Below are 57671 nucleotides of genomic sequence, written 5' to 3'. Positions count from 1 at the left end.
TGGCCGCGATGCCGCCGGCCGCGATCGGGGTCGCGCTGACCGTGGCGCACGTCGACGTGAAGGCGTCCGCGGTCATCACCGGTGGGCTCTTCGCGCTGCTGCCCGGGCGGGCGCTGGTCGCGGGCGTGCAGGACGGTCTGACGGGCTTCTACATCACCGCCTCCGCACGGCTCCTGGAGGTCCTGTACTTCTTCGTGGGCATCGTCGTCGGGGTGCTCGTGATGCTGTACTTCGGCGTGCAGCTGGGCGCCAAGCTGAACCCGGACGCGGCGCTCAACATCCCCGAGGAGCCGTACTGGCAGCTCGGCGCGTCGATGCTGCTGTCGCTGACCTTCGCGGTGCTGTTGCAGCAGGAACGATCCACCGTGCTGGCGGTGACCCTCAACGGGGGTGTCGCCTGGGCGGTTTACGGGGCGATGTACTACGCGGGCGATCTCTCGCCGGTCGCCTCCACGGCCGTCGCGGCGGGCCTTGTCGGGCTGTTCGGGCAGCTGCTGGCCCGGTACCGGTTCGCGTCCGCCCTGCCGTACACGACGGCGGCGATCGGGCCGCTGCTGCCCGGTTCCGCGACGTACTTCGGGTTGCTGTCGATCGCTCAGAACCAGGTCGACGAGGGGTTGGTGTCGCTGTCCAAGGCGGCGGCGCTGGCGATGGCGATTGCGATCGGGGTGAACCTGGGGTCGGAGATCTCCCGGTTGTTCCTGCGGATCGGGTCGACGGAGAAGCGACGGGCCGCGAAGCGGACGCGAGGGTTTTAGTGCCGGGCGCCCAGGAACTCGGCCGGATCCGAGAGACGGCGACTACGGGTTGTCTGCGGCTTGTCACGCAGTTCCCCGGGCCCCCGGCGGTGCAGGGGCGCGGGAGGCTGTCTCAGTAGCCCCGGTTGTCGTACGGGTACTGCTGCTGGCCCTGGTGGCCCTGCTGGCCGCCGTAGGGCTGTGGGGGGTAGTTCTGCGGGTACTGCTGGGCGTAGGGCTGCTGTTGCTGGGGCTGCTGGCCGTAGTACTCGTCGTACTGGCCCTGCTGGCCCTGCTGGCCGTACTGGGCGTTGTTCTGGTTGTCGCCGTAGTGCTGCTGGTCCTCGTGGGCCGGGGGGATGCGGCGGAGCTGGGTCGTGGCGTCGTCCATGGCCTGGGGCTGGGGCGGGGCGGCAGGGGCCTCGGCGGCGGCCTTCTTCTTCTTGGAGCGCTCACGCAGGTACTCGATGGCGATCGGCACCACGGAGATCACCACGATCAGGACCAGGATCGCCTCGACGTTCGTCCTGATGAGCTTGATCTGGCCGAGCCAGTAGCCCGCAAGGGTGACGCCGGTGCCCCAGGCGACACCGCCGATCACGTTGTAGACGAAGAACGTGCGGTACTTCATGCGGCCGGCGCCCGCCACGATGGGGGCGAAGGTGCGCACGATGGGGACGAAGCGGGCCAGCACGATGGCCTTGGGGCCGTACTTCTCCATGAACTCGTGGGCCTTGTCCAAATTCTCCTGTTTGAAGAGCTTGGAGTTGGGACGGCTGAAGAGCTTGGGGCCGAAGAACTTGCCGATCATGTAGCCCACTTGGTCGCCGAGAACGGCGGCGAACACGATCAGCGCGCACACCAGCCACAACGGCTGGCTGATGTACTGCCCCTGGGCCACGAAGAGACCCGCCGTGAACAGCAGGGAGTCGCCGGGCAGGAACGCGAAGAGCCCGGACTCGGCGAAGACGATCAGCAGGATGCCGGGCAGGCTGAAGGTCGAGATCAGATAGTCCGGACTGATCCACTCGGGGCCGAGCGCAAGCGTGGTCACGGGGTTGTGGCTCCTGCTGTGGGGGTGCGGGCTGGGGCTGGCTGCCCAAACGTATCAACGCAGCCGTCGGGGCCCAGGTTCCAAGGGGCTCCCCAGGATGCAGTGTGTGGCCCCTGGGGCAAAGCTGTGAACCATGGGCATCGAAGAATACGGCGGCGGCCAGGGCCCTCAGCCCGACGTGCTCGTCGTCACCACGAACGACGTACCCGGCCACCGCATTCAGGAGGTCCTCGGCGAGGTCTTCGGACTGACCGTGCGCTCGCGGCACCTCGGGAGCCAGATCGGCGCCGGTCTGAAGTCGATGATCGGCGGTGAGCTCAAGGGGCTCACCAAGACGCTCGTCGAGACCCGCAACCAGGCCATGGCCCGGCTCATCGAGCAGGCACGCGCGCGTGGCGCCAACGCCGTGCTGGCGTTCCGCTTCGATGTGACGGAGGCGGCGGACGTCGGCACGGAGGTGTGCGCGTACGGGACGGCGGTGGTCGTGACCCGGGAGTAGCCCCCCCCGGGAACACGGCAGCAGCCCGCCCGGGTCACGACCGCCTCAGGCGCTGTGGCGGGCGGCGTTGGCGAGGATCGCCTCCTTGAGGTGCTCGGCGAGGCCTTGCCGCATGGAGTCGTAGTACGCCTTGAAACGCTCGTCGGCGACGTACATCTCAGCGAAGGACCGGTGCATCTCGTAGGGGCACTCGAAGTACCACATGCCGATGTGCCGGCGGTGTTCCTCGGCCAGGTCCATGGCGTGCTCGCCGGTCGCCGGTTCACCGGCGGTCATCAGGGCGACGTAGCGCTGCTCCCAGTCCTCGACCTCGGCCTTGATACGCGTCCAGTCCTCCTTGGTGTAGGTGGCGGCGCGGCGCTGTGTCTCGGCGTACGCCTCGGTGCCGCCCCAACGTGCCTCCGCCTCCTCGGCGTACTGCTCGGGGTCCTTGTCCCCGAACACCTCGAACCGCTCCTCCGGCGTCAGGTTGATGCCCATCTTGCGTGCCTCCATGGCCTGTTCCACGGCCGCCGCCATCTTGCGCAGCTTCTCGATCCGGGCGGTCAGCAGTTCGTGCTGGCGGCGCAGGTGCGCGCGCGGGTCCGCTTCCGGGTCGTCGAGAAGGGCGGCGACCTCGTCGAGGGGGAAGCCGAGCTCCCGGTAGAACAGGATCTGCTGCAGCCGGTCGAGGTCGGCGTCGCTGTAGCGCCGGTGGCCCGCGTGGCTGCGCTCGCTCGGGACGAGCAGGCCGATGTCGTCGTAGTGGTGCAGGGTGCGCACCGTGACCCCGGCGAAACCGGCGACCTGTCCCACGGAGTAGCTCACTTCCGCTCCTTTCTCGGTACGCACTCCACGGTGGGACCTCACGTGACGTGAGGTGCAAGCCCGTTTCTCTCCGAATGTTGTGCCCCTATATGACACTTTTGTCCGCTTATCGTGTGCTCGTGGCCCAGGACACCGCGCAGCAGGCACCCACCGCCCCGGCGACCCCGGCGCGCGCCCTGCTGCCGTTGGTCCTCCCCGCTCTCGTGGTGGGCGTGGCGGCAAGTCTGATCCTCATCGGGGTGAGCGCGGGAGCCGAGGAGCTCCAGGACGTGCTCTGGGAGACCTTGCCGGACGCGCTGGGTGTAGGCCGGTACTCCGTGCTGTGGATGCTCATCATGCTCACCTCGACGGGCGTCCTGGTGGGCCTGGTGGTGTGGAAGGTCCCGGGACACGCGGGTCCGGACCCGGCCACCACCGGCCTGAACGCCCCCGTGCTCCCGCCCGCCGTGCTGCCGGGGCTGTTGCTGGCGGCCGCGCTGATGCTGGCGGGCGGGCCGAGCCTGGGCCCGGAGAACCCGATCATCGCCGTGAACGTCGGGCTCGTGTTCTGGCTGGGCCGCAGGTTCCTGCCCCGGGCGCCCGGGGAGCTGTGGGTGGCCCTGGCGGAGGCGGCGACGATCGGCGCGCTGTTCGGCACACCGGTGGCGGCGGCGCTGGTCATCTCCGAGGCGCTGTTCGGGCGACCGGCGAGGGGAGCGCTGTGGGACAGCGTCTTCGCGCCGCTCGTGGCCGCGGCCGCGGGCGCCATCACAGCCGACCTGCTCGAACATCCCTCCTTCGACCTGCACCTGCCCGCCTTCGACCGGCCGGGCTGGGGCGACGTGCTGGCGGCCCTCGTGGTGGCCTCCGTGGCCGCGCTGCTCGGCCTGTGCGTCGTTTACGCCTTCCCTTACGTCCACGGCGCCTTCGCCCGGCTGCGCCACCCGATGCTGGCGCTTCCGGCCGGTGGACTCGTCCTGGGGCTGCTGGCCGCCCTGGGCGGGCATCTGACGCTCTTCAAGGGGCTGGACGAGGTCGAGGAGCTGGCGCGCGATCCCGAGGGCTGGTCGGCGGGAGAGTTCGCGACGATGGCGGTGGTGAAGCTGGCCGCGCTGCTCGTCGCAGCGTCCTGCGGCTTCCGGGGCGGACGGATCTTCCCGGCCATCTTCGTCGGCACCGCCCTCGGCCTGTGCGCCCACGCCCTCGTGCCCGATGTGCCGCCCGCGCTGGGCGTGGCGTCGGCGGTGCTCGGCGTGCTCCTCGCGATCACCCGGCAGGGCTGGTTGAGCCTGTTCGCGGCCGCCGTGCTGACCGCCTCGCCCGCGATCGTCGCCCTGCTCTGCATCGCCTCGCTGCCGGCCTGGCTGCTGGTGACGGGGCGGCCGCAGATGCAGCTGCACGACGACGGAACGCCCGTCATGTGACATCCGAACCCAGGGAGAGACACCCATGCCCCTTCACGAAGGCATCCACAAGCCCGACGAGCGCCCCCTGTCCGTCAACCCCTTCCACGGGGAGGCGAACCCGGTCGGCGGCATGACCGAGGCACCGCCCAAACACCGGTTGCCCGACACACCGCTCCCGCCCTCGACGGCGTACCAGGTCGTGCACGACGAGCTGATGCTGGACGGCAACTCCCGGCTGAACCTGGCCACGTTCGTCACCACCTGGATGGAGCCCCAGGCCGGGATGCTCATGGCCGAGTGCCGCGACAAGAACATGATCGACAAGGACGAGTATCCGCGCACCGCCGAACTGGAGCGGCGCTGTGTGGCGATGCTCGCCGACCTCTGGCACGCGCCCGACCCCTCGGCCGCCGTGGGGTGTTCGACGACCGGGTCGAGCGAGGCGTGCATGCTCGCCGGGATGGCCCTGAAACGGCGCTGGGCGCGGCGCAACGCCGACCGGTACCCGGGGGCGCGCCCGAACCTCGTCATGGGCGTCAACGTCCAGGTCTGCTGGGACAAGTTCTGCGCCTTCTGGGAGGTGGAGGCCCGGCTGGTGCCCATGGAGGGCGACCGGTTCCACCTCGATCCGCAGGCCGCCGCCGAGATGTGCGACGAGAACACCATCGGGGTCGTCGGCATCCTCGGCTCCACCTTCGACGGGTCGTACGAGCCGATCGCGGACCTCTGCGCGGCCCTCGACGCCCTCCTGGAGCGGACCGGGCTCGACGTCCCGGTGCATGTCGACGGCGCGTCCGGCGCCATGGTCGCGCCCTTCCTGGACGAGGACCTCGTGTGGGACTTCCGCCTCCCGCGCGTGGCCTCCATCAACACCTCGGGGCACAAGTACGGGCTCGTCTATCCCGGGGTCGGCTGGGCCCTGTGGCGCGACGGGGATGCCCTGCCCGAGGAACTCGTCTTCCGCGTCAACTACCTGGGCGGTGACATGCCGACCTTCGCGCTCAACTTCTCCCGGCCGGGCGCGCAGGTCGTCGCGCAGTACTACACGTTCCTGCGGCTGGGCCGGGAGGGCTACCGGGCCGTGCAGCAGTCCACGCGGGACGTGGCCCGCAGCGTCGCCGAGCGCGTGGCGGCGCTCGGCCACTTCCGGCTCCTCACCCGGGGCGACCAGCTGCCCGTCTTCGCCTTCACGACCGCGGACGACGTGACGGCGTACGACGTCTTCGACGTGTCCCGGCGGCTGCGCGAGAAGGGCTGGCTGGTGCCCGCGTACACCTTCCCGCCGAACCGCGAGGACCTGTCCGTGGTGCGGGTGGTGTGCCGCAACGGCTTCTCGGCCGACCTCGCCGACCTGTTCGTGGAGGACCTGACCCGTCTGGTGCCGGAGCTGCGCCGGCAGCCGGGTCCGCTGACGCGGGACAAGGGCGCGGCGACGGGGTTCCACCACTGACGGGCATTACTTCCCGAGGTTCGCGAACTTCCGTACCGCCAGCGGGAAGAACACCGCGAGCAGTACCAACGGCCAGAGCACCGCCGGCCAGACATGCCCCGGTTCGCCGCCCTGGGCGCCGAAGAGGTCACGTACGGCCGTCGCCGTCTGGGACATCGGGTTCCACTCGACGACCGTGCCCAGCCAGGCGGGCATGGACTCGGGGGTGGCGAGGGCGTTGGAGAGGAAGCCGACCGGCCAGACGAGGATCTGGACGGCCTGCACCAGCTCCGGTTTCCCCGCCACCAGGCCCAGATGGATTCCGATCCAGAGCATCGCGAACCGGAACAGCAGCAGGAGGCCGACGGCGCCGAGCAGGCCGCCGAGTCCGCCGTGGGTGCGCCATCCGAGCGCGGCGGCGACGCCGATCAGCAGGACCAGCCCCACCACCGACTGGAGCATGTCGGCGGCCGCGCGGCCCACCAGGACTGCGCCGTCGGCCATGGGCATCGAGCGGAAGCGGTCGATGACGCCCTTGTTGAGGTCCTGGGTGACGGCGAGCATCGTGCTCTCCAGGCCGAAGGCCATGGTGAACGCGAGCATGCCGGGCAGGAGGTAGTCGAGGTAGTCGCCCGTGACACCGCGGCCGCCGCCGATCAGATAGGCGAACATCAGCAGCAGCATCACGGAGAAGAGCAGACCGACGACCACCCGGACGGGCTGACGTGCCCAGTGGGCGAGTTCGCGCCGGGTCATCGTCCAGGAGTCGGTCAGGGCGTACGTGCTCACGCTGCCTCCTTCACTCGGTGATCTCCTCGGTTGTCTCCGCCGGTGAGGTGCAGGAACACCTCGTCCAGCGTCGGGCGGCGCAGGGCGATGTCCTCCGCCTCGATGCCGGCCTCCTCCAAGGCCCGCACGACGCCGGTGAGCGCGGCCATGCGGTCGGTGACGCGGGCGCTGAGCAGCCGGCGGTCGGCGTCCACCGAGACCTCCGACGCCGGGAGCGGCAGCAAGGCGACCGCCGCGCCCAGGTGGCCCGGGTCACGCAGCACGACGTCGATGCGGTCTCCGCCGGTCAGCGCCTTGAGCTCGGCCGGCGTGCCGTCGGCGACGACCCGGCCGTGGTCGACGACCGAGATACGGTCGGCGAGCTGGTCGGCCTCCTCCAGGTACTGCGTGGTGAGCAGGACCGTGGTGCCGCCGCCGACCAGGGAGCGGACCGACTCCCACACCTCGGCGCGGCCGCGCGGGTCGAGGCCGGTCGTCGGCTCGTCCAGGAAGAGCACCTCCGGTTCGGTGATCAGGGAGGCGGCGAGGTCGAGGCGGCGCCGCATGCCTCCGCTGTAGGAGCGCACCGGCTTACGGCCGGTGTCGGCCAGGTCGAAGCGCTCCAGGAGTTCACCGGCCCGCACGCGCGCGTGGCGGGCGCCCAGGTGGTACAGGCGGCCGAACAGCTCCAGGTTCTGGCGGCCGCCGAGTTCCTCGTCGAGTGCCGCGTGCTGGCCGAGGAGTCCGATGCGGAAGCGGACCTCGCGGGCTCTGGTCAGCACGTCGTGCCCGGCCACCTCGATCCGGCCGGCGTCGGGCCGCAGCAGGGTGGACAGGATGCGGACCAGGGTGGTTTTGCCCGCCCCGTTGGGGCCGAGCACTCCGTGCACGGTGCCGCGCGCTACCGCGAGGTCCAGCCCGTCCAGTGCGTGTGTGGTGCCGTACGTCTTGCGTGCGCTTTCGACAGTGATCGCCGTGTCGGTCACGTGCCCCCACTCCTCCCCGCCCGAAGCTAGTCAAACTTGACTACTAGCTCCAACGTAACCGCGTCACCGGCATTCGTCAAACTTGATTAGCGGACGTCCTCGGGATGCGCCTCACCCGTCGCGTACGGGTTGCGTTGATCGTCCGCGAGGATGCCGACGAACTGCTCGCCCTCGCCGGCGAAGGTGTAGGAGCCGCCCTCGATGCGCTCGATCAGCCCCTGGATCCACTCGGACTCGGTGTCGGCCGAGTGGACCCAGAGGTTCATGATCTCCCCGATGTGACCGAGCTGCCCGGGGCCTTCCTCGGGGACGTAGTGCTCGGTGACGGCGGAACGCCACTCGCCGATCCGCCGGGTCCGCTCCTTCAGGAGCGCGATCGCCTCGCCGCGCGGCAGGTCGACGATGAAGCCGATGGCCGCCGACTTGACGTCCATCTTCTGGTCGTACGAGGTCAGCGCGTCGCGCAGCAGCGCGAAGTACTCCTCGGTGCCCTTACCGGTGATCTCGTACTCGGTGCGCGGCGGACCGCCGGCCGTGGACGGCGCGATCTCGTGGGCGTGCAGCAGGCCCTGTTTCGCCATCTGCTTCAGGGCGTGGTAGATCGAGCCGGGCTTGGCGTTGGACCACTCGTGCGCGCCCCAGTACTCCAGGTCGTTGCGGACCTGGTAGCCGTGGGCCCGCCCGTGCTGACGCACGGCGCCCAGCACGAGGAGACGGATCGCTGACATGCGGTCCAGGTTATGACCTCAGTTCTCGGCCAGGGCCACCAGCTCGAACGCCGTCTTCCCGTCCAGCGACTCCCGGATGATGTCGGCGTGGCCGGCGTGCCGGGCGATCTCGCGGATCAGGTGCAGGAGCACCCAGCGCACGGAGACGGACTCCTCCGGGAACCAGGGAGCCTTCGGGAGCGGGAAGCTGTCGTCGAGGCTGGGCACGGAGCGGGCGAACGCCTCCGTCTCCGCCGCCACCTTCTCCCAGTAGTCCAGCTGTGACGCGAGCGTCTCGCCGTCGACCAGCGCGAAGCACTCGGGCCAGTTCGACTGGTCCCGGTGCACGGCCGGCTCCTCCCCCTTGGCGCGGGCCACCCAGCCCTGCTCCGTCTCGGCGACGTGCTTGATCAGCCCAGCCAGGGAGAGCTCGCTGGCGCTGGGGCGCGAGCAAGCCTGCTCGTCCGTGAGGCCGAGCACCGACCGCCTGATGCCGCCACGCTGCTCCGCAATGAAGGAGAGCAGTGCTCCGCGCTCGTCGCCCTGGGCCTCGGCTCGCACGTGAGTGACCATGACCGGCCGCCTTTCATCGGGTGTTACGGCTGCTGCCGCCTGACACCGATGACGTTACGGACCCTTGCGGTCAGGTTCTGTCCTCAAGTGCCCCGGGGTCTTCAGAAGGGAAACGCGCTCCGCCCGTGCTGCACCGAGATCCACCGCAGTGTGGTGAACGCGTCCAGCGTGGTCTCGCCGTTCAGCCGGCCGATCCCGGAGTTCTTCTCGCCGCCGAAGGGGACCAGCGGCTCGTCGTGGATGGTGCCGTCGTTCACGTGGAACATGCCGGTGTCGACCTGCTGGGCGAAGGTGACACCCCGCTCCACGTCGGCCGTGTGGACGGCGCCGCTGAGGCCGTAGGGGGTGTCGTTGACGATGCGGATCGCCTCCTCCTCACCGTCGAAGGGGACGAGGAGGGCGACGGGGCCGAAGATCTCCTTGTGCAGGAGCGAGGAGTCGGACGGCACGTCCGTCAGGACGGACGGCTCCACCATGTTGTCGGTCGTCGTGCCGCGCACGAGGACGGTGGCGCCCTCGGCGACCGCCTGGTCGACGGCGGCGGAGATGGCGTTGGCCTGGAGGGAGTTGATGACCGGGCCGATCACCGTCTGCGGGTCGCGCGGGTCTCCGGTCTTGAGGGTTCTGACCTTGGCGACGAACTTCTCGGTGAACTCGGCCGCCACCGAGCGGTCCACCAGGACACGGTTCGCTGCCATGCAGACCTGGCCCTGGTCGACGTAGCGGCTGAAGACGGCCGCGTCGACGGCGTAGTCGATGTCGGCGTCGTCGAGGACCACCAGCGCGCTGTTGCCGCCCAGTTCGAGGACCGTGCGCTTGAGCTGTGCGGCGCAGACCGTGGCGATGTGCCGACCGACCTTGTCGGAGCCGGTGAAGGTGATGACCTTGGGGATCGGGTGCTCGATGAAGGCGTCGCCTATCTCGGCGATGTCGGTGACGACCACGTTGAGCAGACCGGCCGGCAGGCCCGCGTCCTCGAAGAGCTTCGCGATCAGGGTGCCGCCGACGATGGGGCTGTCCTCGTGCGGCTTGAGGACGACGGCGTTGCCGAGGGCGAGGGCGGCGGCGACCGGCTTGATCGACAGCAGGAACGGCGAGTTGAACGGGCTGATGACGCCGACGACACCGACCGGCACGCGATAGAGGCGGTTCTCCTTGCCCTCGACCGGGGAGGGCAGGATCCGGCCCTCGGAGCGCAGCGTCAGATGGGCGGCCTCACGCAGGAACTCCTTGGCGAGGTTGATCTCGAAGCGGGCCTTGACATGCGTACCGCCGAGCTCGGCGATGATCGCGTCGAGGACCTCCTGCTCGCGCTCCTCGAGCAGCCGCAGGGCACGGTCGAAGATGTCACGGCGGGTGTAGGGATTGGTCGTGGACCAGTGCTTCTGGCTACGAGCGGCGCACTTGTACGCCTCGTCCACCTCGTCGATGGTGGCGATGGTGATCGAGGCGAGCTTCTCGCCGTCGTACGGATTGAAGTCGATGATGTCCCAGGAACCGGTACCCGGACGCCATTCACCGTCGATGAACTGCTGGGCCAGGTCGCTGAAGCAGGACGACATGTGATCCCTCAATCCCTTGCCCCGAGATACTGATCACACGTCATCGTACTTACGTTTTACGTGAGTTGGAGGCGTCACCTCGGGAAACGCAAGAAGCACACAGGAAAACCGAGGGTTATCCCTACGGCGCCTGCGACAGGCCCCTACGACAGCTGCAGGAGCCCGCGCAGCAGGTCCCGGCTCTCGTCCGGACCGGGGCTGTCCTGCTGGAGCTCCTTGAGTGCCTGTTCGTACTGGCCGACGTCCTCGCGCTTGTCGAGATAGAGGGCGCTGGTGAGCTGCTCCAGGTAGACGACGTCCGAGAGGTCGGACTCCGGGAAGCTCAGGATGGTGAAGGCACCGCTCTCCCCGGAGTGCCCGCCGAAGCTGAACGGCATGATCTGCAGCCGTACGTTGGGACGCTGGGAGAAGTCGATCAGGTGCTGGAGCTGGCCGCGCATCACCTCGCGGTCGCCGTACGGCCTACGCAGCGCGGCCTCGTCCAGGACGACGTGGACCTCGGGGGCGTTCTCGGAGACGAGGTACTTCTGCCGCTCCAGGCGCAGCGCCACCCGCCGGTCGATGTCGGCGGCGCTCGCGCCCTTCATGCCGCGCTTGACGACCGCGTGGGCGTACGCCTCGGTCTGCAGCAGCCCGTGCACGAACTGCACCTCGTAGGCGCGGATCAGCGAGGCCGCGCCTTCCAGGCCGACATAGGTGGGGAACCAGTTCGGCAGGACGTCCGAGTAACTGTGCCACCAGCCCGCCACGTTGGCCTCGCGGGCGAGGCCGACGAGCGCCGCGCGCTCCGCCTCGTCCGTGATGCCGTACAGCGTCAGCAGATCTTCCACGTCCCTCGTCTTGAAGCTCACCCGGCCCAACTCCATCCGGCTGATCTTCGACTCCGAGGCACGGATCGAGTACCCCGCAGCCTCACGCGTGATCCCCCGTGCCTCACGCAGCCGCCTGAGTTGCGAGCCGAGCAGCATGCGCCGCACCACCGATCCGGGCTCTCCCGCGCTCACGTTCGCCAGCCTCCCCAACCGTCTTTGGGGCCGCAGTCTGCCACTAAAACACTCCGAGCAGTACTCGTCCGATTACAGAGACGGGAAGAAACCAAAGGTACGAGGCGGAAGGAAGCGAGGAGAGGGAAAGGACGGGGCGAGCAGGAGACGTGAAGATGGCGGAAAAAATGGCAAAGAAGCGGTACGGGAAGGTCCATTTCGGTCACGTGCACGTGCATCTGCCCTTGCATCTGCTGTGCGCATCCGAAACCATGGTCCCGCGCCACCGCTGCTCGCAACGACCGCGAATTCCCGGGAGTGCCTCGCATGGGGACGAATGGATCGACCATGCTCGAGCCGTTACGGCAGGGCCTTCCGCCGCTGGATCCCGCGGCCGTGTCCAGCGCCGCCTCCTGCGCCCTGCCCGCCCGCTACGAAGCGGTGTGCGACGCGCGGCAGTTCACGCGCAGAACCCTCGACCAGTGGGACTTCGGCGACCGCTTCGACGACGTGTGCCTGGTCGTCTCCGAACTCGTCACCAACGCGCTCCGGCACGCGCTGCCGACGCCCGCCTCGCTGGTGCCCGAGCAGTGCCCGCCCGTGCGGCTGCACCTGATGCGCTGGACCGAGCGGCTGGTGTGCGCGGTGCGCGACCCCAGTCACGACAGCCCCGTCGCGCGGGCCACGGACGACTTCTCGGCGGAGTCGGGCCGCGGTCTGTTCCTGGTCGACTCCTTCAGCGACAGCTGGGGCTGGCACCCGCTGGCCGGCACGCTCAGCGGCAAGGTCGTGTGGGCGCTGTTCCATCTGCGCTCCCCCGCGGAATGAGCAACCGCGGCGCATACGGGCGCCGCGGTTCTACGCGCGTTACCGCGCCTGTGACACTCTCCCGTGCGACACCGTTGTCCTGACGCGGATCCGGATCAGCCCGCGATCAGGTGGTCGAACTCGCCGTCCTTGATTCCGAGCAGCATGGCCTCGATCTCGGCCCGCGTGTAGACGAGCGCCGGCCCGTCGGGGAACCGCGAGTTGCGCACGGCCACGTCTCCGCCGGGCAGCCTCGCGAACTCCACGCAGGACCCCTGCGAGTTGCTGTGCCGGCTCTTCTGCCAGGCCACCCCGTGCAGCTGTGTCGCCGTCATGCCGTTGTACACGTCGTACCCCCCGTCAACGTCCTGGTCCACAGGTAGCTCCCCGGTGGTGCACTGGTTCGAGTGGCCATTGGTGCCATGGTCAACAGACCCGGATCATAACCCCGTTCATGTGCAGATGCAGGCGCAGATGCACGTGCACGTGGGGTGTTCCTGCGGTTACAGCTTTCACGCTTGCCGTGCACGATCGGTTCGATCGGTAAATGCTTCGCATTGTTTCGTCCTGTACTAGAAACAGACGCGTAAGGGGCCCCTTCTGTTCCATCTCAGGGCAGGGCAAAACGCGGCCGCTCCGCCCGGTAGGTGCGCCGGGCGGAGCGACGGGTGGCCGGGGGGCGGCCGAGGGTGACGAGGGCACTGAACTCAGCGACTGGAGTACGGCAGCAGCGCCATCTCCCGTGCGTTCTTGATCGCGCGCGCCAACTGCCGCTGCTGCTGCGCCGAGACACGGGTCACGCGGCGGCTGCGGATCTTCCCCCGGTCGGAGATGAACTTCCGCAGCAGGTCGGTGTCCTTGTAGTCGATGTACGTGATCTCGGCCTGGTCCAGCGGGTTGGGGCGGCTCTTCGCGGGCTTGCGGTCGGTCTTGCGGGGCATGGCGGGGTCAGACCTCCAGAAGGGTGTCGAAAGCGGGCGGCAGCCGCTTCCAGGCATCGCGCCCGGCGGCGTACTCGGCGTCGGTGAGCAGGCAGGACTCCAGCAGCCGCTCGAGTCCCTCGCGGTCGAGGCCGGGGGACGTGAAGACCAGGTGCTGGCAGCGGTCGCCGTGCTCGGGGTGCCAGTCCAGCGCGGCGGCGGCGCGACGCACCGGCGGGACCATCTCCCAGGCAGCGTCGGGCAACGAGGCGAGCCAGGGCCCCGCGCTCTCCACACACAGCGCCCCGCCGGCCGCGTCCCAGTGGAGCAGCGTGTCGGGCCGGTCGGCGAGCCAGAACCGGCCCCTGCTGCGGGCAGCGGCGCAGGTCAGGTCCTCCAGGGCCTCGTACAGCCGCTCCGGGTGGAAGGGCCGGCACTCGTGCCAGACGAAGGTGGCGACGCCGCACGCGTCGGCCTCCGCGGGGAGCAGCGCGCAGGCGGGGTGCTGGGCGGCTGCCGCCGCTTCGACGTCGAAGCCGGCCAGGGCGGCCTGGGCGAGGGGCGACTCGAAGAGTGAGGGTGCCCCCGCCCGGCCCCCGTCGCCGATCGGGACCTGGCGGGCCGTCGGGTGCAGTTGGGTGAGGAGTTCACGGTCCTCGTCGTCGGCCTCCTGGGAGTCGGCGACGGCGAGCACGGGGGCGTACTCCAGTTGGCGGGCGAAGGTGTCGGCGACCGTGCGCTGGTCGGTGGCGGCCGCGGCGAGGCCGCGTTCGGCGAGGTCGTCGCCGTTGCCGAGGTACGGCAGGACCAGCGCCGGGTCGACGGCGGTGATCACGCCGGTGACCGTGAGCCCGCCGACCGTGACCACCTCGGCCATGGCCTTGGGCTCGACGGAGTCCCACAGTTCGACGACGGCGAGCCGGGTGCCCCCGGCCTCGGCGAGCCGCTTCAGCTCGGGCACCAGGTCCTCCCGCAACGCACAGCACGCGCAGTCGTTGACCAGGGGCGTCTCGCCGGCGGACAGGATCCCGCCGGCATCCCGGACCGTCCGTACGACCGTGCCGGCCGCAGCAGTCGCCAGGTCGTGGTGGAGTACGACGCTCCCGGGCACGTCGGCGAGCAGGCGCGCGACCGCGGCCCGGCGCGCGTCGGCGTGCAGCCCGCCGACGATGACGACGGAGAGTTCGTCCACCGCTCTAGCCCTGCTTCCCGTACCGGCGCTCGAAGCGCTCCACGCGTCCGGCCGTGTCCAGGACGCGGGCGGTACCGGTGTAGAAGGGGTGGCTGACGTCGGAGATCTCGACGTCCACGACCGGGTAGGTGTTGCCGTCCTCCCACTCGATCGTCTTCTCGCCGGCCGTCGCGGAAAGCGTCGAGCGGGTCAGGAAGACGTAGCCGGCGGCACGGTCACGGAAGACGACGGGCCCGTAGGACGGGTGGATTCCCTTGCGCATGGCGTACCTCAGCGCTCCTCTCGGAAGTCGACGTGACGGCCGGCGACCGGGTCGTACTTGCGCAGCGTCATACGGTCCGGGTCGTTGCGGCGGTTCTTGCGGGTGACGTACGTGAAGCCGGTTCCGGCCGTGGACCGGAGTTTGATGACCGGGCGGAGTTCGTTGCGTGCCATGCTGCTATCTTACTGAAAATGAATTCCATTAGCATCATCGCCCCAAGGAGAGGTACGTCACCCGTGTCCGCGCACTGCATGCTGACCGGCGCCCAGCCCGGCTTCGGCAACCGCATCTCCCACTCCCACCGGCGCACCTCACGCCGCTTCGACCCGAACATCCAGAGCAAGCGGTACTGGCTGCCCAGCGAGGGCCGGTACGTACGGCTGCGGCTCAGCGCCAAGGGGATCAAGACGGTCGACACCATCGGCGTCGAGGCGGCCGTGGCCCGGATCCGCGCCCGGGGAGTGAAGGTCTGATGGCGAAGAAGAGCAAGATCGCGAAGAACGACAGGCGGCAGGAGGTCGTCGCGCGGTACGCCGTACGGCGCGCCGAGCTGAAGGAGATCATCCGGCGACCGACGTCGACGCAGGCCGAACGGGCCGCAGCCCAGCGGGAGCTGCGCGGGCAGCCGCGCGACGCCAGTGCCACGCGGGTCCGCAACCGCGACCAGGTGGACGGGCGACCGCGCGGCTACTTCCGGGCGTTCGGGCTGTCCCGGGTGAGCCTGCGGGAGCAGGCGCACGCGGGGTATCTGCCGGGGGTGCGGAAGTCGTCCTGGTAGCTTGCTGCGAACCTTCCGGCCCGCGGGCCGACCGGCTACAGCTTGGGAGCTTGCAGTGACTTCGGCTATCTCCTCGCGCCCCTCGCGTGGCGCGTCGCGTCGGCGGGCACGGGTCGCGGCCGCGGCCCTGGGACTGGCGGGTGCGCTCGCGCTGACCGCGTGCAGCGACGGGGGCGGCTCCGCGGACGACTCCCCGTCCAGCCCGGCACCGAGCGCGAGCGCCGACACCGGTGGCGGCTCGGGCGGCTCGGCGTCGTCGGGCGGCATCCAGGGCAGCTGGCTGACCACCAACGACGGTCACGCCGTCGCGCTGGTGATCAACGGCAAGGAGGCCGCGCTCTTCGCGACGGGCGGATCCGTGTGCACCGGGACCGCGGGCGAGGAGGCGGGCATGCAGATGATCCATCTCAAGTGCACGGACGGCAAGAAGGACCGGGCGACGGGGATGGTCGACTCCGTGAGCAAGACAAGCCTGAAGGTCACCTGGGAGGGCGGCGCCGGCGCGGAGACGTACACCAGGTCGCGGGGCGGGAAGCTGCCCACCGGGTTGCCGACGGCGAGCCTCGGGTCGTAGGCGGACGGTTCACGTCGTACGCGTGCGGCCCGGGCCGTTAGGGGGCCCGTTTGATGTCGTACGGGGACCTGTTTGATGTCGTACGGGGGCCCGTTTGATGTCGTACGGGGGCCCGTTTGATGTCGTAGGGACCCGTCTGGTTCTGTGCGGCTCGTTCCTTTTTGTCCTGCGCGGTTCTCGCGGTTCAGGGGCTCGGGTGGGGCGTGCGGTGGGGGCGCATCGTTGTGCGGTGTGGTCGTGAGCGCGGGGGTGCGCGGCGAGGCGGTGGGCTTGTGCGTGATGATCAGGGGGCACTGTCACGATCTCAGGGGACCCATCTATGCGCGCCGTTCCGCTCACCGTCACCGTCCTAGCCGCCGCCCTCCTGCTCACCGCCTGCGACAGCGGTGGTGACGGGTCCGGCGGTGGGTCCGACAGCGGCTCCAGCGCCGAGGGCAAGAGCCCCGGCGGCGTCTGCGCCCTCGACCAGCTGGGCTCGGAGGTCGGCCCGGTCAACGCCGCCCCGGCCGCCGGGGACTCCGGCAACGTCACCGTCACCCTCACCAACAAGGGCGCGGAGTGCACCCTGGAGGGCTTTCCCACGGTCGGCCTCGACGCCGGCAGCGTCTCCAGCAACGTCCCGCAGGACAAGGCCGGCCAACCGCAGAAGCTGACCCTCACAAAGGGCAGCACCGCGACCTTCACGATCACCTACGCCCGGGGCGAGGGCGGCGACGCGAAGAGCCTCTCCGTCAAGACGGTCAAGTACGGCCTGCCGGGCTCCAAGGCCACCAAGAGCTTCCCGTGGTCGTACGGCGACATCGCACTGAAGGCCGACACCGGCGACCCGGACGCCTCGGTGAGCGCGTTCCAGCAGGCGGGCGACTAGGGTCTTTCGTTTGGATCAGGCCGGACCCCGCGAGCCCGGCATGATCCAAACGAAAGGCCCTAGGGGCCTGCCCGACGGGCCGGTCAGGGGAGCCGGGGACGGGATTCCACGCGGGCCCGGTCCGCCGCCTCGGCTCCCTCCGTCCAGCCGGCCGCGTCGCTGACACCGCGCAGGCGGGTCGTGACCGTCTGCGGGAAGAGGCGGTCCGTCGCCGAGGTGACCGCGACCTCGCGGGAGGCGAGGACGGGCAGCAGGTCGTCGCTCACCTCGACCTCGGCGGCGGTCGCGAGGCGGGTGCCGATGCGGTGGGCGTACGCGGCGAGGAAGGACTGCCGGAAGGTCTTCGTGCGTTTGCGGCCGCCCGCTCGCTGGGCGGCCTCCGCCTTCGTCATCGCGGTCGTGGCCTGGACGAGGAGCGAGGTGTAGAGGAGTTCCACCACCTCCAGGTCGGCCTCGAAGCCGACGACCGTGGAGAAGCCGAGGGGTTCGTTCCACACGGCCCGGCAGTGGTTGGCGTCGGCGACCGCGTCCAGCAGCACCGCCTTGGCCTGCTCGTACGGCGGCTCGACGCCGATCCGGCAGGCTCCGGGCGCGTCCGGGGCCGGCGCCCGGGCGGCGAGCAGCGCCTCGTCGACGCTGTGCCGGGCCATCAGCTCCTGCGCCTTGGCCGTGAGCGCCTCCGCCTCCTCCGGGAACCCGGTCGCCTCCGCCTTGGCGAGCAGCGCGCGGATGCGGGTGAGCATGCGGGAGTCGGACCCGGGCCGGCCGGCGGGTTCTTCCAGGGGTTCCAGGGTGGGCAGGCGCAGCAGCAGGCGGTACAGCTCCAGGACCGCAGTGGCGTGCGAGAAGCGGTCGGCGCGGGGCGGCACGTCGTCGGCCTCGGCGGCCAGTTCCTCCAGTTGTGCCGCCCAGCGCCGACCGCGCGGGCGGTCGTCCCGCGCCTGCGCGCGGATCGACGCCGACACCAGGCGTACGTGTACGTCGTCCAGTTCGCGGCGCACGATCCGTACGACGTCCGCGGGCTGCCAGCCACGCCGCCAGGCCGTCGCCACGAACTCCTCCCCGCGCCGCGCGAGCTCGGCGTCCGCCGCGGGGTCGGCGGCGAGGAGTGAGGCGCCGGTGTCGAGAGTGGTGTCGGTGGCGTCGTAGAGGGCGGCCTGGAAGGCGCGGTCGACGGTGCTGGGCGTACTGCTGCTCACCCCTCGATCGTGTCATGGGCGCCCAAGCGGAGAAGCAGTGTCAACCCAAGGTTGACGTCGGCTGGGTGCCAACCTACGGTTGACACATGGCGAAGAACACGACCATCACGTCATCCGTACGCCTCGACGACCTCATCGCGGCCATCAAGAACGGCCACGCCGAGCCCCTGGAACAGCTCCAGGACGCGGTGATCGCCGGTGAGCACCTCGGTGAGGTGGCCGACCACCTGATCGGCCACTTCGTCGACCAGGCCCGCCGGTCGGGCGCCTCCTGGACGGACATCGGCAAGAGCATGGGGGTCACCCGGCAGGCCGCCCAGAAGCGATTCGTACCCAAGGAGTCAACCGACCTCGACCCCAATCAGGGCTTCAGCCGCTACACGCCCCGCGCGCGCAACGTGGTCGTGGCCGCCCACAACGAGGCCAAGTCCGCCGGTGGCGCCGAAGGGCTCCCCGAGCACCTGGTCCTCGGTCTGCTCGCCGAGCCGGAGGGTCTCGCCGCGAAGGCCTTCGTCGCACAGGGCCTCTCGCTCGACGCCGTCCGCGAGGCGACGACCGCCGCGCTCCCGCCGGCCGCCGAGGAGGCCCCCGATCTGATCCCCTACGGCCCTGCTGCGAAGAAGGTCCTGGAGCTCACCTTCCGCGAGGCCCTCCGCCTGGGCCACAACTACGTCGGCACCGAACACATCCTGCTGGCCCTGCTGGAGCACGAGAACGGCGAGGGCGTCCTCAGCGGCCTCGGCATCGACAAGGCGGGAGTCGAGGCCTACGTGACGGAGGTACTGGCGGAACTGCTCAAGAACCGGGAGCAGGAGAACGGGGAGGGACAAGCACAGGAAGAGTCCGGCTGACCTGCGGCTTCCCGCGGTCGGAGGCCGTTGTCAGACCCCCCTGCCACACTCGCAGCATGGCCGACCGGTGGGCGCTCGCTCCGGCCGAGGGCGGTGGCGCGGAGCTCGCCGCCCTCGGTCCGGACGGGCTGCCCGCGGGGCCGGTGCTGCGGGAGGCGGACCTCGCCGAGGCGGTGCGCAGCCGACCTCGGGTGAGCCGCTGGGTGTGGCGTTCGACGGCCGAGGTGTATCCGCGTCTGCTCGCCACGGGGGTGCGAGTCGAGCGGTGCTACGACGTCGAGGACGCCGAGACGCTCCTCCTCGGCCACGAGGGGCGCCACGGCGAGCCACGCTCGGCGGCCGCCGCCCTGGCCCGGCTGCGCGGCGGCCCCGTACCGCCGGATCCGCCGCAGCGGTCGGCCGCACCGGGCGCCCAGTCCTCCCTCTTCGAGCCGGAGGGCATCAGGCTGCCCCTGGCGGACCTCGTCGAGGTCTACGCCGAGCAGCAGCGGCGGCACGACCGGGCCGGGCACCCCGACCGGATGCGGCTGCTGACGGCCGCGGAGTCGGCGGGGATGCTGGTGGCCGCCGAGATGAACCGGGCGGGGCTGCCGTGGAGCGCGGACGTGCACCGCGAGGTGCTGCACGAACTGCTCGGCGAGCGGTACGCGGGCGGGGGCGAGCCACGCCGTCTGGCCGAGCTGGCGGACGAGGTGTCGGCCGCCTTCGGGCGCCGGGTGCGGCCCGACCTGCCCGCCGACGTCGTCAAGGCCTTCGCGCAGGCCGGCATCAGGATCAAGTCGACCCGTCGCTGGGAGATCGAGTCCATCGACCATCCGGCGGTGAAGCCGCTGATCGAGTACAAGAAGCTGTACCGCATCTGGGTCGCGCACGGCTGGTCCTGGCTGCAGGACTGGGTGCGCGACGGGCGCTTCCGGCCCGAGTTCCTCGCGGGCGGCACGGTCACCGGCCGCTGGGTCACCAACGGCGGGGGCGCGCTCCAGATCCCCAAGGTCATCCGGCGGGCCGTGGTCGCCGACCCCGGCTGGCGGCTGGTCGTCGCCGACGCCGACCAGATGGAACCCCGCGTCCTCGCGGCGATCTCCCGAGACCCCGGGTTGATGGAGGTGGCCGGCCGGGAGACCGACCTGTACCAGTCGGTGTCCGACCGCGCCTTCTCCGGCGACCGCGCCCAGGCCAAGCTCGCCGTGCTCGGCGCGGTCTACGGCCAGACCTCCGGCGACGGACTGAAGAACCTCGCCGCGCTCAGACGCCGCTTCCCCAAAGCGGTGGCGTACGTCGACGACGCCGCCCGCGCGGGCGAGGAGGGTCGGCTCGTACGGACGTGGCTCGGGCGGACCTGCCCACCGGCGGCCGGGGCGACGGAGGACACGGCGGAGGAGGCGGGCATCCCGCTCGGAGAGGACGAGACCGGGACCGGGGCCGGGACCGAGGCCGAGGCCGACGCCCGGCAGTGGACCCCCGGCTACGCCTCCACCAACTCCCGCGCCCGCGGGCGCTTCGCCCGCAACTTCGTCGTCCAGGGCAGCGCCGCCGACTGGGCCCTGCTGCTGCTCGCCGCGCTGCGGCGGACCTGTGCGGACATGGCGGCCGAGCTGGTCTTCTTCCAGCACGACGAGGTGATCGTGCACTGCCCCGAGGAGGAGGCCGAAGCGGTGGTCGCGGCGATCCGGGAGGCGGCGGACCTGGCGGGACGACTGACGTTCGGGGAGACCCCGGTGCGGTTTCCGTTCACCACGGCGGTGGTGGAGTGCTATGCGGACGCCAAGTGAGAGGGGGGGATCAGTGGGCGTCGGCCTCGGTGACCAACCCCCGGAGTTCCTCCGTGAGCGCCTTCTCGTCCGTCCCGTCCAGCGCGACGAGGGCGGCGCGCCACTCCCCGTACGCCTCCTCGGGCCGCCCCGACTCGCGCAGCAGGAGTCCGTGCTGGTGCCGGGCCAGGCCGCCCATGTAACGGTCGGCCCGGGCGTCCGCGCGGCGGAGCAGCTCGGCGCATTCGCGCAGGGCGCGGTCGGCTCGGCCGAGCAGGCGCAGGGCGCGTACCAGTCCGAGCCTGGTCTGGGACTCGCCGTGCCAGTCGCCGTGGCCGCCGAGGATGCGCAGACTCTCCTCGAAGTGGGGCAGGGCGGCGGCCGGTTCGCCCAGGGTCAGGTGGGCGTAGCCGATGTTGCAGTGCGCGGAGTGCTGCACGATGACGGCGCCGATCCCCACACCGATGGCGAGTGAGCGCCGGTGCTGCTCGATGGCGGCGCGCGCGTCCGTGTGCTCGTACAGGTTGCCCAGGTGGCTGTGGGTGACGGCCTCGCCGTGCGGGTCGTTCAACTGGCGCGAGTACTCCAGACTCTGCAGCAACGCCTCGCACGACTCCTCGTACCGTCCGAGTCCTTCGAGCAGCAGGCCTCGGTTGTTGAGGCAGCGCCGGATGCGGGTCGGCCGGCCGAACCGTCGCCAGATCGACAGGGCCCGGTCGTTGAGGGTGAGGGCGTCGTTCAGACGGCCGGTCAGAAAGTGCACGCCGGCCAGATCGCCCAGCGCGTACGCCTCGGCCTCCTCGTCCCCGAGCCACCGCGCCACACGCAGGGCGGCCCGCCCGAGCGTCTCCATCTCGGCGGCGCGGCCGCTGCGCTGGACGTAGGGGAAGAGGAGACGGACGAGCGTCGAGACGTGCGCGGCGGTGCGGTCGTCGGGTGTCTCCGCGGTGCGCTCGACGAGGGTGACGATGTTCTCCAGCTCCAGCTCGCCCCAGGCGAAGGCCCGTTCGGGGCTGTCGAAGGGCGGCACGGCCCGGACGTGCGCCGCGTGGTCGGCGGGTTGTGCGGCGGTCGGGCGACGGCGGTCGTCCTGGTCGAGGCCGGCCTCGACGATGGCCGTGAGGGTGCGTTCGGCGACGGCGGCGTACCAGCGCAGGGTGGTTGTGGTGACGTCGACGGCGGGGTGGTGGTGCTCGGCGGGTTCGGTGGTGCCGGCGGGTCGGGGGGTGCCGACGGGATGGGGGGTGCCAGCGGGTTCGGCGGGACCGGCGGGACCGGCGGGACCGGCGGCGGTCTCGGCAGTCCCCGCGGATTCTGCGTACTCCGCGGCCGCGGCAGTCTCGGTGTTCCCAGCGATCTCGGCGTACGCGGAGTTATGGGCGGTCTCGGCGTACCCGGCGTTCTTGGTTTTCTCGGCGTACCTCGCGTTCTCCGCGTCCTCCCGCTCCGCCAGCTCGCGGGCGAAGTCGCGCACGAGGTCGTGGGGTGCGTAGCGGCCGTACGCCGTCTCCTCCAGGAGGGCCACGTCGACGAGGCGGTCGAGGGCGGCCTCGGCGCGGCGCTCGCCGGTGCCGGTGAGCAGGGCCAGCAGGGGTGCGCCGTACGCGGGCAGGTCGAGGGCGCCCACGCGCCGCAGCACGAGGGCGGCGTCCCGGTCGGCCTCGCGGTCGGAGGCGGCGAGCGCGTCGTGGGCGACGGCGAGGGAGCGGCGCACGCTCAGGTCGTCGTACTCGAGGTGGCGCAGCCGTCCGCCGCTGGCCGCCAGTTGTCCGGCCAGCACGTCGGCGGTCAGGGCACGGCGTGCGGCGAGCCGCGCGGCGACCACGCGCAGGGCGAGGGGAAGGCGGCCGGTGAGTTCGACGAGCGGATGTCCGGCGCCGAGACCGTCCCGTCCCGAGACCGCGCGCAGCAGCGCCGCGCTGTCCTCGTCGGACAGGGGCGCGAGCGGGAAGCGGCGGGCGCCGTCGAGGGCGGTCAGCGGCGAGCGACTGGTGACGATCACCGCGCAGCCGGCACCGGCCGGCAGCAGCGGACGCACCTGCGCGGCGCTCGCGGCATCGTCGAGCACCATGAGCGTGCGGGTCGGCGCGAGGAGGGAGCGCAGCAGGGCGGCGGCCGCGTCCGGGTGTTCGGGGACGCGGCGGGGCTCGACGCCGAGGTCACGCAGCAGGGCGGCGAGGGCCTGCCCCGGGGTGAGCGGGGCCATGCCGGGGGTGGCGCCGTGCAGATGGACGTACAACTGCCCATCGGGGAAACGTTCCCGGAGCCCATGCGCCAGGTGCAGCGCGAGCGCGCTCTTGCCGACGCCGGCCATGCCGCTGATGACGGCGACGGAGGGAGTCGGGGAATCGGCGGCCAAGGTCCGGTGCAGGAGGCGTAGGGCCTCGGTGCGGCCGGTGAAATGGGCGGGCGGTGGGGGAAGCTGGGCGGGACGGGGGTGGGGCGGTGCGCCGGGGGCCGTGCGGTGTTGGTTGCCGACAGGGGCAACAGGCCGGTCGGCGCTGTCACCTGGCACGGCAGCGGCCTCGGACTCGGAGGTGTCGTCGCCGTCCGGGGCAGCATCGTGTTCAGGATCACCCCCCTGGGGCACCTGAAGGTCGTCCTCGATCAAGTCACCGCTGTCCGGCGAGGCAGCCCGCAGCACCTCCACATGTGCCTCCCGCACCGCCGGCCCCGGCTCGATGCCGAGTTGCTCGACGAGGCGGGCGCGCAGGTCGCGGTGGACGGCCAGGGCCTCGGCCTGGCGGCCGGTGCGGTGCAGGGCGAGCATCAACTGACGGTGGTACGCCTCGCGCAGCGGATGTTCGGCGGCCAGCGCCGCCAGTTCGGGTACGAGGCCGTCGAGCCGCGTGCCCCCGAGGGCCAGTTCGGCGTCGTAGCGCCACTCCAGCAGGAGCAGCCGCGCCTCGTGGAGGCGTTGGACGAACGCGTACCCGCCCAGCTCGGCGGGGAGCCCGCTGAGCGGCGCGCCCCGCCACAGGGCGAGCGCGGCGGCGCACTCGCGCACCACGCGCTCCCAGTTGCGGGCGGCGTAGGCACCGCGCGCCGCGGCGACGTGCCGCTCGAAGACGTGGACGTCCAACTCGCCCTGTTCGACGCGGAGCACGTATCCGGGCGGCACCGCCCGCAGCCGTTCGGGGTCGTCGAGGAGGCGTCGCAGCCGGGTCACGTGGTTGTGCAGCGAGGCCTGCGCGGACGCGGGCGGCGCGCCGCCCCACAGCGCGTCCTTGAGTGAGGCGACCGGAACGATACGTCCGCCCTCCAGCAGCAACACCGCCAGCAGGGCTCGCACCTTGGGGCTCCCGACGGTACGGATTCCGCACCCGTCGCCGGGGCCCGCGTCACCAGGGCCGCTCTGGACGCCGTTGCGGCCCTCGTCGTCGTACAGGACCGGCGGCCCCAGCAGTCCGAACCGCAGCGCGCATCGCATCACGCCGCTTCACTGCCTTCCCGCGTGTCCACGCTCGACCGCGCTCCCTGCGGGCCCCCGCCGCTTCTGGCGCGTTTCCGCCCATCTCCGGGCGGATTTCCGCCACCCACTTCCTGACGGTCCGCCACCGGAATCCGCCGACTTCCCGCCCGTTCCCCGTAGCCGTGCGGCGACTTCAGGCCAGGTGACCAGCAGCCGCACGGAGAACCGTTGGCCACATGTTAGCGATTCGTTGGTGTGACCTGATGTGATCACTGCATCGGATCTGGCCCGACGGTGCGCGCGTACGACGCGTTGCTCGGGGGAGTGACGCCGCCGCGGCCGGATCCGGGGACGCGAGAAGGCCCCGGTCGGCGGAGGTGACCGACCGGGGCCTTCGTCCCGTTCCCAGTGTTCTGAGTGTTCTGAGTGGTCTCAAGGGTTCTCAGGGTTCTCAATGATCCTGCGTGGGGCGCCGATTACCGATCAGATGACCGGCGGCCGCCCCAGCCGGGTCAGTCGCCACACCGTGCGCCAGCGCATGGGCCGCCGTTCACCGGCCGACTTGCGCACCCCTTCCGCGAACCCGCCGAACCACGCCCGCAGTCCGCCGAGCGACCGGGTCCGTAGGAGCGTGGCGAGGATCCATACCCCCAGGTGTACCGGGATCAACGGCAGCGGCAGCCTGCGCCGGACCAGCCAGACCCGGTTGCGGGCGGTCACGCGGTAGTAGATGGCGTGCCGGGCGGGCGAGGTCTTGGGGTGCTGGAGCAGCAGTTCGGGCGCGTAGAGGATGCGCCAGCCGGCGTCCGTGGCCCGCCACGCCAGGTCGGTCTCCTCGTGCGCGAAGAAGAACTCCGCGGGCCAGTCGCCGGTCTCGGCGAGCATGGCCATGCTCAGGGCGTGTCCACCGCCGAGGAAGCCGGTGACGTACCCGCCCTGCATCGGATCTGCCGCCCCGACCCTGGGCACATGCCGGCGCTGGGTCTCCCCGTGCTCGTCGGCGATGCGGAAGCCGACGATGCCGAGGCGCGGGTCGGCCGCGTACAAATCCCGCACCCGGCGCAGTACGTCGGCGTCGACGAGCAGCCCGTCGTCGTCGAGTTCGACCACGACGTCGATGTCACCGAACTCCCGCAGCCGCGCGAGGGCGACATTGCGCCCGCCCGGGCACCCGAGGTTCTCGTCGACCTCGATGACGGTGACCTCACCCGGCAGGGAGAGCCGACGCGCGAACTCGGGCAGCGGGCAGCCGTTGCCGACGATCACGATGCGGGTGGGCGGGAGGTCCTGCTTGGCCACGGACTCCAGCAGGGCGTCGACCTCGGCAGGCCGGTTCCCCATGGTCACCACGGCGACGGCGATCCTCGGCTCCACCACGTCCCTCACACCCCATCCGGCTTCCGACGTCGCTCACGCCCGTCCGCGCGACGCCCGTCGTTCACCAAGATGTTGCCTCACGTCCGAAGGTTGTCCTGAACACAGGCTCGCTTTGCATCCGATTTACGGCGATTTTCCCTACGCCGAACGAACTTCAGCCCCGACCAGTCCTCCCCCAGCGCGGCGACCTTCACGTCGACGACCCCGAGTGGCAGGAACAGCTCCCGCAGCCCGTTCTCGGTGATGTCACTGACATGCCCGGCGGCCTTCCTGGGCCAGGCGATCCAGAGCATGGCGTCGTCGGCGAGCTCCCGCACGAGCACGGGGGCCGCGGCGACCGTCTCCCGCTCCTCCCGGAAGAAGGCGACGGTGACATCGGCCCGACCCACCCCCCGATCGACGACCTCACACCCCTCGGGCAGCCCCGGAATGTCCCACGCGACCGGCGCCCCCCACAGCCGCACCCGGTGCCCCGCCTTGATACCGATCTTCTTGGCAAGCGGCGTACCGGAGTACCCACTGGCACCCACGCCACCCGCCCCACCGACTCCACTCACACCCACCACCTCCGGATCCGGCCCGCCCCCTCCCCTGCATTCCACTCCACACCACGGCACCCCGCTCCCCCACCGCGCACTCGGCGCGCACTCGGCTCATCACTCGGAACAGGATCCGCCTGGCCCGCGCCAGACCGAAGGCGCGCCTTCCGTATCGACAAGGTGGCGGTCAGCAACCTCTCTGCCCGGACTCACTGCGCCCAGTGACCTGGTACCGACCGGACCGCACAGGACCGGAATCCGCGAAGGCACCATCGCCGCCCTCAAGGCACGCACCGGCAAGCGCGGCATGTCCGCCTACGTCGAAGCCCTCATCCAGCGCCAACTCGAACGTGACCGGCTGCGTGAACACCTTGAAGACGCGGGGGCCGAGTACGGGCCGGTGGATCAGGCAGCGGTCGAGGCCAAACGGGCGCTCCTGCGGGGCGACGCGGACGGCTCGGTGGACGCCGTATGAGCGGTACCTGCCACGCGAGCTAGTGCCGCAGGCAACGTTTGCCCGTCAAGGAGCGGCGTCCGGTGCGTGCTCTCGGCGTGCCGGCCGGAAGCCCTCGTACTGGATGTACTTGGGCTTTCGGCCGGTGCGGCGAGAGTGCGTGCCGGGCGTCGCGACGGGGCGAACGTTGCCTGTCGCTAGCTGCTCGCCGCAGCCGGCCCGCACGGCCGCAGACACGCCCTCGACGCCCTCGTGGCTGCCACCGCACGGGCCTCGCCCTGGCATTCCCGCCATGGACACGGCGACGGACTACGGCTGCCTCAGCACGGACGCCGGTCTTGGTGTTCGCGCCGAAGCAGTGGGCCTTCGGGGGGCAGCCGAGCCAGGCGGGTGGAGGTCACCTCCGACGTCTCCATCGACTTTCCCGGCTCCCCCCGACCTGGCCATCCTGCGGGGTGGCCGTGGTCAGCCGCTACGAGCGTCCGTCAGTTCCTGCTCCCACTTGAGGAGATCCTCGAAGTACAACCGACCTCTGTCTGTCCACTCGGCGACCGGCTTCAGTGCCGCGATGGTTCGCTGGAGACGTTGCAGCGCGTTGTCACGCCGTTCGAAGACCTCCGGCGGCGCCGTCTCCTCCACCGCCCATCGGGCGAGTCCGTACGTCATGCGTGCGAGGACATGCGCGGCGTGCACAGCGCCCGCGACCGGCCGCGGTTCGGGACGCAGTGAGTGGGTCACCATGGCGTCGCCGTTGGTCACGAACGTCTCGAAGGAGTTGCGCAAGTACAGGGCGTGGTGGCCGGTTTCGTGCAGGAGCGCCTCGAAAGCGGCAGCGGTGCTTTCGACACTCTCGGTACCGAGGTAGATAGCCCCGAAGGTTTGTCGAAGCGTGGCCGATCGGAAAGGCCCGGCCCGCACGTACACGATGACGCGGATCAGGAGATCCGTTTCCAGAGCGGCCTCCGGCCATACCCTGCGCAGGGTCTCCCGAGCCGCCTCCAGGTGCTCGGTTGCCTCTTTCATGTTCGGTGCGCCGAATTCGGCGTCCTCTGTGCCCGTGATCCGTTGAACGTCCGTCAGGAGTTCTTTGATCCCCTGCAGGCACCAGTCGGGGCACGATGGCGTTCCGGCCTCGACGTGTTCCAGCGCAGGCATGAGCGTACCGGTGGCCTGACGGCGCACCAGATCGGCGATGTGCTCGCGATCCGCCACGGTTCCGGCGGGGTGAGCAGCGCTGCTCCCGGCAGGTGCCTGCGTCGCCGCCCACACCAGACTGGGGTGCAGGCAGGAGGGCGTCTGCCCTCCCGGGAGACAGGGGCCGAGGCGCTTGAAGATCGCCCGTTGGTAGCTGCGTATCAGGCTCACCGTCCCGGTCGGAGTCATCCCGACCCGGATCACCTCATCGTGCCCGGCTTCCATCACTCCTCACCGGGTTTCGACTCCACTGCCAGGATCTCAGCGAGCGGGACGACTTCCGACCTCGCGAGTTCCTGCTCACGCGCCTGAAGCCGACGCAGAATCAATGCGGATATCATCTCGTCGCTCAGGTCCTCCAGCGCACGTGACACATCCTCTCTGACTGTTTTCCAGATCCCCTTCGACTCACCGCTCAACGCGTCGGACCTGCCGGGCAGACGACCCCGCATCGATTCGGTCCGCTCGGCCACCAGGTCCAGCACGTCGTGCAGAACATCGACCCAATGGTCCTCCACACCGTCGGAGAAGGTGATGTGAACGGACCCGTCGTCTCCCGTGATCCCCTCGTGGTAGTAACCACGCGGTAGGTAGAGGCAGTCACCAGGATGGAGAGTGACTTCTTGGGACAGGGGAGTTTCCGGTTTGTCGCCCGGCTTTGAACGCCTGATGGGCCACTGCTTGGGCGGCTCGTGGAGCCGCCATGTCTTGGAACCGGCCAGTTGTCGAATGAAGACGCTGGCCATGTCGTAATGCACGGGGGCACCCTGCGCATGAGGCGGAGTCAGAAATGCGTTGGCCGCGACGGGGCATCCTATGTCGTCGGCCAGATCCGAACAGAAGGATGCCACCTCAGGGCAGTACGTGGACATCGCCTGAAAGACGAGCGTCGCTCCCGCCCGCATCTCCGACACCACGTACTGCGGATCCACCAGTCCGGCCAGCACTCTGCGCTCATCGACACCGCCTTTGGCCTTGGCAGTGCCCCGAACCCCTATGTCCTCGCCGTGGCGCCACAGCCTGACATACGGGGTGCGCAGTCCTCGTTCGAAAAGGAGTTGCTGCGCGATCTCCGTGGAGAAAGCATGGCCCAGTCCGCCCAGGTTCCGACTCACATGCGGCTTCTTGTCCCGAATGGACGCCAGCATGGACGGGTCATCAAGAACTAGTTCTACTGCCATCTTCGGCTACCTCCGAAATCTCGACAGCTGGTGGTTCCTCCTGATGGAATTCGCGCACTCCAGGCACAGCCAGCACCGCAGCTGAGGCACCGAGTTGCACCACCGCGGCGACGACCAGGACGGTCGTGCGGCCCAGCGCGTCCGCCAGCGGCCCCACGACGGCGAGACCGATCGGCAACAAGGCGAGGCTGCACAGCCAGTCGACCGAGGTCACGCGGCCAAGAAGTGCCGGCGGGAACTGACGCTGCAGCGCGGTCTGCAGGAGGACGTTGAAGGGCATCATCGCGAGTCCTGCCACCACGTATCCGCCTACCATCCACCAGAGGGAGAAAGGGGTGAGGAGGACGAGAGGAACGGTGCTGAAGAGCGCGTTGAAAATGAGCGCACTCGTTCCGGGCCGTTTCAGTGGAATGCGTCCGACGACGATCGTGCCGACGAGACCGCTCAGGCTGAACATCGCGATCACCAGACCGTAGGCCGTGGGCCCCGCGAACTCCTCCTGCGTGATGACCGGCAGCAACACCATGTGCGGCGCGACGACGAACATGGTCTGCAATGCGGTCATGACGAGAATGGCCGACGTCCAGCGAACCCGGCGCACCGCCGACAGGCCCTCCCTCGTCTCGGCGATGATGGAGGAACGAGTCGTGGGCTGTTTCCTCGGCGGTTCGGTGACCACGAAGACGCACACCAAACTGACCAGGAACGTAGCCGCGTTGATACTGAAGGCCCACCGGGTCCCGGCGGTGGCCACGATCACACCGGCGAGCGCCGGACCCACCACGGCCGCACCACTGTCCATGGCTCCTCGCCATGAGTTCGCGCTGAGCAACCGCTCTTCCGGGACGAGCGACGGCACCAATCCGCCGTATGCGGGGCGGAAGAACGCCTCGCCGCTGCCCACCAGGAACGTCAGGACGGCGAGTGGGAGCGTGGCCGTGTCGAACGCTCCCACCACGACCACGGTGATCGCCACCAACCGGAACGCGTCGGCGAGGATCATCGCCCTGCGCCGGGGCACACGATCCGCCCAGACACCACCGAGGAGCGCGAACAGGACTGTGGCGAGGATGCGGCCGCCGATCACCATCCCGACGTCGCCGGCGTCACCGCCGACCTCGATCACCCTGAGGGACACAGCGACGGTGAAAAGCTGGTCTCCCACCGCGCTGACTGCCTGCCCGGCCCACAGGAACCGGAAATCGCGCAGTCCCATGGCGCTGTTGGCCATGCGTCCGGTCAGCTTCTTGCTCAGCGTGAGCCCACTCATCCGGTCGGAGCCTTCGGTGCCGCCGCAGCAGGATCGGTCAATTGGCCATAACCGAATCCGCAACAGTCGCCCGTGATGTCCTCGTCTCTCACCAGCGCGGGGTGTTCGTCCCCGGTCAACGGGATGTCGGCCAGATCGATGGGCGAGGACTCCTCGTCGACAAAGACCTCTGCGCCATCGGTGATGAGGTCGAGATGCACCTTTTCCTCGTAGCCGACCACGGAACGGTCCTGATTGTGCTGGCCGAACCCGATGTGCACTCCGACGCGTCGTTCGTTGATGTGTGAGTTGGCGGCGATGAACTGATCGATTCCCACATTGGTGCCGAAGCCGAGCTCGCCGACTTGGATGCCGTGCGGTTGTTTGAAGCAGAGCTCCACCAGTTCGCGGACGTCGCCGTCGGCACACTCGAAGTTCGTGGCACGCCCGTCGGCGATGTCGACCGTCAGGGGGTGAGCCGCCAGTCGGGTGTCGATCCGTGTGATGACGTTGCAGTTCAGCGCACCGTCCGCCACCAGGCGGCCGTCGATCCGGGCAGGATAGGTGGCGATCTCTCCCGCTGGGAGAATGGTGAAGCCGCCAGGCCGCCACACCCCGCGGTTGCTGATCCACTCGAATCGATCCGAGTCGAGGCTGATCCGGAGATCGGTACCGCCGCGCGTGCGAACTCGAAGGGTACGTGCCCTGGTCAGGCGCGTCAGCAGTGCGGCGTTCCGCGCGCTGAGTTCGTCCGGTCCGAGGTTCAAGGCCTTCTCGAAGAACTCACGCGACGCGCTGATGATGCGCACCACCATGCACCGGTCACCACCGACCCGTTGCAGCACGTCGGCGAGGGGCGAGAAATGAGACATCGTGTCTCGCTCAAGCGTGAAAATGATGAGCCGCCCGGATAAGGGATCAGCTTCCGCGACGGCCGAATTCAGGCGCTGGGCGAATTCGTAGTCCACGAGCGGCCGCATACCCACCACTTGCGCGCTGAGCTTTCGTTGCTTCAAGCCCGCCACGAGCCAGGCGGCCGCCTCCCGGCTGTCCGGGGAGAAGGCGACGACGCAATGATCGCCAGGGGAGATACCGACGTACCGGTCGAGGAGTGAATCGACACCGGCCTGGAGTTCACGACCGGTCTGTACAACGCTCAAGAGTTTCTCCCCCCATGGCCTGTGATCGTTCTCATGGAAGTTCCAGCCGAGGAGTCTCCTGCGGCTGGAACTCCCGATACCACCGCAGGAATGATCAGGTGGCTACGAACCAGGCCATGAGGGGGCCTTCGTCGCCACTGCCCACCGGCTCGAGAACCGCGTCCGACTCGGCAGCGGAGAGCTCGCGCAGCGCATCCTCCACCAACGACTCATAAGTGGGTGCTTCAGCAGTGGCGCCACTTGCTGTGCTGTGACTCGGTGCCATGTTGACTCCTCTCAGACAACAGCGTTCACACGACCGTAAGTCGTGTGACTGAGCCGGGTCAACGAGGCCCTGTGCTCAACTGACCTCTGCGCACGGCGATTTGGTCACCTCGTGGCGGCCCCCGCACGCCCCTGGTCACGCCGGTCCGGGCGGCCTTCTCCACCTCGGACAACTCCTCCACGGAACGTCACTCAGCAACGCGTCCAAGGTCCCACGGTCGCCGACAACCCGCGCAGCGTTCCTCGCCCGGCTCTCCGCCACCCGCACGCCACCGGTGCTGCGTCGCTTCGACGACGGCTCATTCCTTTCCATGATCGGCCAACCAGAGGTCCCGTCATCTAGTGCGACATCACCATCGCCACCACCGCGGGGCGCACCACCGGCGTCTGCCGACGGGCCACCGCCCTGCTCGACCACCACGCCATCCGGCGCCCGAGCTGGTCAAGCTGTATCAGTGGAGCCGCCTTCGGGATTCGAAGCCGAGACAAAGGCGTCCGCGCTCCTCTCGCGCTCCCCACCCCTCGGCGAGGCAACACACATGCCTGGACAACCCCTCGTTGGCACCATGCCGGCACGCATTGTCGAGATCGCGCAGGCGGGGCGGCACGGTTCGCCGTCTCCAGGTCCACAGCTGCAGGCAGTGCGAGCAGCTCCTCCCGCGTCGTTCACCGCCGTCCCGCCTTCGCCGACGTCGTCGGCAATGGGCCGTCCTTGCGTTCGCTGTCGGTGCCACGACCGTTACCGTGCGCGAGCGATCTGAGCCTACGGCGGTGCCTGATGTGCGGACGTGTGGTGTGGCCGGAGGGCTGACCTGCGTGCGTCGGCACAGGCAGGTCAGCCCTCCGGCCGGTCGTGGCCCCGGGGGGTCACACCGTGGTTCTGGTCCACTGCTGGTTCGTGGCGCCGGTGCAGGTCCACTGGATGATCGCCGCGCCGTCGCCGGTGCTCCCGCTCTGGACGTCGAGGCACTTCCCGCTGTGCCGCGCCACCAGTTGCACGTAGTTGCCGACGTTGGTCAGGGACCACTGCTGGTTGGTGCCGCCGGTGCAGGTCCACTGGATGACGGCCGCGCCGTCCGCCTTGCTCGCGCTCTGGACGTCGAGGCACTTCCCGGTGTTGCGGCTGACCACGTTGTAGTAGCCGTTGCCCGCGTCACGGAAGAACCAGTGCTGGTTCGCGGCCAGGGCCGAGCTCGACCACTGGATGATGCCGGCGCCGTCGGCGGTGCTGCGGCTCCTGACATCCAGGACCTTGCCGCTGTTACGGCCGGTGATCGTCTCGTACGGGCCCTCCGGCCCCGCGGTCCCGACGGCTGTCTGGACCACCGTCTTGATGCTGCCGTCGTCGTTGTAGTGCAGGTAATCCACGGCGATCGACCGGCGGAAGTTGCCCCCGCCCGCAAGAGCCTTGTTCGCGTAGACCATGTACCACTTGTTGTTGAACTGCAGGATGGACGAGTGGTTGGTGTTCACGTTGACGTAGTCGAGCGCGACACCCCGGTACGTGAACGGACCGAGCGGGCTGGTGGCGGTCGCGTACTGGATCTGTCCCGGCCAGCCGGTCGAGAACGAGAAGTAGTAGAGCCCGTTGCGCTTGTGCATCCAGGGGGCTTCGGCGAAGCCCTGGCCGGGAACACCGTTGACCGTGACGTTCATGATGGGGCCGCTGGTCGACATCATGTCCGAGTTGAGCCGGACGACCTTGGGCTGGCGGCTGCTGCCGAAGTACAGGTACGCCTGTCCGTCGTCGTCGATGAACGTCATCGGGTCGATGGGCTCTGTTCCGGTGTTCGCGTCGCGCGAGGTGTCGATGAGGGGTGTCCCGCGTACGTCACTGAACCCCGACGTGGGCGAGGTGCTGCGGGCAACACCGATCTTGTTGCGGTCCGTCGGCAGGTACAGGTAGTAGAAGCCGTTGCGCTGCGCGGCGGCAGGCGCCCAGGCCAGGCTCTTGGCCCAGCTGAAGCCGGTGAGGTCGAAGACCCGTCCGTGGTCGGTCCAGGTCACCCCGTCGGCAGAGGAGTACGAGCGCCAGTCCTTGGAGTCCCAGTACGTACCGCTGTTGTCGGAGTCGTCGGTGGCGTAGATGTACATGCGCCCGTCGAAGACGTGTGCCGACGGGTCCGCCACGAACCGGTCGCTGTCTATGGGGTTGTCCGCCCGCGCCGGGGAGCCGGCGAGGAGCAGACCAGTGATCATCATGACCATGACGGCCATGGCCCTGCCCGCGCGGCTCATCCGGCGCCGCAGCGGGATCCGCCCTGGTGGCATCCCGTCCGCGTGAGCAATCATGGGCAGTTTGCCGATTGATCTTGATCTGTCCCGGTGGGTGGGTGAATTTCCCATCCGCGTACTCCTGGTATCGGGGGAAGGGTGCGTTGCAGCCCGCCATGTCCAGGGGCAGCCCAGGGCGGAAGCGGCGGGTGTGCGCGGGAAGCATCAGCCGGAGGCGGGGCCGGAGGCGGGGCCGGATGACGTTCGGGATGAGAGATGGTGCGGTCGAGTCGCGGACGACGAGTTCGACCGGCGGGTCGTTCGTTGGGGCAGCTCTGCGTCCGGCTTCTCGATGGCGTGGACGAGGAGATGGGCCCTTCCGTGGCCGCGACGTCGAACGGCTGACGCGCGGCGGTCAGGCGAACCGCGCGGCCAGAGCCACCTCGCCGGGCTCGACCTCCGCGCAGCGGCCATCTGGATCCGGAGCCTCCCAGCGGCCCGCTCGGGTGTGGCGAGGGTTCGGGATGTGAAGAGCAGGCCGGCGGCGACAGACGCCGCCGCTGACCGGAAGACAATCACGGGCATGTGCGTCGCCTGCCGGAGGCTTCGCCACAGCGTGGCAACGGTGGACCGGGACGCGGAACACGTGCTGTCCCCTTCGACGGCATGTCTGATATTTCGAACAGTGTGCGTAACTTCGGTCGAAAGATAAGTTTCAGCCAGGAGGACGTCAATGGAACTGACCAGTTCAGTTCCGATTGGTTCGCGCCCGCCACCACCTCGCACGTATACAGCGGATTCGGCCAGCTCATCAGTGTGCCCGCCGACCAGATCCGCCCCTTGCCGTCCGGGCTGAGCCTGCGCCGTGCGGTGCCGGCCATCGGCTGCCTCGTCAGGGCGGCGCTGTGGCACTGCTCTTCGGCCGCTCGATGTTGGCGACCGCCAGCTCTGGATCGCCGGCCTGGGTGGGCGAGAGAGGTGTGAACGCACGTCTGAGCATCGGACTCCGCTTCCAGCGACAGGCGGTTCGGTTGTTGGGACCTGTTCGGATCTGTCGTAGGACGGTAGGTTCCGGGAATGCCCTCATCGAGAGTTACCGCCAGGTAAGTACATCCCATGTCTAAGTCCGTCATCCTGGGGCGACGGTCAAGCGGCCTGCAACATCAGTTCCCTCTTGTCTCAACTATGGACAAGAGCCCCCTTGATGCCCATTAATCCATCCCATGTTTTGGTGGAGTAGCGGCATACGGCGCACCGCCGCGGTGCCCCCGACATGCTCGCTCCACACCTGAGCCGCATGACCGTCCGTGCTGTTCTGTGAACAGTCAGGAGAGAACCTTGTCCGAACCGATCAGTCGCCGCAGAGTGCTGACCGGCATGGCTGCCATGACGGTTGCCGCCGCCGTCTCACCGACGCTGGCGACACCCGCGCACGCCGCCACCTCCCCCCAGCCGCTGCCCCTTCTCCCGCTGCGGATCCCCAAGTCGGAGCTGGGCATCGAGCAGCAGTCCAACGAGAAGCTCCAGTGGCTGCAGGACGCCAAGCTGGGCATGTTCATCCACTGGGGTGTGTACTCGGGCCCGGCCAAGGGCGAGTGGTACATGGAGAACTCGGCGGTCACGCCGGAGAACTACAAGAAGTACTTCACCGACGCGACGAGCGAGCAGTTCACGGCGAGCGCCTACAAGCCGGCCGACTGGGCCCAGTTGGCCAAGGACATGGGCGCGAAGTACACCGTTCTGACGACCCGTCACCACGAGGGCTTCGCCCTGTGGCCGTCCACCCACCCGAACGCGTTCCATGCCGGACAGGCCCCGATGCAGCGGGACCTGGTCGGCGAGTACGTCACCGCCGTACGCGACGCCGGGCTCAAGGTGGGCCTGTACTTCTCCCCGATGAGCTGGCGTTACCCCGGCTACTACGACGTCACCGGCACCAACTGCCTGCCGAACAAATGGGGTTACACCACCGATCCCGCGCACAAGGAGAACGCGCGGATCATGAAGAACGAGGTGTACCAGCAGGTCAAGGAGCTGATGACCAAGTACGGCAAGATCGACGACATCTACTTCGACGGCGGCTGGCTGGGCCAGCAAGGCCCGGACGCGGACGCTGCCTTCTTCTGGGAGCCCGGAAAGGTCCGCGACAGCGCCAATCAGTGGCCGGTGGACGCCGCCTACAGCGATACCGACTCCGCCACCGGCAGCCCCCTCGGCGTGATGGGCCTGGTGCGCAAGCACCAACCCGACGTCGTCGTCAACCCGCGCTCCGGCTGGATGGGCGACTACATCAGCGAGGAAGGCGGCGCGATCCCCACCGGCGCCATACGCACAGGGCTTCTGTCGGAGAAGAACTTCACCATCTGCGGCACCTGGGGCTACAAGGCCGGCGCACCGGTAATGAGCTTCGGCACCATCATGAACATCCTGGTCAACTCCTGGGTACGCAACATGGTCTGCCTGCTCAACGTCGGTCCCGACCGAACCGGGGCGATCCCCGCCGACCAGGCCGCAGTGGTGCGCCGGGTCGGTTCCTTCCTGACCTCCTGCGGCCAGGCCGTCTACGGCACCCGCGGCGGACCCTGGCAACCGGTGAACGGCCAGTACGGCTTCACCTCCAAGGACAACACCTTCTACATCCACCTGCTGCCCGGCTACAGCGGCACCTCCTTCACCACCCCGTCGATCGGGGACGCCCAGGTCACCCGCGTCTTCGACGTCGCCGCGGGCACCGACCTCCCGTACACCGTCGGCACGGACGGCAGGGTGACGATCACCGGCATCAACCGCACCCGCATCCCTGAGGACAGCGTCGTCGGGGTCACCCTGGACCGCTCCGTGCAGCCGGTCGACATCGCCGCCGGCAAGGCCGCGACCGCCGACAGCGAGGAGACGTCCAAGGGCAACACCGCGGCCAAGGCGGTCGACGGCTCCACCGCCACCCGCTGGTGCGCGAACGACGGCAACACCGGCCACTGGCTCAAGGTCGACCTCGGCTCGACCCGCTCGCTGACCGGCACCCGGATCGCCTGGGAACTGGACAAGACCAACTACCGGTACAAGATCGAGGGTTCCACCGACAACAGCACGTGGACCACGCTCGTCGACAACACCGCCACCCCCGGCACGCGCCAGGTCCAGACGGCCGTGTTCCAGGCCCAGGCACGGTACGTCCGCGTCACCGTCACCGGGCTGCCCGCCGGGGTGTACGCGTCGATCCGCAACCTGGAGGTCTACGACCGTCCCTTCACCGCGGACCTGGGCACCTACAAGGTGATCAACCGCAAGAGCGGCAAGGCACTGGACGTCTCCAACGCCTCGACCGCCGACGGCGCCACGCTCATCCAGTGGCCCTACGGCGGCGGGACCAACCAGCAGTGGAGCCTCCTGCCGAACGTTGACGGATCGTTCCGGCTGGTCAACGCCAAGAGCGGCAAGCTCCTGCAGAGCCCCAACGGCACCCAGGGCGCCACCCTGACCCAGTTGGCCGACAACGGCGGCGACAACCAGTGGTGGAAGCTGGTCCCCTCGGCCACCAGCGGCTACTACCGGCTCGTCAACGTCCGCACCGGCTGGTGCGCCGACGTCGCCAACGCCTCCACCGCCGACGGCGCCAACGTCATCCAGTGGCCCCCCACCGGCGGCGCGAACCAGGACTGGCAGGTCCTCGCGCTGTGACCGCGCATGGCAGGGGCGCGCCGCGGGACGGCACGCCCCTGCCTGATCCATCTGGAGCAGGCAGCCCGGGAACACCAGGTCGCGGTCACCGGGCCACTGCCGGTCAACTCCACCCGCCAGCACCGACGGCGCCCGAACCGTGGGTTTCCCCCTGCGGGAACTCCGTGACCTGCAACCCCGGGTCCGGGCCGAGCAGCGGACTCCCGCAGGGTCACAGAACAGCAAAAGACCCAGGTCACGGCGAGTGAGTCCTGGGTCTTTCAGAGCCGCCTTCGGGATTCGAACCCGAGACCTACGCATTACGAGTTGTCCGATCTTGATTCGGTGGTGTCCGTGGATGTCCGTGAAGCTGGCTTTCCCTCAGGCCAGAGCGGTTTGCGACTCTCGGTGGACACTGGTGGACGGTGTCGGACCGAGCACGAAATGAGACCGCATTTGAGACTGGCGTGGGCTGCTCGAGGGTGAGCAACGGCGTTGAACCACGGCTTCGTGCTCTCCGTTTCCCCTGGCCCCAAGTCCTATTGCAAGTAGTGTTGTTGGGTTCATCTGGTTGGTCGTGGACTGATAACCGTGCCTCCTGGAACAGGAGTTGACGGCCTGTCGCAAGTGCCGGTATACGTTGAGTGCGTCGATCTGCATCGTCGTCGTCGCTCGACACCTGGACCACCAAATCCGGGTGGCTCCCACGGGGGGCACTGCGATCCACGGAAGCGCTTGGGCAAGGGGCCCCAGCGGGCCCACGGTGAAGGTTCAGCAGCAACAAGATGTAGCAGGCGCCACGGAGCACATCGTCAGCCGTCGGGCGACGATCCCCTTCGTGGGCGGACGAGTCCACCTTCTGGTGTCGCACCGCTGAAGCCGGCACAGCACTGGGCTGTGCACGGTGGCGTCACGATGGGCCCTGAGCCAGTGACCGAGAACTTCCGGCTCTTCCAGGAACCGCAGACTGTGCAGCCGCAGGTGAGTCTGCCCACGGCGACCGTCGAGGACCTGGAGAAGCTGAGCATCACCCGCCGGCCGCAGCCGCTGCCGAACGTCCCGGAGACGTCCGCGTTGCGCAAGGTCGCCATGCGGCTGGACAAGAACCCTCGTACCAACCTCAGCGAGGACGCCCGCAAGGCCGCCGCCGCCCTGCAGGTAGAACCCGAGCGGGCCGCGCTGCTGGTCACCGCGCAGCCCAACGGGGTCTCGCTGCTGAGCGAGGTCGCGGTGCCTGGCGGTTCCCTGTACGTCATCGAGTGCCGGGCCTGGACCCGCATGCTCTTCCCGCTCTACCAGCCGCGTATCGCGGCCATGTCGCTGGCCGTGCCGCCCCCGAAGCTGCTCGACGACCACGACGCCGACGGCCCGCTTGCGCAGGCCCGCTGTGAGTTTGACAACCCCAAGCAGCTCGCAGGCCTGGTCCGCGAGACTGTGTCCGGCACCCTGAACGTGCCCAAGGCCGACTACTCCGACTCGATCCTGCAGCGCGGGGTGTCCGAGCCCCTGCTCGTCATCCTGGTGCGGGTCACCTTCACCGACGGCTCCCCCAGCCGGGTCCTGCCGGTCGTCGTCGACGGCATCTCCCGGCTGTCCTCCGCGGCCAAGACCCGCACCGGGCAGACCACCGCCGGCGCTGCCGACGCGGTCGTCGAGGACCTGCTGCGCGATGCCAACTCCCTGCGACGCGCCATCCGTGACGAAGTCGCCCACTACAACGCCGCCTACCAGCGGGGGCTGTCGGACCAGGTGGTCCGCGTCGGCCAAGCCGCCACTGTCCCCGTGCGCCTGGTCGTTGGCGCCCGCAACGGCGACACCATGGAGGTCAACCTGTGACCACACAGACCGCAATGCAGACGTCCGGGATGTCGTTCGTGACGATGGTGGAGAACCTGGTCGCCGGCGAGCACCTGGAGAAGAACCCATGGACGCCGGACGCGATGTGGCACAACATCGCCAACCAGACCATCGACGCACTGGTAGCCCGCGGTGAGCTGCGCCGCGAGGAAGCCGACATCATCACCGGACTGACCCCGCTGGCGGAGCTGCCCACGGCGCTCGGCTGCCCGGAACCCTCGCCCATCTGGCGGTGCGTCTACACCACCTACCGCCTCACCGCCGGCTCGTCGTTCAACGAGACAAAGGCCGAGATCCGCAACATCATGGCCCGCCGCGCTGTGACCACCAAGCAGTTCAGCTTCATGCTGGGCGTTCTCGTCGACCGGGACGCCCGCCGGCCCAAGGCCCGCAAGGAGCCCGGGTCGCGCAGGCCCGCCTCCCTGCAGAGGGCCCGCAATGCCTTCGGAGACGGTGGCTTCCTCACCGAAGATGTACCGGGCAGGCAGTGGATCCCAGTGTTCGAGTCGCTGCCGCAGCTGCTGGAACGTGCCCTCGGTGGCGACCGCAACTCCCGGATCACACTGATGATCGGCGGCGGTTTCGCCCTGATGTTGGACGGCTACCTCACCCGAGACCGCGAGTCGAAGTTGTTCGAGGGCAGTGCGCCCTTCCGAGGCTCACCGCCGGCGATCCTCGAGGACCTCGCCAGCCATGAACACGGCCTCCGCATGCTTGCCACCGCCTGGCAGTGCTGGGACCCGACGAAGCCTGCACACGAGTACGACATCCCCGTCATCAACGCCGACGGCAGCATGGTCATCAGCGGGGACACCCGCGAGACTCGAAGCCCGGAACGGCTGACCGAGTACCGACTCTACGAGATCGCGAACCCCGGCAAAGCCATGGCCGGCTTCCTCAAGCAGCAGGAAGCTCGCAAGGCTCGCAACCAGGCCGCCACTCCAGAAGACCGCGACCGGGACAACCGCGAACGCCTCACGATGGCCCTGGACATTGCCAAGGACGCGGCCACCGCCCTTGAAAAGTCACCCGTCTCGCCACCACCGCACCCCTTCGGCATGCATGAGGAGTGGGAGCGAAGCCGGAACACCGCCCACCAGGTCTACGAGATCCTCGTGAAGAAGGAGCCCGACCCCGACGAGGGCTTCATTTCAAGCGCGGGCCCCGGAGAGGACGACGAGGACCCCGAGCACTCAGACGCATGACCCAGACCAGGTGAGGGCCCGGCCTTACGGGGTCAGGCCTCACCTGGTGGTGCCCAGCAGGTTTACAGACCGTGCCGTGGCTTACCTCCCGTCGTCCACGCCCCGTCCGTGCTTGGGCAGCGAAAGCACCTGCTCGCCCATGCTGAGTGAGCCTCACCAAATCTTGGCCTCCTCCGCGCCGGTGGCGGACAGACGCTTCACTGGTAGACGCTTAGAAACTCCCCTGAGTCACCCGCAAGCGGATACGCTTGACGTCAGGAAGCTTGCTGGGGGAGGCAACTGTTGTCCGGGTGGGAACCTTTCGCGGTCAAACTAGCGGCTGGGGCGCTTCGCTCTGTAGCCGTCGCAGGAGTTCGCTCTGCACTATCGGGGAAACCAGGCGCGTCCATAGTCGCCAATCCCTCTGCAGGGCGACTCAAGAATCGCCTTGTCCGTGCAAGTCAGCTTCACGATAAGGACATTAAGGCGTTTGCATTGCATGTGTCAGACGCTTTGGCGCCCCTGCGGGATACAGAATTCCGCCACCTCCCAAACGAGGAGGCTATGGCGGCCACGGAGATCGCAGAGTCATCATTCCTGAGTGTCCAAGTCGACCCTTTCAAATGCGATTTCGACCCTGCAGAGTATGCGCGCTTGGTCATTGCAGGGAACAGAGGTTCCCTCGATCGATCACGGCTTAGCGAGGCCGGTGAGAAGTTCTATGGCCGACTAGTTCATGAGATCTCCGCCCAACTACTGAACTTCGTCACCACATGGCCATCTTTCCTTGCGCGAGCCAATGTAGAGCAACTGAAACGTACAACCGAATTGGCTAAGCAAACAGATGCCATAAAGAGAGCTGTGATTGATTCCGCGTCCGACGAGGATATTGCCTTCGAGGAGAAGTACGCTTGTGTTGCGGTAAGCAAGCTAGACCAGTTGGAGCTCTTTGGGGTAACAGTCTCGAATCCCGAGCAAAAGTCTTATCCTCTCAGCACCGCTTATATCAGTCTAGCCGTGGCTGAGGTACAGCAAAGAGCCGGCGAAACTGACACCTTTGAAATGTCGGGCTTGTTTGAGTCCAGACAAGCTGACTTCCCCCACACGCTTGCAAAAACTTCTCGCACGTCTTACGACACCGCGGGGGGAATTCGTTCAGAGCAGGCGCTTGCGAGCTTCAAGCGCATCCTGCTCCGCGGGGAGGCAGGGTCCGGGAAGACAACCCTATTGCGTTGGGTGGCAGTGAACGCGGCACGTCGGTCGCTCGATGATGAACTAACGCCTATTAACGGGTTCATCCCGTTCTTCATCCCGCTTCGACGATTTGCTGCAACGAGCCTCCCCGCTGCTCATGAATTCCTCGCAGAACTCGGGAAGCATTTGGCAGGAGAGATGCCATCCCGCTGGGTAAATCGAGTCTTGGCAAGCGGGCAAGCACTGGTCCTCATCGACGGAGTCGATGAGCTCCCTGAGAATCGCAGGGCTGAAGCTAAGGAATGGCTTCAAGAACTAGTGAATTCATACCCGGAGGCTAGGTACATCGTGACCTCGCGGCCGGCAGCGGCAGAGGAAGGATGGCTGATTCGAGAGAATTTCACTCCCCTAGACATGCTGCCAATGAGTCCTTCTGACATCGAGCACTTCATACAGCACTGGCACGCCGCAGTTCGCGAATCTCTACCGATCGACACAACGGAGGCGGTGATTGAAGAGCTTGGGCGCTACGAGGAAGAACTCGTACGCGCGATCCGCTCTCAGGCGCCCCTCCGAAAACTGGCCTCAAACCCGCTGCTTTGCGCTCTTCTCTGCACACTGAGCAGAGACAGGAGAATGCAGCTACCTCGAGGGCGGATGGAACTGTATGCAGCAGCCCTTGAGATGCTGCTTGTTCGACGGGACGTAGAGAGGAGGATCTCGCACGAGGACACGCCAACACTTACCCTTCACCAAAAGCAAAGGCTTCTCGGCCACTTTGCACACTGGTTGATCAGAAACAACCTGACAGATGCGCGCGACGAGCAAGTAATTGCACAGATAAAACACTCTTTGAAGTCCATGCCCAATGTCGCGGCTTCTAGCCAAGAAGTATTCAAATACCTCATGGTGCGCAGTGGACTGCTCCGTCAACCAATCGATGGGAGAGTCGACTTCATACATCGAAGTTTCCAGGAGTATCTGGCTGCTGCGGACGTAATCGCCATTAACGACATTCGATCGATGGTGGCAAATGCTCACAAAGACCACTGGCACGAGGTCGTTGTAATGGCTGTAGGGCATGCCAGGCCTCAGGAGCGTGGTGAAATCCTGTCCCTGTTGATCAAACGAGGTGATACAGAACCGAATCATCTTGCACGACTCCACCTGCTCGCGGCTGCTTGCCTGGAGAGCGCGGAGGAAGTAGACCCCGCAATTTTCGAGGAAGTCCGGATCAAGGTGGGGGCACTGATACCGCCGAGCCGCGTTTCTGAGGCTAAGGAGATTGCCGGGGTTGGCGAAGCGGCTTTGGGCCTGCTCCCACGCACGTCCAAAATGCTTACCGCCGCCAAAGCGGTGGCTACAGTTCGGACAGCGAGTCTAATCGGCGGAGATGGCGCCCTGGACGTTCTTGAAGGCTACGGTGCCGACGCCAGGGTCTCTGTTTATCGAGAACTCTCTCGGGCGTGGACGCAGTTCGACCCCCAAGAGTATGCGGCGCGAGTGCTGAGCAAGTCGCCCATCGCTGCTAAACGGCTGCGAATCGCAAACCCTGATTTGCTAGCAACACTGCCACACTTCTCGTCCTTGCAGGCTGTGGAATGCGAATTTTACACCAAAGACTTCACGTGGCTGCAACATTCGGCACCCATCAGGGAACTGTCCCTAAAAGGGGGCGTAAGTCTCTCTAACGTTGAGTCTCTGGCGCGCCACGAGTCTCTAACGAAACTCGGCATGTTTGGCATCAGGGATGAGCCTGCTCTGCTGCGACCTATTAGTGCGATGCCGAATCTAATAGACTTGAACCTACATTTCAACCGGGAGCACGAATGGTCGCTAAGCCAGATTCCTCATTTGCCGACCTTGCGTCAAGTGCACCTGATCGACGTATGCGACATGCCTTTCATGGATGCTGACGGAAGTTCTTTTCCACAGCTCTCACAACTCTCGCTCGGAACGATTACTCGGCGAACCTTCAACCTGGCAGAAATCGAAAGGGTATCGTCGATAAAAACGATTATGATAAACGCGGCGTGCGCACCGGACTTTGCGCGCCATTTGAACAAGCTCCCTAACCTTCGGGACGTCTACCTCCTTCAAGTCGAGCCTGAGGATTGGGATGAAATCTGCAAGATTAAACCCCTAAGAGGACTTTTCGCTTACTTTAATGGCGAATTCACCCACGCCCCCAACCTGTCCTCCTTGAACAAACACCAGAAGGCCAGAGTGAATCTCAAAGTGCGCAAGGGAGTAAAAGTTCCTCAAAGCGAGGTGGGAACGCATCTAATGCTTCGTGAGTAAGTCTGCGCTACCACTGTATCGGGGCACCAATCTGGCCTGCAGAGTTGGTGCCGGTGGAAAAGTAGGAACTAGTACACACCTGCGGACTACACAACGCGTTCCTCTACCGGTGCCCGCGAAGCTGGTACGGGCCATGGGTAGAGCAGCAAGTTCTCTTCGGAGCGCACGCTGACCGAAGAACTCGGCATGGGCCGTGCGGCACCTCGCCATGTGCTAGCTCGTCTCGTGTGCACGAAAGCCTCACGAGCGACGTAGCGCACTCAAGACCTATGGCGTCAACAAGGAGAAGCTTCGCCGCCTCCTCGCTGCCACCGCTCGACGCCTGTACGGAGGCACTTGGTTAGCGTCCACCTCGTGCCAGCGGCGTTCGCCGCGGCCTGGTGCCCTGCTGGGCAGATTCGCCGTCCCCCTCGAGGCATGGCAATGCAATGCTTTGAGGGGTAGGACGGTCGGGTACTGACAACCAGGGAGGAGACCGCATGGGGCAGCAGGCGAGCCCTCGGGGGACATTTCTGCAGGTCGCGGAGTCCATGAAGGCCACGATTGCGGCGAACCCCGAGATGACGCACTTCCCGTCTGCTGCGGATCTCATGCGCGATCACGGCGTCTCGCGCGGAGTCGTGCTGCGGGCCTTCAAGGCGCTCCATGAAGAAGGCGTGGCCGAACCAGTACGCGGGGGCCGGTGGCAGATTGTCCGAGCCGGGGAAACGCTCGACCGACGGCCGTTGCATGAGCGCATCGTGGAGATCATCACTGCCGAAGGGCTCAAGGCCGGGGCAGAGTTTCCAAGCGCTACCCAATTGGCCGGACGATTCGGCGTCTCACGTCCCACCGTAACCAAAGCCCTCGACAAGTTGGAGGCCGCCGGCGTGCTGGCGAGCGGAGGGCAGGGCAAGGTGCGGACGGTCCGCACCGTGCCGAATCGAGAGGAGCGTTCGTAGGTTGCCGAAGCTGACGGAGTGGGCTTATCCCCTGGCTGAGTCCCTGCTCGCCGAACCGTTGCCACGGCGGTGGAAGCACTGCCTTGGGGTCGCTGAGAGAGCGCGCACGATCGCCCTCGTGCTCGACCAGGACGCGGACCTGTTGGAGGCCGCTGCGGTGCTGCATGACATCGGCTACGCGCCAGACCTGGCCAAGACTGGCTTCCACCCCCTGGACGGAGCGCGCTACCTCCGGGACGTGGCCGGCGCCGACACACGGGTCATCAACCTGGTTGCCCACCACTCCTGTGCCTGGATGGAGGCAGAAGCGCGCGGCATGCGCGAAGAGTTGGAGGGCGAGTTCCCCCGCGAGAGTGCGCACCTGAACGACGCGCTCTGCTACTGCGACATGAACACCACGCCGGACGGCACGCCCACGAACCCGATCGACCGGATCAACGAGATCGCTGGACGGTACGGGCCCGACAGCCTGATCGGAACCTTCATCCGCCGCGCCGAACCCGAGATCCACGCGTGCACGGCTCGCGTCCTCGAACGCGTCGCCGCCGCCAAGCGTCAGCCGATGTAGGGAGCTGTTCGCGCCCGATCCATGGCGTGCTCGATACGGAGCCGCATCGTGGGGTGCACGTCCAGCGCCACCAGGTCCGCCGGGGCGACCCAGCGGACCTGTGTCGTCTCGTCACTCGTACGGAGTTCGCCGCCTACCGGTTGCGCGCGAAAGCAGATGCTGAACTGCTGGCGTACCTCGCCATCGTCGTACTGCATCACGTGTCCGGGATCCGTGTAGAGCCCGGACACGTCGACCACTTCGGCCTTGATCCCGGTCTCTTCCCACACTTCCCGCACGACGGTGTCACTGATCGACTCCCCCACGTCGTGCCCCCCGCCGGGAAGCGCCCAGCGCCCGTTGTCGGATCGCTGGATCATCAGCACCTCTCCAGAGTCGTTCTGCACGAACGCGACGACGGAGGGCACCACCGAGTTGGCCGGCGGGGCGTCGGGGTCGTGAAGGTAGTCGATACGTCCCATGACTCAGGCTCCCGTGATGCTCTCTATGTCCTGCGCTGCGATCGGCCGGGCGTGCTCCCAGGTGTAATCGATGCTATGCGCGTACGTCTCGAAGAGCCCGCCGCCGGGCAAGCGGCGCAGGTGCAGAACGGGCGCCATGTAGGCCCCGAAGCCGTAGACGTGTGGGTTGACCAGCATCTCGTCATCGGCCCGGTAGATGGAGTTGTAGAGAGTCGAGTCGTGCAGCCGGAAGCCTATGTCCGGGTGACTCCGCATGAGGGGTCGGTAGAGCATCAAGGCGTTGCGGATCTTCCCGTCCATGATCTGGTGCCCTTCGTCGATGCCCCGCTGCCGGACAGCAGCGCAGCCAGGGTCTCCGAGCAGGATGCGGACTTGGGCCCCCGCTTCCACCTTCGCCCGCGCCAAATCGTGGAACAGCGGATCTTCGGAGAGGAACAGCCCGGAGTAGACAAGTACGTCTAGGTTCCGCTCGGCGCGACTGTAGAGCTCGCGCCACAGTCCCGGTGGGACCGTGTGCCGGTGCGGGTAGACAGCCGCGATCTCGGCTTTGGTCAGGTCCGCTGCGCTGTCGACATTGCGTTCGTCGTCCCACAGGGTCGTCACATCGACCCTGAGCGCCGCCGCCGTCGCGTATTGGTGACGCCGGTACGGCACCTTGCCCTGTGTGATCCAGCGTTCGACCGTCTTGGGGTTGACCTTGATCTCTTCGGCGAGGCTCTGCACCGTCATGCCCCGGGCCAAGAGCGCGGACCTTAAACGCTCGTTCGACATCTGCACCCCCGTTGGGACGTCTAGGGACTTCTCGACCGTAACTAGAAGTCCCCTAGCTGTCTACGTGCGAGGTGCCCAACTCCCCTGACCTGCGGCGATTCTGAATGTGCGCCAAGAAGTCCAGGCGCAAGACCAAGAGGTTCCGGCGCCATACTTGACGGACCCTCATGCAGTACCTGTAAAACAGGTACTGCAAGTCGAGCGCAACAGCTCGGCTCAAGGCGGCCTCGTGCCGCATGCGCAGAGGGCGGGGACGCTGCAATCCCGCTAAAGGCCAGGGGATCAATCAGGGCTTCGGCCCGGTCTGGCGAGGTGGCCCGGTGACCGCGAGCAACGGCCGGAGAGTGGGGACGAGGTCCCCCTTGCAGTGCAACACCCCTGTTGATCAACAAGTGATGGGAGTTCAAGTGTTTCGACGACAGCGTTGGGCACCGCCGTACTGGACCGGCCGGCGGTGTCAGTGAGATGCCGCTGATCGTGAGTGGAACTCGCGCTCGCGACCTATCCGGTCCGACTCCTACCTGCCATCGCAGCGGCTAGCGCTGCGGCCGGTTGCCTCCCCCACCCGTCCGGGCCGCCCCCTTGGGCGGCGCCGTACGGGCGGGGTCGAGGGGAGCCGGAAACCGACTTCAACGGCGCGCGGCTCCCGGTGCTGGAACACCGGGAGCCGCTGTTTGGGCCGTTCCCACCTGTGAGAGGACCACGACCCAATGAGGAACATCGTGACTGTTCAGGAGGCTGTTACCGCGTTCGCTGATTGGCTGGCGCCGACGGATGCGGAGCTGGACGCGATCGAGGCCGAGATGCCGGTCATCGCTGCGGACATCGAGTTGGTGGACGCCTACATCGCCACCCTCGACCGCACCCCGAGCGAGCTGGACACCCGCCGGCTGCGCCGGGCCCGCCGCCGGGCGCTGGCTGCCCGGGTGGAGCTGACCAACCTCTCCGCGCCGGCCACGGGGGTGAGCGCGTGAGTGCAGAGACCTCGACGCTGGACGATCTGGCCGTGCCGCTGCGCGCGCTGCGTCTGCTGGCCACGGACTTTGGGCACCTGCCGACGCCGTCCGTGCACATCTCGCCCATCTACCCGGAGCGGCTGGAGCTGAGTTTCCACAGCGGCCTGCCGGACTTCGAGGCATGGCGAGAGGCCCTGGGTGTCACCCCGGATGCCGTCACCTGCACCGAACAGAGCGAGGGCCGCACGCTCGTGCTGAAGGCGACCGCCAACTACGCCGGCGCCACGCTGGAGCTGAGTGGTTACGGCGACATCTGTGCTCCGGCGCTGGTCGGGGGTGCGGCATGATCCGTATCGTCACCGCGGGCCGTCTGCGCCGGTTGCGCGAGGGCGCCGCCCAAGCCCGTGCCCGGGCCCGGGAGGTGCAGGGGCAGGCGGATGCCGCTTGGGCACGCCACGTACGTGAGGTGTGGGAGCTGACCTCCCGCATCGAGTCCGAGGCGAGCGACGCCTCACTCCTCCGTGAGGACTGCTTCCGGCTGCACGACGCGCTCACGGACCTGGAGATCGTCCTGGGCGAGCGCGAGGAGCGGATTCGCCTGCTGGGTGAGGAGCTGGAGGCGGCCCGGTTGGAGGGGCGGTCGCTGGTGCTGCTGCTCCACTGGGGCGCGCCGCACAGCATCCACCGCAGCCAGCAGGACGCCTACGCCTACGCCGCCACCCAGGGCGCGCCCCTTCACGGATGGGTGGCGGGCGATGAACGCCCCGCTGCCGAGGTGACGTGGCGGGCTATCCCGTTCACCCAGGAGGAGACGGTTCAGGGCTTCCGCTCGGTGCCGGCCGCCTCCCCTAGGCCGACGGAGGGCGCGGCGTGAACGGTGTTCAGATCCGTTCAGCGGAACGCGCGCTGTCGGTGGGCACGTGGCTGATCGTGTCCGGCGCCATGCTCTACTCGATCCTCACCGTCACTCCCCTGATGGCCGCCCACACCCCGGAGACGTGGGAGTGGACAGCGCCGATCCTGCCTCTCGTGGTCGATGCCGCCGTGGTGATCGTGGTTCGTCTCGACTCGGTGCTGGCCCGGCTGGGCGGGCACGGCGGGCGGTGGCCGATCACCTTGCGGTGGATGACCGGCGCCATGACCCTGGCGCTGAACACCGCCGACTCCGCCCTGGCGAAAGACCTGGTCGGGGTGGCCGTGCATGCGGTGGCGCCGCTGCTGCTGATCGTCACCGCAGAGACCGGGCTGGCCTACCGCCGCGCGATCACCGCCGCCGTAGCGGCACTGGAGGTACGGCAGCAGGCCGACCGGGAGCGGTGCGAGCAGGCGGCCCGGGAGCGTGCAGAGGCCGCCCGCCAGCAGGCCCGGGAGGAGCGCGAGCACGCCGCCACATTGGTGCGTGAACAGCGTGAGCACGAAGCCCGTCTGGCGCGGGAGGCTGCGGAGCGTGAGGAGCGGCGCCGACGGGAGGAGCGCGCGGAGCGGGCCGCCCGGGAGGCTGCGGAGCGGGCCGAGCGTGAACGCCGTGAACGCGAGCGTGAACAGCGTGAGCAGGAGCGTGAACGCCTGGCCCGTGAGGCTGCCGAGCGGGCCGAACGTGAGCGGCGTGAGCAGGAGGCGGCGCGGGCGCGTGAACAGCGCGAGCGTGAGGAGCGTGCGGCGCGTGAACGCGCCGCGCTGCTGGAGCGCGGTCCGGCCGCGGGCAAGCTGAGCGAGGACGAGGCCCGCAAGATTGTGGCGGCTGCGTTCGATGCTGAGCTTCCGGTGCGGGCCGCCGCTGAATTGTGCGGGTGGTCGGTGGGGTGGGTGTCTGCCCGCTACGCCGAGCACCGCGACCCCGGCACGGGCGGTGCTGAGCTGGCCATCGCGAGTCACTAATGGCCGCCTTACCGGTCTATCCCTGGCGTCTGGCGCCGGAGGGTTTGGCCACCCGCCGCCAGCTGCGCGCGAGCGGGCTGCGGCCGGGTGGTCAGGATGTGGCCGCCCAGGTTGAGCGTCCGCGGCGGCGCCGCGGGCCGCTGGTGGCCTACCTCTACCGCATCGACGCCGCCAAGCCCGTTAGGCCCATGACCCCCGCGAAGCGCGCGGCGCTGGCCAAGGCGAACCAGGCGCGCCGCACCTGCCCGCAGTGCCGCACGGATGCGGGCTACGTCATCCCCGCCTCACTCGGCACATGCGTGCCCTGCGCCTATCCCGACGACCAGCGCGCCGCTTGACCCCAATTGGCAGGCCCGGCCAGCAACTTCCTACGGCCCCGGCCGGGCCCTACTCCACTGAAGGAGCACGTGCAGCATGACCGAAGTCAGCACCGAACCGGTAGTGGTTGAGGCTGCCCCGAGCACACCGCCCCCGCCCCCAGCCGCTCCCCCCGCCCCGGCGCCGACGGTGGCGGAGGTGGACCACACACCTGGCGGCTGGCCCGTCGTGCCCCTGGCCCTGTCGGGGACGAACACGACCGTGGGCATGGTCGCCGCCGCCTCCCTGGCCGGCGGCCCCATCGCCGCGGCGGTCGCCGCCACCGGCATGGCCGTCCTCGGGGTCGCCGCCGCCACCCGCAATCGCAAGCCCAACCCACGCCGCGAAGCACGCCGCACCGCCGCCCGCACCGCAGGCCGCAACGCCGCCGCCCGAACCGCGACCCTCGCTGGGGGCGGGACGGCCGGCAGTCGCGCGGGCCGCTCGGGTAGCGGGTCGGGTCGGGTGCCTGGCCAGTCCCGCCGCGGCGCCGGTCACACCCCCGCCCGCAGCACCGCAGGCAGCAAGACGGCCCGAACGGGGTCTGGATCGCCGAAGAAGACGACCAGCCCCTGCACCGCCGCCTCCCGGCTCGGTGCGAAGCCTGCGGGCCGTGTGGGGCAGGTCCGGGCGTTGCGGGCAGGGCAGAAGGCGGCCGGCGGATCGCGGGCGGAGAGGCGGGCGCAGACCACCGCCGCGCGCCGCGCGGTCGCCGACACCCGCCGCACCCCCAACCCCACCTCTCGTTCCCGTTCCGGCAAGTCCGGTTCGGGTGCCGGTCGTGGTGTGGCTGGGCGGCTGATGAGCAGCGCAGCCGGGAAGGCGCGTGCCGCGCAGAAGGCGGCCATCGCCAAGCAGCGAACGCGGCGGGATGGCAAGACCGCCGACCAGGTGGCCGCGCAGCGTGCCGCAGTGCGTAGGGCGCCTGCCCGGCGGGCGGCGCGGCGGTCCCTGCGCCGTTCTGCAGCACGCTTCCACGCCCGCCGGATGCTGGCCGCGCTGCTCGCCCTGCCGCTCGGTCTGCTCGGTTTCCTGACCAGCCCGCTCGGGCGCAAGTTCAACCTGCCCTGGCTCATCCACCCCGGCCGTCGCCTGCTCGCCCGGCTGTTCGCGGTCGCGGCCGCCGAGCGCGCCGACCGCGACGCGGACATCCGCGCGGAGCTGAGCGAGGCAGAGGCCGCCGCGGATGCGCAGGCCGCCAAGGACGGCACCGACGGGATCGCCGACCACGTCAAGCGGCCCAAGGGCCGTGTCCCCACCAGCACGAACACCGATGTCAGTGAAGGAGAGCACGTGTCTGGATTCCGGTTCGAAGAGGCCGCCGCAGAGATGGAGCAGGCCGCCAACGCCTACGAGCCCGACAACGCCATGGAGATCCTCGCCATGGTCGAAGGCCTGCCCGCCGCCCTCACTTCGGTGGCGAACGTGATGAAGATCCTCGCCGAGCGCTCCGACAGTGAATTCCCGCTGGAGAAGGAGATCGCGGACGGCTTCAACGACATCTTCGGCGCGGTCATGAGCGCCGTCGCGGTCGCCGAGGACATGGGCCCGCTCTTCCGCGAAGTACACGAGCAGGACATCGCCCGCCACGAAGACCCCCGCAACGGCACCGAGGCCGAGAAGGGCTGGAACGTCTGAGATGAGCAGCACCGCCACCACCAACCAGACCGGTAGTGGCCCGGTGCTGGACTGGGCGGCCGGTCACGGACCCGTGACCGGCGCCCTGTCCGCCACCACCGGAGCCTTCGCCGTCGCCACCACCGGAGCCGCCACCCACATGCCCCCCGGCTGGGCACTCGCCGTCGGCGCCGCCGGCGCCCTCGGTCACTCCGTCGCCGGTCTGCGCGTGCGCAACGCCGGCCGCACCCTCGCCACCCGCGCCGCGTCCTGGCTGGTGGGCGCGGGCTGGACCACGTGGGCCATGACCCACGGCCCCCTCACCTGGGCCGCGCTCGGCTCCCTCGCCGCCATCGGGGTCGGGATCGGCGCCGCCGCCCGCTCCACCGCCCTGTTCGAGGAAGCCCGTGAGGAGGAAGCGCTCGCAGCGGCTGAGCGGCAGATCGCCGCTGAACTATCCGCGGAGCGGCGGGCGATCGCCGCGGAATGGGTGGACCGTATCCAGCGGGTGTGCTCCATCACCGTGCGGGTGGTCGGGGTCGAGATGTGGGAGACCGGCGCGGGATTCTCCCTCGACGCCGAACTTCCCGCGGGCGGCGCCACCTATCAGAAGATCGCCGCCGAGTCTCCGCGTCTGTCGGCGGATGCGCGCCTGCCGCACGGCTGCACGGTTGCCGCCTCGCCGGGCATTGACCAGGGGCGGGTCATCATCGACGTGACCACGGTCAACGTCCTGATGGAAGAGCGCACCTACCCCACCGACTACACGCCGCTGTCCCTGCTCACCGGCATCCCGTGGGGCTACCGCACGAACGCGGAAGACATCCTGGTCTACCTGCGCGAACAGTGTGCGCTGGTGGTCGGGCCGACGGGGTCGGGCAAGACGAACATGGTTCACACGATCCTGGCCGGTTTCGCCCGCACCACCGACGTGCTCACGTGGGTGATCGACCTCAACGCCGGCAGTGCCGGCCTGCCCTGGGTGCGCCCCGCACTGTCCGGGCAGCTCGCCCGCGAGGACGGCAAGCCGGTACGGCCCGGTGTGGACTGGCTCGCCGGAACCTACGACGAAGCCCTGACCATGCTCGACACGGCCGTGCGGGTCGCCAAGCACCGCAAGACCGCCTATCAGGACCTGCTCGCCAAGGCCAACACCGACCTGCTGCCGGTGAGCGCGCAGATTCCTCAGATCATGCTGGTCATCGACGAGGGCGCGGAGATCCTGGTCAGCACCGACCGGCAGATGCGCAAGCTCGCCGAGAAGATCCTCGAAGTCATCCGCATCGCCCGCGCCATGGGCGTGCGCACCGTCCTCACCGCCCTCGGGGCCACCGGGTCGGTGCTGGGCAACCTGATGATCCGCCGGGAAGGAAAGGTCCGTGTCGCCCTCACCGGGGGCGAGACCGAGGGCATGGACCTGTCCAAGATGTTCCCCGGCACCCGCGGGCTGCGCGTCGACCAGGCCCCCTACAAGGGCGCCGGGTTCATGGCCACCCCGGAATCACCCGCCGGACTGTTCAAGGCGTGGCGGATCCTGCCCAACCAGATCCGGGAGATCACCGCCGCCACTTCCGAACTGCACCCCACCCTCGACGCGGTGTCCGCCAAGGCGGCCGGGCCCGCATACGCCCGCCGGTGGGACACGGACCGCACCGCGTGGATGGGAGACCAGCCCACCACCGCCACCGACCACGACTCCACCGCCGATTCAGCCGGGGGCGGGTTGAAGCTGTCCGCCCTGCGGAGCGAGCGAGCGCGGCCGGTGTCGGAGGAAGACGAACTCGCCCGCCGCTTCCGCGAGCAGATCGACGCCGAGTTCGGCACCGCTGCCGAGCCGTGCACCCCCGACCCGGCGCCGCCCGCCGCAGCTGCGAGTGGGCTGAACCTGTCGGCGCTGCCTGGCGAGCAGGAGCAGGACAGTCCCGCGCAGCGCGCCGCGCTCGCCGCCCTGCTCGCCGCCGGGCCGGCGGGGACGGGAGCATCGGCGATCGCCCGCGCGCTCGCCGACGAGCACGGCACGACCCGTCAGACGGTCGTCGGGTGGCTCAAGGACTGGGTCAACGACGGCACTGCCGTGCGCGTCGGGGAGGGCACCAAAGCCCGCTACGTCCACCGCCGGCACGCTCCCGATCAGCCCCCGCAGGACTGATTGCTTGTCGCTTGTCGCCCCACCAGAAGACATGTCGCCTCCCCCTCCTCTGGGGGCCGGAAACGGGCTTTGACCTGGGAGGCGACAAGCGACAAGACAAGCGACAAGACAAGCAAGGCGACAAGCCACACGACAAGCGAGACGACAAGCCACGCGACAAGCACACACCCACCCGCACGGGCCCGCACCGTCCTTCGGCGCGGGCCCGCGGCACACCCCGAGGGGAGCACCGATGCACCAGCCCAACCCGTCCGGCCACATCGCCCCGCACATCCCCGCCGACCTCTACCACCGCGCACAGACCACCGGCCAGCCCATCGTGATCACCGTCCACGACACCACCGCGACCGGCATCCCGTGGCGGCGCTTACTCGTCCCGTTCGCCATCGCCGGAGCCGTCGTGGTCGGCGGCTGGGGACTGGTCGCCGCGCTGTGCGTCCTGCTCGACGCCGCCGCCCACACCGCCACCGTCATCGCCGGCGCCGCCGGACCAATCGGGGTCGGCGGCATCACGCTCAAGCTCTTCAACTCCAAGCGCTGACAGGAGAACCGCACCCGTGATCCGACTCAGGCTCAAGGTCATCGACTGGCCGCGCCGCGCTCTGGCTCTGACCGACACCCCTCGCCCCGCATGCCCCGACTGCCGGGGCGAGGGCGGTACCAACCACGACTACGGCGACCACAACGGCGAGTACGCCGGCACCGAGTGGCTGCCCTGCACGTGCTGGGACGAGAACCGCCACCTGGTCCTGCTGCCGCTCCCGCACCACCCCCGATGGACGCGCCGCCGCCGCGACAACGCCCCCGACCCGTGGGGCCCCGTCGGCAACAGCGACGAACCGCCCTTCTAGCTACGCCAAGGGCGGCCCCCGTTCTCGCCAAAGTCCGGGGCCGCCCTTGCCCACCTGCCAACTACTGACCTGTGGAGGTCTCCAGCATGACGCAACCGACCGACATTCGGGGAGAGCACCTGCGTACTGCTCTCGCCCTGGCAGCCTCCGGCGTGCCGGTGCTGCCGTTGCGAGCGGGCAAGGTTCCGTTCGGCAACTGCCGCAGGTGCGCAAACAACGCGTGCGGCGGCCGGCCCAACATGAAGAACGCCGGGCCGTGCGCCTGCCCCGGCCCCTGCCATGCTTGGGCCGCCGCAACCACGGACCCGGACGTCATCCAGTCCGGCGTCTGGCGGCGCGCATGGGTGCGAGCGAGCGCGGTCGCCTACCACCCCGGCGGAGCCTGGTTGACGGTCGTGGACCTGGACAACGCCGACGCAGTGACGTGGGCACGCGAGAACCTGCCGGCCACCCAGACCGTGCCCACCACCCGTGGCGAGCACTGGATCTACCTGGGCTCGATGCAGTCCGCCAATGCGGTCAGGCCCGGCGTAGACATCAAGTCCACCATGTCCTACGCCCGCTACCTCGGTCCCGGCACCGGCACCTTGACCACCCTGCCGGACGTAGTCCGCGCCCTGGCCGTGAAGGAACCCTCCACACTCCGGCCGGCCCCGCACGCAGTCACCGTGCCCGCAGGAGTCGGGGCCGGGGAGTGCCGCCACCGCACTCCCGCCTACCTGGAGCGTGGCATCGCCATGGCCGAGCAGCGCATCGCCGAAGCCCGCAGCGCGATCCACACCACCGTTTACCGGACGTTCCTCGCCGTGCTCTCCACGCATGGCCGGTGCGGCTGCCTCACCGACGCCCATGTCACGCGACTGTTCACCGCCGCGCAGGCCAAGGGCGAATCCCCGCGGCACTGCGCTGAAGCGTGGACCAATGCCCGCACCAGGTTGGGACTGTGACCCATGTCTGACGATGACAAGACCCCTGCCCGCGAAGTCATCACCGACTACGCGCAGGCGCACTTCCGGTACTTCCGCACCCCCGACGGCACCGTGTACGCGCAGAGGAAAGGCCACCCGGTGGCCCGTCCGATTCGCTCGCAGGGCACCACGGGCAGCCATCGCCAGGAACTCATGGTCGGCCTGTTCAGGGACGGGTACGGCGTGTTCAACGGGACCGCCCTCAAGGAGGCGTTGGACCTGATCGAAGCGCTCGCGCTGTCTGAGGACGTGCAGTCCGTGCATATCCGCGTCGCGCCCGGGTTCGACGGGGCGACGTGGCTGGACCTCGGCCGCGACGACGGACAGTCTGTCCGCATCCACCCCACCGGCTGGGACATCCTCACCCCCGACCCGCGCGAGGTGTGTTGGCGGCGCACCCAGCTCACCGGGGAACTGCCCCTGCCGGCCAAGGACACCGACGGCAAGGGCATCGACCTGCTGTTCAGGCTGTGTAACTTCGCCAACGCGGAGACCGAGTGCCTGGCTATCGCCTGGCTGATCGGCTGTTTGGGGCCGTCCGTGCCGGTCCCCGCGCCGTTCCTTACCGGGCCGCAGGGCGCGGGCAAGTCCACCGGTGGGCGGATGCTCGTGCGGATCATCGAGGGCATGAGCGGCGACCTGCGCCGCGCGCCCAAGGACGAGGAGAACCTGATCGCGGCCGTGGCCGCCGGGTGGGTCACCGCCCTGGACAACCTCTCCCACATGACCCCGGACCTGTCCGACGCAATGTGCTGCATCGTGACCGGCATCGAGAACGTCAAGCGCGCCCTGTTCACCGACGGGGACGTGTTCCGCGTCGGCTACCGCCGACCCCTGCTCCTGACCGGCATCGACGTGGGCGTCATCCGGCCCGACCTCGCCGAACGGCTCCTGCCCCTGCGGCTGGAACGCCCCAAGGTCCGGCGCACCGAAGCGGAACTGTGGGCGGAGTACGCGGAGGTGTTGCCCGTCGTTCTCGGCTCGCTGCTGGACCTCACGGTCAAGGTCCGGGCGGCCGAGGCAGAGACCCCCACCGATATGCGCATGGCCGACTTCGCGCACCTGTGCGCGCAGCTCGACGCAGCGACCGGGCTCGGGGCTCTCACCGCCTACCGGGCCAGTCTCGACGACCTGAATGACGACGTGATCGAGGGCGACCTCCTCGCACAGACCGTTCTCAGGCACGCTGACACCATCGAGCCGGGCACGGCGCAGCGGATGACCTCCACCGAGTGGCTGCACCTCCTCACCGGCCTCTACAGCAGCGACGAGCCACGTCCCCTGCCCAAGGGCTGGCCGACCACGGGCAAGGTCCTCTCCGACCGGCTCAAGCGACTTCAGCCGACCCTTGCCGCACGGGGCGTCCTCATCGACTCGGGGCGCACCAGCACCGGCCGGTACCTCGAAATGACCCGTCTGGCCGCCCCGCCCCCACCCGAGCAGAAGCGGATGTACTAACCCCGCCGTGATCGCCAGAACAAGCAAGAAGAGCACCACCGGCCCGGCGTGCTCTTCTTGCTGTTCGGCGCACCGCGCCGCCCGAAGGACGCGCCGCGAAGCGGCTCCTTCTTCGCGCTTGAAGCGGCACCGCACCACAACAGACACCCCCTCTCTTGTCCTTAGAGGGAAGACGCTGCGTCATCTGCGTCACGCGGGACGCTAAACGTCCCCTGACCTGCGGTGAAAGCCATGACGCAGCCTCCAGCCTCTGCGTCATCCTGCGTCATCTGCGTCACCCGATGACGCAGCCCATGCCGCAGGGATGACGCAGCGCCTAACCACTGCGTCGAGCAAAAGCGCAGGTCAGAAGCGCGAATGTCGCTGATGACGCAATGACGCAGAAATCCGCACCTCGGACAAGCGCCAAGTGCCCAAGACCCTCCCGCATAGGAGACACCCGGATGAGCACCGCGATTGCCGCTCCCGTCGACCGACTCCTGTACAAGCCCGAAGAGGCTGCCGAAGCGCTCGCCATCGGCCGTTCGACTGTCTACGAGCTGATGGCCGAGGGCGCCCTCAAGTACATCAAGTTGGGCCGTACGCGCCGGATTCGCCGGGCCGACCTTGAGGCGTACGTGGCCAATCTCGCCCCGCTGCCCAACTGACCCCAGCACGTCACCGAGGGGGGGGGGGGGGGGGGGGGGGGGGGGGGGGGGGGGGGGGGGGGGGGGGGGGGGGGGGAAGGGGGCAAAGAAGAGGGGGGGTGAGTGGGTGTTGGGGGGAGG

The 57671-nt window shown here is 68.7% G+C and carries 54 protein-coding genes (1 of these 54 running past the window's edge); 30 read left to right on the top strand and 24 right to left on the bottom strand.

Features of this window, described 5'->3' with window-relative positions; translation table 11 throughout:
- Positions 1-758 carry the 3' portion of a threonine/serine exporter family protein gene (locus AC067M_RS35190; protein ID WP_478701100.1) on the top strand. Its footprint begins 907 nt before the window's first position, so 758 of the gene's 1665 nt are visible here — the last part of the coding sequence; its start codon lies beyond the left edge, outside the window; its stop codon occupies positions 756-758.
- A gap of 112 nt (positions 759-870) precedes the next feature.
- On the opposite strand, the gene AC067M_RS35185 is transcribed toward AC067M_RS35190, so the two are convergent.
- Positions 871-1791 (bottom strand): DedA family protein, encoded by a 921-nt coding sequence (locus AC067M_RS35185; protein WP_478701099.1) that lies wholly within the window; start codon positions 1789-1791, stop codon positions 871-873.
- Positions 1792-1924: 133 nt separating this feature from the next.
- On the opposite strand from AC067M_RS35185, the gene AC067M_RS35180 reads away from it, so the two are divergent.
- Complete coding sequence (locus AC067M_RS35180; RefSeq protein WP_478701098.1) at positions 1925-2290, top strand: YbjQ family protein; 366 nt, start codon at positions 1925-1927, stop codon at positions 2288-2290.
- Positions 2291-2335: 45 nt separating this feature from the next.
- On the opposite strand, the gene AC067M_RS35175 is transcribed toward AC067M_RS35180, so the two are convergent.
- Positions 2336-3097 (bottom strand): MerR family transcriptional regulator, encoded by a 762-nt coding sequence (locus tag AC067M_RS35175; protein WP_478701097.1) that lies wholly within the window; start codon positions 3095-3097, stop codon positions 2336-2338.
- A 119-nt stretch (positions 3098-3216) separates the two neighbouring features.
- Between AC067M_RS35175 and AC067M_RS35170 the strand changes: the two genes are divergently transcribed.
- Positions 3217-4500, top strand: a complete 1284-nt coding sequence (locus AC067M_RS35170; RefSeq protein ID WP_478701096.1) for an ion channel protein — start codon at positions 3217-3219, stop codon at positions 4498-4500.
- A 25-nt stretch (positions 4501-4525) separates the two neighbouring features.
- On the top strand, positions 4526-5932 hold the full coding sequence (gene gad / locus AC067M_RS35165) for a glutamate decarboxylase (RefSeq protein WP_478701095.1): 1407 nt from the start codon (positions 4526-4528) through the stop codon (positions 5930-5932).
- A gap of 6 nt (positions 5933-5938) precedes the next feature.
- On the opposite strand, the gene AC067M_RS35160 is transcribed toward gad, so the two are convergent.
- The 6 genes from AC067M_RS35160 to AC067M_RS35135 form a co-directional block, all read right to left on the bottom strand.
- Positions 5939-6700: an ABC transporter permease gene (locus AC067M_RS35160; protein ID WP_478701094.1), complete on the bottom strand. Its 762-nt coding sequence runs from the start codon at positions 6698-6700 to the stop codon at positions 5939-5941.
- Entirely contained in the window at positions 6697-7665 is a 969-nt protein-coding gene (locus AC067M_RS35155; protein WP_478701093.1) for an ATP-binding cassette domain-containing protein, read from the bottom strand. The genes AC067M_RS35160 and AC067M_RS35155 overlap by 4 nt, the downstream gene beginning before the upstream one ends.
- An 86-nt stretch (positions 7666-7751) precedes the next feature.
- Positions 7752-8393: a PadR family transcriptional regulator gene (locus AC067M_RS35150; RefSeq protein ID WP_478701092.1), complete on the bottom strand. Its 642-nt coding sequence runs from the start codon at positions 8391-8393 to the stop codon at positions 7752-7754.
- Between the two features lie 18 nt (positions 8394-8411).
- A complete protein-coding gene (locus tag AC067M_RS35145) occupies positions 8412-8945 on the bottom strand; it encodes a DinB family protein (RefSeq protein ID WP_478701091.1) in 534 nt (177 codons plus the stop codon).
- 101 nt (positions 8946-9046) lie between these two features.
- Positions 9047-10507 carry an aldehyde dehydrogenase family protein gene (locus AC067M_RS35140; RefSeq protein ID WP_478701090.1) on the bottom strand — a complete coding sequence of 487 codons (1461 nt, stop codon included), beginning with the start codon at positions 10505-10507 and terminating at the stop codon, positions 9047-9049.
- A gap of 143 nt (positions 10508-10650) precedes the next feature.
- On the bottom strand, positions 10651-11475 hold the full coding sequence (locus AC067M_RS35135; protein WP_393625177.1) for a helix-turn-helix domain-containing protein: 825 nt from the start codon (positions 11473-11475) through the stop codon (positions 10651-10653).
- Between the two features lie 363 nt (positions 11476-11838).
- On the opposite strand from AC067M_RS35135, the gene AC067M_RS35130 reads away from it, so the two are divergent.
- Complete coding sequence (locus tag AC067M_RS35130; RefSeq protein ID WP_478701089.1) at positions 11839-12318, top strand: ATP-binding protein; 480 nt, start codon at positions 11839-11841, stop codon at positions 12316-12318.
- A gap of 95 nt (positions 12319-12413) precedes the next feature.
- On the opposite strand, the gene AC067M_RS35125 is transcribed toward AC067M_RS35130, so the two are convergent.
- From AC067M_RS35125 to rpmG, 5 genes are all read right to left on the bottom strand, one after another.
- Positions 12414-12632: a DUF397 domain-containing protein gene (locus AC067M_RS35125; protein ID WP_051866585.1), complete on the bottom strand. Its 219-nt coding sequence runs from the start codon at positions 12630-12632 to the stop codon at positions 12414-12416.
- 372 nt (positions 12633-13004) lie between these two features.
- Entirely contained in the window at positions 13005-13238 is a 234-nt protein-coding gene (gene rpsR / locus AC067M_RS35120) for a 30S ribosomal protein S18 (protein ID WP_478701088.1), read from the bottom strand.
- Between the two features lie 7 nt (positions 13239-13245).
- Positions 13246-14409 carry a CobW family GTP-binding protein gene (locus tag AC067M_RS35115; protein WP_478701087.1) on the bottom strand — a complete coding sequence of 388 codons (1164 nt, stop codon included), beginning with the start codon at positions 14407-14409 and terminating at the stop codon, positions 13246-13248.
- Between the two features lie 4 nt (positions 14410-14413).
- The gene (locus AC067M_RS35110) at positions 14414-14671 is read right to left on the bottom strand and encodes a type B 50S ribosomal protein L31 (protein WP_478701086.1); all 258 of its coding nucleotides are present in this window, start codon (positions 14669-14671) and stop codon (positions 14414-14416) included.
- An 8-nt stretch (positions 14672-14679) separates the two neighbouring features.
- Complete coding sequence (rpmG, locus tag AC067M_RS35105) at positions 14680-14844, bottom strand: 50S ribosomal protein L33 (protein WP_015658813.1); 165 nt, start codon at positions 14842-14844, stop codon at positions 14680-14682.
- Between the two features lie 63 nt (positions 14845-14907).
- Here rpmG and rpmB point away from each other — a divergent pair, with 63 nt between their 5' ends.
- From rpmB to AC067M_RS35085, 4 genes are all read left to right on the top strand, one after another.
- Entirely contained in the window at positions 14908-15144 is a 237-nt protein-coding gene (gene rpmB / locus AC067M_RS35100) for a 50S ribosomal protein L28 (protein ID WP_218513959.1), read from the top strand.
- The gene (gene rpsN / locus AC067M_RS35095) at positions 15144-15449 is read left to right on the top strand and encodes a 30S ribosomal protein S14 (RefSeq protein ID WP_478701085.1); all 306 of its coding nucleotides are present in this window, start codon (positions 15144-15146) and stop codon (positions 15447-15449) included. Before rpmB ends, rpsN begins: the two co-directional genes overlap by 1 nt.
- Positions 15450-15504: 55 nt before the next feature.
- Positions 15505-16023: a hypothetical protein gene (locus AC067M_RS35090; protein ID WP_478701084.1), complete on the top strand. Its 519-nt coding sequence runs from the start codon at positions 15505-15507 to the stop codon at positions 16021-16023.
- A gap of 319 nt (positions 16024-16342) precedes the next feature.
- Positions 16343-16891: a DUF4232 domain-containing protein gene (locus AC067M_RS35085; RefSeq protein ID WP_478701083.1), complete on the top strand. Its 549-nt coding sequence runs from the start codon at positions 16343-16345 to the stop codon at positions 16889-16891.
- A gap of 83 nt (positions 16892-16974) precedes the next feature.
- On the opposite strand, the gene AC067M_RS35080 is transcribed toward AC067M_RS35085, so the two are convergent.
- Positions 16975-18090 carry a DUF2786 domain-containing protein gene (locus AC067M_RS35080; protein WP_478701082.1) on the bottom strand — a complete coding sequence of 372 codons (1116 nt, stop codon included), beginning with the start codon at positions 18088-18090 and terminating at the stop codon, positions 16975-16977.
- 86 nt (positions 18091-18176) lie between these two features.
- On the opposite strand from AC067M_RS35080, the gene AC067M_RS35075 reads away from it, so the two are divergent.
- Together AC067M_RS35075 and AC067M_RS35070 are read left to right on the top strand one after the other, a co-directional pair.
- On the top strand, positions 18177-18941 hold the full coding sequence (locus AC067M_RS35075) for a Clp protease N-terminal domain-containing protein (protein WP_478701081.1): 765 nt from the start codon (positions 18177-18179) through the stop codon (positions 18939-18941).
- 56 nt (positions 18942-18997) lie between these two features.
- Complete coding sequence (locus tag AC067M_RS35070) at positions 18998-20713, top strand: bifunctional 3'-5' exonuclease/DNA polymerase (RefSeq protein ID WP_478701080.1); 1716 nt, start codon at positions 18998-19000, stop codon at positions 20711-20713.
- Positions 20714-20723: 10 nt separating this feature from the next.
- On the opposite strand, the gene AC067M_RS35065 is transcribed toward AC067M_RS35070, so the two are convergent.
- The 3 genes from AC067M_RS35065 to AC067M_RS35055 form a co-directional block, all read right to left on the bottom strand.
- Positions 20724-24122: an AfsR/SARP family transcriptional regulator gene (locus AC067M_RS35065; protein WP_478701162.1), complete on the bottom strand. Its 3399-nt coding sequence runs from the start codon at positions 24120-24122 to the stop codon at positions 20724-20726.
- A 465-nt stretch (positions 24123-24587) separates the two neighbouring features.
- Positions 24588-25481 carry a glycosyltransferase family 2 protein gene (locus AC067M_RS35060; RefSeq protein WP_478701079.1) on the bottom strand — a complete coding sequence of 298 codons (894 nt, stop codon included), beginning with the start codon at positions 25479-25481 and terminating at the stop codon, positions 24588-24590.
- 77 nt (positions 25482-25558) lie between these two features.
- Positions 25559-26038 carry a DUF3052 domain-containing protein gene (locus tag AC067M_RS35055; RefSeq protein WP_478701078.1) on the bottom strand — a complete coding sequence of 160 codons (480 nt, stop codon included), beginning with the start codon at positions 26036-26038 and terminating at the stop codon, positions 25559-25561.
- 289 nt (positions 26039-26327) lie between these two features.
- On the opposite strand from AC067M_RS35055, the gene AC067M_RS35050 reads away from it, so the two are divergent.
- Positions 26328-26495 carry a hypothetical protein gene (locus tag AC067M_RS35050; RefSeq protein ID WP_478701077.1) on the top strand — a complete coding sequence of 56 codons (168 nt, stop codon included), beginning with the start codon at positions 26328-26330 and terminating at the stop codon, positions 26493-26495.
- A gap of 444 nt (positions 26496-26939) precedes the next feature.
- On the opposite strand, the gene AC067M_RS35045 is transcribed toward AC067M_RS35050, so the two are convergent.
- From AC067M_RS35045 to AC067M_RS35025, 5 genes are all read right to left on the bottom strand, one after another.
- A complete protein-coding gene (locus AC067M_RS35045; RefSeq protein ID WP_478701076.1) occupies positions 26940-27893 on the bottom strand; it encodes an aKG-HExxH-type peptide beta-hydroxylase in 954 nt (317 codons plus the stop codon).
- Entirely contained in the window at positions 27893-28816 is a 924-nt protein-coding gene (locus tag AC067M_RS35040) for a JmjC domain-containing protein (RefSeq protein WP_478701075.1), read from the bottom strand. The genes AC067M_RS35045 and AC067M_RS35040 overlap by 1 nt, the downstream gene beginning before the upstream one ends.
- 10 nt (positions 28817-28826) lie before the next feature.
- The gene (locus AC067M_RS35035; protein ID WP_478701074.1) at positions 28827-30119 is read right to left on the bottom strand and encodes an MFS transporter; all 1293 of its coding nucleotides are present in this window, start codon (positions 30117-30119) and stop codon (positions 28827-28829) included.
- Positions 30116-31258, bottom strand: a complete 1143-nt coding sequence (locus AC067M_RS35030) for a 2,5-dihydroxypyridine 5,6-dioxygenase NicX family protein (RefSeq protein WP_478701073.1) — start codon at positions 31256-31258, stop codon at positions 30116-30118. The genes AC067M_RS35035 and AC067M_RS35030 overlap by 4 nt, the downstream gene beginning before the upstream one ends.
- Before the next feature lie 1131 nt (positions 31259-32389).
- Complete coding sequence (locus tag AC067M_RS35025; RefSeq protein WP_478701072.1) at positions 32390-33814, bottom strand: family 43 glycosylhydrolase; 1425 nt, start codon at positions 33812-33814, stop codon at positions 32390-32392.
- 1260 nt (positions 33815-35074) lie between these two features.
- Here AC067M_RS35025 and AC067M_RS35020 point away from each other — a divergent pair.
- The 6 genes from AC067M_RS35020 (at position 35075) to AC067M_RS34995 (ending at position 45438) form a co-directional block, all read left to right on the top strand.
- Positions 35075-37414: an alpha-L-fucosidase gene (locus tag AC067M_RS35020; protein WP_478701071.1), complete on the top strand. Its 2340-nt coding sequence runs from the start codon at positions 35075-35077 to the stop codon at positions 37412-37414.
- An 894-nt stretch (positions 37415-38308) separates the two neighbouring features.
- Positions 38309-39229, top strand: coding sequence for a hypothetical protein (locus AC067M_RS35015; RefSeq protein ID WP_478701070.1), 921 nt, complete (start codon positions 38309-38311; stop codon positions 39227-39229).
- On the top strand, positions 39226-40455 hold the full coding sequence (locus AC067M_RS35010) for a hypothetical protein (protein ID WP_478701069.1): 1230 nt from the start codon (positions 39226-39228) through the stop codon (positions 40453-40455). Before AC067M_RS35015 ends, AC067M_RS35010 begins: the two co-directional genes overlap by 4 nt.
- A gap of 282 nt (positions 40456-40737) precedes the next feature.
- Positions 40738-43929 carry an NACHT domain-containing protein gene (locus AC067M_RS35005; protein ID WP_478701068.1) on the top strand — a complete coding sequence of 1064 codons (3192 nt, stop codon included), beginning with the start codon at positions 40738-40740 and terminating at the stop codon, positions 43927-43929.
- A 479-nt stretch (positions 43930-44408) separates the two neighbouring features.
- Positions 44409-44870 carry a GntR family transcriptional regulator gene (locus AC067M_RS35000; RefSeq protein ID WP_478701067.1) on the top strand — a complete coding sequence of 154 codons (462 nt, stop codon included), beginning with the start codon at positions 44409-44411 and terminating at the stop codon, positions 44868-44870.
- 1 nt (position 44871) lies between these two features.
- Positions 44872-45438, top strand: a complete 567-nt coding sequence (locus tag AC067M_RS34995; protein WP_478701066.1) for an HD domain-containing protein — start codon at positions 44872-44874, stop codon at positions 45436-45438.
- Here AC067M_RS34995 and AC067M_RS34990 read toward each other — a convergent pair.
- On the bottom strand, positions 45426-45899 hold the full coding sequence (locus AC067M_RS34990; protein ID WP_478701065.1) for an NUDIX domain-containing protein: 474 nt from the start codon (positions 45897-45899) through the stop codon (positions 45426-45428). The two genes, AC067M_RS34995 and AC067M_RS34990, sit on opposite strands and share 13 nt — an antisense overlap.
- 3 nt (positions 45900-45902) lie before the next feature.
- A complete protein-coding gene (locus AC067M_RS34985) occupies positions 45903-46670 on the bottom strand; it encodes a helix-turn-helix domain-containing protein (protein WP_478701064.1) in 768 nt (255 codons plus the stop codon).
- Positions 46671-47380: 710 nt separating this feature from the next.
- Between AC067M_RS34985 and AC067M_RS34980 the strand changes: the two genes are divergently transcribed.
- The 12 genes from AC067M_RS34980 (at position 47381) to AC067M_RS34925 (ending at position 57551) form a co-directional block, all read left to right on the top strand.
- Positions 47381-47644: a DUF6284 family protein gene (locus tag AC067M_RS34980; protein ID WP_478701063.1), complete on the top strand. Its 264-nt coding sequence runs from the start codon at positions 47381-47383 to the stop codon at positions 47642-47644.
- Positions 47641-47973: a hypothetical protein gene (locus AC067M_RS34975; RefSeq protein WP_478701062.1), complete on the top strand. Its 333-nt coding sequence runs from the start codon at positions 47641-47643 to the stop codon at positions 47971-47973. Before AC067M_RS34980 ends, AC067M_RS34975 begins: the two co-directional genes overlap by 4 nt.
- Complete coding sequence (locus AC067M_RS34970) at positions 47970-48500, top strand: hypothetical protein (protein WP_478701061.1); 531 nt, start codon at positions 47970-47972, stop codon at positions 48498-48500. The genes AC067M_RS34975 and AC067M_RS34970 overlap by 4 nt, the downstream gene beginning before the upstream one ends.
- On the top strand, positions 48497-49504 hold the full coding sequence (locus AC067M_RS34965) for a DUF2637 domain-containing protein (protein ID WP_478701060.1): 1008 nt from the start codon (positions 48497-48499) through the stop codon (positions 49502-49504). The genes AC067M_RS34970 and AC067M_RS34965 overlap by 4 nt, the downstream gene beginning before the upstream one ends.
- Entirely contained in the window at positions 49504-49842 is a 339-nt protein-coding gene (locus AC067M_RS34960; RefSeq protein ID WP_478701059.1) for an RRQRL motif-containing zinc-binding protein, read from the top strand. The genes AC067M_RS34965 and AC067M_RS34960 overlap by 1 nt, the downstream gene beginning before the upstream one ends.
- Positions 49843-50020: 178 nt before the next feature.
- A complete protein-coding gene (locus AC067M_RS34955) occupies positions 50021-51499 on the top strand; it encodes a hypothetical protein (RefSeq protein WP_478701058.1) in 1479 nt (492 codons plus the stop codon).
- 1 nt (position 51500) lies between these two features.
- Positions 51501-53627 (top strand): hypothetical protein, encoded by a 2127-nt coding sequence (locus tag AC067M_RS34950; protein ID WP_478701057.1) that lies wholly within the window; start codon positions 51501-51503, stop codon positions 53625-53627.
- 232 nt (positions 53628-53859) lie between these two features.
- The gene (locus AC067M_RS34945; protein WP_478701056.1) at positions 53860-54168 is read left to right on the top strand and encodes a hypothetical protein; all 309 of its coding nucleotides are present in this window, start codon (positions 53860-53862) and stop codon (positions 54166-54168) included.
- 16 nt (positions 54169-54184) lie between these two features.
- On the top strand, positions 54185-54478 hold the full coding sequence (locus AC067M_RS34940) for a hypothetical protein (RefSeq protein ID WP_478701055.1): 294 nt from the start codon (positions 54185-54187) through the stop codon (positions 54476-54478).
- Positions 54479-54564: 86 nt separating this feature from the next.
- Positions 54565-55425, top strand: coding sequence for a bifunctional DNA primase/polymerase (locus tag AC067M_RS34935; protein ID WP_478701054.1), 861 nt, complete (start codon positions 54565-54567; stop codon positions 55423-55425).
- Positions 55426-55428: 3 nt separating this feature from the next.
- The gene (locus AC067M_RS34930) at positions 55429-56904 is read left to right on the top strand and encodes an ATP-binding protein (protein ID WP_478701053.1); all 1476 of its coding nucleotides are present in this window, start codon (positions 55429-55431) and stop codon (positions 56902-56904) included.
- 443 nt (positions 56905-57347) lie between these two features.
- A complete protein-coding gene (locus tag AC067M_RS34925; protein WP_107460421.1) occupies positions 57348-57551 on the top strand; it encodes a helix-turn-helix domain-containing protein in 204 nt (67 codons plus the stop codon).
- Positions 57552-57671: the final 120 nt, after the last annotated feature.

It is taken from the genome of Streptomyces sp. NPDC043427 (genome assembly GCF_056436655.1).
The sequence above is the reverse complement of the archived record's forward strand: the minus strand, read 5'-3'. Positions and strand labels throughout refer to the sequence as shown.

Excerpts from the sequence above, each read along its gene's own strand:
- AC067M_RS35180 (WP_478701098.1), top strand. The coding sequence starts at position 1,925 with ATGGGCATCGAAGAATACGGCGGCGGCCAGGGCCCTCAGCCCGACGTG.
- gad (WP_478701095.1), top strand. The coding sequence starts at position 4,526 with ATGCCCCTTCACGAAGGCATCCACAAGCCCGACGAGCGCCCCCTGTCC.
- AC067M_RS35150 (WP_478701092.1), bottom strand. The coding sequence starts at position 8,393 with ATGTCAGCGATCCGTCTCCTCGTGCTGGGCGCCGTGCGTCAGCACGGG.
- AC067M_RS35145 (WP_478701091.1), bottom strand. The coding sequence starts at position 8,945 with ATGGTCACTCACGTGCGAGCCGAGGCCCAGGGCGACGAGCGCGGAGCA.
- AC067M_RS35140 (WP_478701090.1), bottom strand. The coding sequence starts at position 10,507 with ATGTCGTCCTGCTTCAGCGACCTGGCCCAGCAGTTCATCGACGGTGAA.
- AC067M_RS35135 (WP_393625177.1), bottom strand. The coding sequence starts at position 11,475 with ATGCTGCTCGGCTCGCAACTCAGGCGGCTGCGTGAGGCACGGGGGATC.
- AC067M_RS35130 (WP_478701089.1), top strand. The coding sequence starts at position 11,839 with ATGCTCGAGCCGTTACGGCAGGGCCTTCCGCCGCTGGATCCCGCGGCC.
- AC067M_RS35125 (WP_051866585.1), bottom strand. The coding sequence starts at position 12,632 with ATGACGGCGACACAGCTGCACGGGGTGGCCTGGCAGAAGAGCCGGCAC.
- rpsR (WP_478701088.1), bottom strand. The coding sequence starts at position 13,238 with ATGCCCCGCAAGACCGACCGCAAGCCCGCGAAGAGCCGCCCCAACCCG.
- AC067M_RS35110 (WP_478701086.1), bottom strand. The coding sequence starts at position 14,671 with ATGCGCAAGGGAATCCACCCGTCCTACGGGCCCGTCGTCTTCCGTGAC.
- rpmG (WP_015658813.1), bottom strand. The coding sequence starts at position 14,844 with ATGGCACGCAACGAACTCCGCCCGGTCATCAAACTCCGGTCCACGGCC.
- rpsN (WP_478701085.1), top strand. The coding sequence starts at position 15,144 with ATGGCGAAGAAGAGCAAGATCGCGAAGAACGACAGGCGGCAGGAGGTC.
- AC067M_RS35085 (WP_478701083.1), top strand. The coding sequence starts at position 16,343 with ATGCGCGCCGTTCCGCTCACCGTCACCGTCCTAGCCGCCGCCCTCCTG.
- AC067M_RS35075 (WP_478701081.1), top strand. The coding sequence starts at position 18,177 with ATGGCGAAGAACACGACCATCACGTCATCCGTACGCCTCGACGACCTC.
- AC067M_RS35070 (WP_478701080.1), top strand. The coding sequence starts at position 18,998 with ATGGCCGACCGGTGGGCGCTCGCTCCGGCCGAGGGCGGTGGCGCGGAG.
- AC067M_RS35065 (WP_478701162.1), bottom strand. The coding sequence starts at position 24,122 with ATGCGATGCGCGCTGCGGTTCGGACTGCTGGGGCCGCCGGTCCTGTAC.
- AC067M_RS35050 (WP_478701077.1), top strand. The coding sequence starts at position 26,328 with ATGTCCGCCTACGTCGAAGCCCTCATCCAGCGCCAACTCGAACGTGAC.
- AC067M_RS35045 (WP_478701076.1), bottom strand. The coding sequence starts at position 27,893 with ATGGAAGCCGGGCACGATGAGGTGATCCGGGTCGGGATGACTCCGACC.
- AC067M_RS35040 (WP_478701075.1), bottom strand. The coding sequence starts at position 28,816 with ATGCTGGCGTCCATTCGGGACAAGAAGCCGCATGTGAGTCGGAACCTG.
- AC067M_RS35035 (WP_478701074.1), bottom strand. The coding sequence starts at position 30,119 with ATGAGTGGGCTCACGCTGAGCAAGAAGCTGACCGGACGCATGGCCAAC.
- AC067M_RS35025 (WP_478701072.1), bottom strand. The coding sequence starts at position 33,814 with ATGATTGCTCACGCGGACGGGATGCCACCAGGGCGGATCCCGCTGCGG.
- AC067M_RS35015 (WP_478701070.1), top strand. The coding sequence starts at position 38,309 with ATGGGCCCTGAGCCAGTGACCGAGAACTTCCGGCTCTTCCAGGAACCG.
- AC067M_RS35000 (WP_478701067.1), top strand. The coding sequence starts at position 44,409 with ATGGGGCAGCAGGCGAGCCCTCGGGGGACATTTCTGCAGGTCGCGGAG.
- AC067M_RS34990 (WP_478701065.1), bottom strand. The coding sequence starts at position 45,899 with ATGGGACGTATCGACTACCTTCACGACCCCGACGCCCCGCCGGCCAAC.
- AC067M_RS34985 (WP_478701064.1), bottom strand. The coding sequence starts at position 46,670 with ATGTCGAACGAGCGTTTAAGGTCCGCGCTCTTGGCCCGGGGCATGACG.
- AC067M_RS34980 (WP_478701063.1), top strand. The coding sequence starts at position 47,381 with ATGAGGAACATCGTGACTGTTCAGGAGGCTGTTACCGCGTTCGCTGAT.
- AC067M_RS34970 (WP_478701061.1), top strand. The coding sequence starts at position 47,970 with ATGATCCGTATCGTCACCGCGGGCCGTCTGCGCCGGTTGCGCGAGGGC.
- AC067M_RS34960 (WP_478701059.1), top strand. The coding sequence starts at position 49,504 with ATGGCCGCCTTACCGGTCTATCCCTGGCGTCTGGCGCCGGAGGGTTTG.
- AC067M_RS34950 (WP_478701057.1), top strand. The coding sequence starts at position 51,501 with ATGAGCAGCACCGCCACCACCAACCAGACCGGTAGTGGCCCGGTGCTG.
- AC067M_RS34945 (WP_478701056.1), top strand. The coding sequence starts at position 53,860 with ATGCACCAGCCCAACCCGTCCGGCCACATCGCCCCGCACATCCCCGCC.
- AC067M_RS34935 (WP_478701054.1), top strand. The coding sequence starts at position 54,565 with ATGACGCAACCGACCGACATTCGGGGAGAGCACCTGCGTACTGCTCTC.
- AC067M_RS34930 (WP_478701053.1), top strand. The coding sequence starts at position 55,429 with ATGTCTGACGATGACAAGACCCCTGCCCGCGAAGTCATCACCGACTAC.
- AC067M_RS34925 (WP_107460421.1), top strand. The coding sequence starts at position 57,348 with ATGAGCACCGCGATTGCCGCTCCCGTCGACCGACTCCTGTACAAGCCC.